At 64.9% G+C, this 57,671-nt stretch carries 55 protein-coding genes (2 of these 55 cut by a window edge); 21 read left to right on the top strand and 34 right to left on the bottom strand.

Annotation, left to right across the window (positions count from 1 at the left end; translation table 11 throughout):
* The 7 genes in view from AB0362_RS23685 to AB0362_RS23655 are tightly spaced (at most 4 nt apart) and all read right to left on the bottom strand, a layout consistent with a single transcriptional unit that may run on beyond the window.
* Positions 1-642, bottom strand: the 5' portion of a protein-coding gene (locus tag AB0362_RS23685; protein WP_317533332.1) for an enoyl-CoA hydratase family protein. Its footprint begins 111 nt before the window's first position; 642 of the gene's 753 nt are visible here — the first part of the coding sequence; it begins with the start codon at positions 640-642; its stop codon lies off the left edge, out of view.
* Positions 642-1,802 (bottom strand): acyl-CoA dehydrogenase family protein, encoded by a 1,161-nt coding sequence (locus AB0362_RS23680; RefSeq protein ID WP_317533333.1) that lies wholly within the window; start codon positions 1,800-1,802, stop codon positions 642-644. Before AB0362_RS23680 ends, AB0362_RS23685 begins: the two co-directional genes overlap by 1 nt.
* Positions 1,799-3,772: a biotin carboxylase N-terminal domain-containing protein gene (locus tag AB0362_RS23675; protein ID WP_317533334.1), complete on the bottom strand. Its 1,974-nt coding sequence runs from the start codon at positions 3,770-3,772 to the stop codon at positions 1,799-1,801. The genes AB0362_RS23680 and AB0362_RS23675 overlap by 4 nt, the downstream gene beginning before the upstream one ends.
* 4 nt (positions 3,773-3,776) lie before the next feature.
* Positions 3,777-5,375: a carboxyl transferase domain-containing protein gene (locus AB0362_RS23670; protein WP_300521721.1), complete on the bottom strand. Its 1,599-nt coding sequence runs from the start codon at positions 5,373-5,375 to the stop codon at positions 3,777-3,779.
* Positions 5,372-6,520, bottom strand: a complete 1,149-nt coding sequence (locus tag AB0362_RS23665) for an acyl-CoA dehydrogenase family protein (RefSeq protein ID WP_149407531.1) — start codon at positions 6,518-6,520, stop codon at positions 5,372-5,374. Before AB0362_RS23665 ends, AB0362_RS23670 begins: the two co-directional genes overlap by 4 nt.
* On the bottom strand, positions 6,517-8,244 hold the full coding sequence (locus AB0362_RS23660; protein ID WP_317533335.1) for an acyclic terpene utilization AtuA family protein: 1,728 nt from the start codon (positions 8,242-8,244) through the stop codon (positions 6,517-6,519). Before AB0362_RS23660 ends, AB0362_RS23665 begins: the two co-directional genes overlap by 4 nt.
* Positions 8,241-9,053 (bottom strand): TIGR03084 family metal-binding protein, encoded by an 813-nt coding sequence (locus AB0362_RS23655; protein ID WP_317533336.1) that lies wholly within the window; start codon positions 9,051-9,053, stop codon positions 8,241-8,243. Before AB0362_RS23655 ends, AB0362_RS23660 begins: the two co-directional genes overlap by 4 nt.
* Positions 9,054-9,153: 100 nt before the next feature.
* Between AB0362_RS23655 and AB0362_RS23650 the strand changes: the two genes are divergently transcribed.
* The 3 genes from AB0362_RS23650 (at position 9,154) to AB0362_RS23640 (ending at position 12,999) form a co-directional block, all read left to right on the top strand.
* On the top strand, positions 9,154-10,221 hold the full coding sequence (locus tag AB0362_RS23650) for an endonuclease/exonuclease/phosphatase family protein (RefSeq protein ID WP_317533370.1): 1,068 nt from the start codon (positions 9,154-9,156) through the stop codon (positions 10,219-10,221).
* 7 nt (positions 10,222-10,228) lie between these two features.
* Positions 10,229-10,630: an ASCH domain-containing protein gene (locus tag AB0362_RS23645; RefSeq protein WP_317533337.1), complete on the top strand. Its 402-nt coding sequence runs from the start codon at positions 10,229-10,231 to the stop codon at positions 10,628-10,630.
* A 401-nt stretch (positions 10,631-11,031) separates the two neighbouring features.
* A complete protein-coding gene (locus AB0362_RS23640; RefSeq protein ID WP_366236163.1) occupies positions 11,032-12,999 on the top strand; it encodes a DUF222 domain-containing protein in 1,968 nt (655 codons plus the stop codon).
* 273 nt (positions 13,000-13,272) lie between these two features.
* Here the strand turns inward: AB0362_RS23640 and AB0362_RS23635 are convergent, their stop codons facing one another.
* The 4 genes from AB0362_RS23635 to AB0362_RS23620 form a co-directional block, all read right to left on the bottom strand.
* Positions 13,273-13,935, bottom strand: coding sequence for a DUF4352 domain-containing protein (locus AB0362_RS23635; RefSeq protein ID WP_317810694.1), 663 nt, complete (start codon positions 13,933-13,935; stop codon positions 13,273-13,275).
* Between the two features lie 380 nt (positions 13,936-14,315).
* Entirely contained in the window at positions 14,316-16,421 is a 2,106-nt protein-coding gene (locus AB0362_RS23630) for a glycosyltransferase family 39 protein (RefSeq protein ID WP_317810695.1), read from the bottom strand.
* Between the two features lie 102 nt (positions 16,422-16,523).
* A complete protein-coding gene (locus AB0362_RS23625; RefSeq protein WP_366236162.1) occupies positions 16,524-17,120 on the bottom strand; it encodes a class F sortase in 597 nt (198 codons plus the stop codon).
* Between the two features lie 84 nt (positions 17,121-17,204).
* Positions 17,205-18,623 carry an ice-binding family protein gene (locus AB0362_RS23620; protein WP_366236161.1) on the bottom strand — a complete coding sequence of 473 codons (1,419 nt, stop codon included), beginning with the start codon at positions 18,621-18,623 and terminating at the stop codon, positions 17,205-17,207.
* A 397-nt stretch (positions 18,624-19,020) separates the two neighbouring features.
* Between AB0362_RS23620 and AB0362_RS23615 the strand changes: the two genes are divergently transcribed.
* Complete coding sequence (locus tag AB0362_RS23615; RefSeq protein WP_317810698.1) at positions 19,021-19,707, top strand: TetR/AcrR family transcriptional regulator C-terminal domain-containing protein; 687 nt, start codon at positions 19,021-19,023, stop codon at positions 19,705-19,707.
* A 37-nt stretch (positions 19,708-19,744) separates the two neighbouring features.
* Here AB0362_RS23615 and AB0362_RS23610 read toward each other — a convergent pair whose 3' ends face one another.
* Both AB0362_RS23610 and AB0362_RS23605 read right to left on the bottom strand, forming a co-directional pair.
* Positions 19,745-21,439: an MDR family MFS transporter gene (locus tag AB0362_RS23610; protein ID WP_366236160.1), complete on the bottom strand. Its 1,695-nt coding sequence runs from the start codon at positions 21,437-21,439 to the stop codon at positions 19,745-19,747.
* Between the two features lie 92 nt (positions 21,440-21,531).
* A complete protein-coding gene (locus AB0362_RS23605) occupies positions 21,532-22,821 on the bottom strand; it encodes an MFS transporter (protein WP_317798424.1) in 1,290 nt (429 codons plus the stop codon).
* Positions 22,822-22,913: 92 nt separating this feature from the next.
* On the opposite strand from AB0362_RS23605, the gene aroQ reads away from it, so the two are divergent.
* From aroQ to AB0362_RS23580, 5 genes are all read left to right on the top strand, one after another.
* The gene (gene aroQ / locus AB0362_RS23600; RefSeq protein ID WP_317810700.1) at positions 22,914-23,348 is read left to right on the top strand and encodes a type II 3-dehydroquinate dehydratase; all 435 of its coding nucleotides are present in this window, start codon (positions 22,914-22,916) and stop codon (positions 23,346-23,348) included.
* 63 nt (positions 23,349-23,411) lie between these two features.
* Positions 23,412-24,164 carry a thioredoxin domain-containing protein gene (locus tag AB0362_RS23595; RefSeq protein ID WP_317810701.1) on the top strand — a complete coding sequence of 251 codons (753 nt, stop codon included), beginning with the start codon at positions 23,412-23,414 and terminating at the stop codon, positions 24,162-24,164.
* A gap of 16 nt (positions 24,165-24,180) precedes the next feature.
* A complete protein-coding gene (locus AB0362_RS23590) occupies positions 24,181-24,753 on the top strand; it encodes a vitamin K epoxide reductase family protein (RefSeq protein WP_317810702.1) in 573 nt (190 codons plus the stop codon).
* Between the two features lie 144 nt (positions 24,754-24,897).
* On the top strand, positions 24,898-26,430 hold the full coding sequence (locus AB0362_RS23585) for an NlpC/P60 family protein (protein WP_317810703.1): 1,533 nt from the start codon (positions 24,898-24,900) through the stop codon (positions 26,428-26,430).
* 36 nt (positions 26,431-26,466) lie between these two features.
* Positions 26,467-27,243: an acyl-ACP thioesterase domain-containing protein gene (locus AB0362_RS23580; RefSeq protein WP_149407594.1), complete on the top strand. Its 777-nt coding sequence runs from the start codon at positions 26,467-26,469 to the stop codon at positions 27,241-27,243.
* On the opposite strand, the gene AB0362_RS23575 is transcribed toward AB0362_RS23580, so the two are convergent.
* From AB0362_RS23575 to AB0362_RS23545, 7 genes are all read right to left on the bottom strand, one after another.
* Positions 27,147-28,598, bottom strand: a complete 1,452-nt coding sequence (locus tag AB0362_RS23575; protein ID WP_317810704.1) for an AMP-binding protein — start codon at positions 28,596-28,598, stop codon at positions 27,147-27,149. The genes AB0362_RS23580 and AB0362_RS23575 overlap by 97 nt on opposite strands.
* Positions 28,585-29,196, bottom strand: a complete 612-nt coding sequence (locus AB0362_RS23570) for an energy-coupling factor transporter transmembrane protein EcfT (RefSeq protein ID WP_317810705.1) — start codon at positions 29,194-29,196, stop codon at positions 28,585-28,587. The genes AB0362_RS23575 and AB0362_RS23570 overlap by 14 nt, the downstream gene beginning before the upstream one ends.
* Complete coding sequence (locus AB0362_RS23565; protein WP_317810706.1) at positions 29,193-29,873, bottom strand: ABC transporter ATP-binding protein; 681 nt, start codon at positions 29,871-29,873, stop codon at positions 29,193-29,195. Before AB0362_RS23565 ends, AB0362_RS23570 begins: the two co-directional genes overlap by 4 nt.
* A gap of 10 nt (positions 29,874-29,883) precedes the next feature.
* Positions 29,884-31,017 carry a thiolase family protein gene (locus AB0362_RS23560; protein WP_317810707.1) on the bottom strand — a complete coding sequence of 378 codons (1,134 nt, stop codon included), beginning with the start codon at positions 31,015-31,017 and terminating at the stop codon, positions 29,884-29,886.
* The gene (locus AB0362_RS23555; protein ID WP_317810708.1) at positions 31,014-32,141 is read right to left on the bottom strand and encodes an AMP-binding protein; all 1,128 of its coding nucleotides are present in this window, start codon (positions 32,139-32,141) and stop codon (positions 31,014-31,016) included. The genes AB0362_RS23560 and AB0362_RS23555 overlap by 4 nt, the downstream gene beginning before the upstream one ends.
* Positions 32,138-32,689 (bottom strand): biotin transporter BioY, encoded by a 552-nt coding sequence (locus tag AB0362_RS23550; RefSeq protein WP_317784619.1) that lies wholly within the window; start codon positions 32,687-32,689, stop codon positions 32,138-32,140. Before AB0362_RS23550 ends, AB0362_RS23555 begins: the two co-directional genes overlap by 4 nt.
* A gap of 151 nt (positions 32,690-32,840) precedes the next feature.
* A complete protein-coding gene (locus tag AB0362_RS23545) occupies positions 32,841-35,057 on the bottom strand; it encodes a hypothetical protein (RefSeq protein WP_366236159.1) in 2,217 nt (738 codons plus the stop codon).
* A gap of 74 nt (positions 35,058-35,131) precedes the next feature.
* Between AB0362_RS23545 and AB0362_RS23540 the strand changes: the two genes are divergently transcribed.
* Positions 35,132-35,641 (top strand): GNAT family N-acetyltransferase, encoded by a 510-nt coding sequence (locus AB0362_RS23540; protein ID WP_317784617.1) that lies wholly within the window; start codon positions 35,132-35,134, stop codon positions 35,639-35,641.
* Here AB0362_RS23540 and AB0362_RS23535 read toward each other — a convergent pair.
* From AB0362_RS23535 to AB0362_RS23525, 3 genes are all read right to left on the bottom strand, one after another.
* Positions 35,631-36,578 (bottom strand): CPBP family intramembrane glutamic endopeptidase, encoded by a 948-nt coding sequence (locus AB0362_RS23535; protein WP_317810710.1) that lies wholly within the window; start codon positions 36,576-36,578, stop codon positions 35,631-35,633. The genes AB0362_RS23540 and AB0362_RS23535 overlap by 11 nt on opposite strands.
* A gap of 105 nt (positions 36,579-36,683) precedes the next feature.
* Complete coding sequence (locus AB0362_RS23530) at positions 36,684-36,935, bottom strand: hypothetical protein (protein WP_317810711.1); 252 nt, start codon at positions 36,933-36,935, stop codon at positions 36,684-36,686.
* Between the two features lie 34 nt (positions 36,936-36,969).
* Entirely contained in the window at positions 36,970-37,611 is a 642-nt protein-coding gene (locus tag AB0362_RS23525) for a GAP family protein (protein ID WP_317810712.1), read from the bottom strand.
* Positions 37,612-37,677: 66 nt separating this feature from the next.
* On the opposite strand from AB0362_RS23525, the gene AB0362_RS23520 reads away from it, so the two are divergent.
* Positions 37,678-38,283 (top strand): TetR family transcriptional regulator C-terminal domain-containing protein, encoded by a 606-nt coding sequence (locus AB0362_RS23520; protein WP_300522358.1) that lies wholly within the window; start codon positions 37,678-37,680, stop codon positions 38,281-38,283.
* Here AB0362_RS23520 and AB0362_RS23515 read toward each other — a convergent pair.
* A complete protein-coding gene (locus tag AB0362_RS23515) occupies positions 38,262-39,455 on the bottom strand; it encodes an MFS transporter (protein ID WP_317810713.1) in 1,194 nt (397 codons plus the stop codon). The two genes, AB0362_RS23520 and AB0362_RS23515, sit on opposite strands and share 22 nt — an antisense overlap.
* A gap of 62 nt (positions 39,456-39,517) precedes the next feature.
* Here AB0362_RS23515 and AB0362_RS23510 point away from each other — a divergent pair, with 62 nt between their 5' ends.
* Both AB0362_RS23510 and AB0362_RS23505 read left to right on the top strand, forming a co-directional pair.
* A complete protein-coding gene (locus tag AB0362_RS23510; RefSeq protein WP_317810714.1) occupies positions 39,518-40,060 on the top strand; it encodes a GtrA family protein in 543 nt (180 codons plus the stop codon).
* Positions 40,047-40,571 carry a histidine phosphatase family protein gene (locus AB0362_RS23505; protein ID WP_317810715.1) on the top strand — a complete coding sequence of 175 codons (525 nt, stop codon included), beginning with the start codon at positions 40,047-40,049 and terminating at the stop codon, positions 40,569-40,571. The genes AB0362_RS23510 and AB0362_RS23505 overlap by 14 nt, the downstream gene beginning before the upstream one ends.
* Here AB0362_RS23505 and AB0362_RS23500 read toward each other — a convergent pair whose 3' ends face one another.
* From AB0362_RS23500 to AB0362_RS23490, 3 genes are all read right to left on the bottom strand, one after another.
* The gene (locus tag AB0362_RS23500; protein WP_068053408.1) at positions 40,572-40,772 is read right to left on the bottom strand and encodes a hypothetical protein; all 201 of its coding nucleotides are present in this window, start codon (positions 40,770-40,772) and stop codon (positions 40,572-40,574) included.
* 62 nt (positions 40,773-40,834) lie between these two features.
* The gene (locus tag AB0362_RS23495) at positions 40,835-42,238 is read right to left on the bottom strand and encodes a PQQ-binding-like beta-propeller repeat protein (RefSeq protein WP_317810716.1); all 1,404 of its coding nucleotides are present in this window, start codon (positions 42,236-42,238) and stop codon (positions 40,835-40,837) included.
* Positions 42,235-43,566 carry a hypothetical protein gene (locus AB0362_RS23490; protein WP_317810717.1) on the bottom strand — a complete coding sequence of 444 codons (1,332 nt, stop codon included), beginning with the start codon at positions 43,564-43,566 and terminating at the stop codon, positions 42,235-42,237. Before AB0362_RS23490 ends, AB0362_RS23495 begins: the two co-directional genes overlap by 4 nt.
* A gap of 180 nt (positions 43,567-43,746) precedes the next feature.
* Between AB0362_RS23490 and AB0362_RS23485 the strand changes: the two genes are divergently transcribed.
* From AB0362_RS23485 to AB0362_RS23475, 3 genes are read left to right on the top strand one after another with little or no spacing between them, the layout of a single operon-like run.
* Positions 43,747-44,322: a hypothetical protein gene (locus AB0362_RS23485; protein ID WP_317810718.1), complete on the top strand. Its 576-nt coding sequence runs from the start codon at positions 43,747-43,749 to the stop codon at positions 44,320-44,322.
* Positions 44,322-45,635 (top strand): histidine kinase, encoded by a 1,314-nt coding sequence (locus AB0362_RS23480; RefSeq protein ID WP_317810719.1) that lies wholly within the window; start codon positions 44,322-44,324, stop codon positions 45,633-45,635. Before AB0362_RS23485 ends, AB0362_RS23480 begins: the two co-directional genes overlap by 1 nt.
* Positions 45,632-46,288 carry a response regulator transcription factor gene (locus AB0362_RS23475; RefSeq protein WP_317810720.1) on the top strand — a complete coding sequence of 219 codons (657 nt, stop codon included), beginning with the start codon at positions 45,632-45,634 and terminating at the stop codon, positions 46,286-46,288. Before AB0362_RS23480 ends, AB0362_RS23475 begins: the two co-directional genes overlap by 4 nt.
* 2 nt (positions 46,289-46,290) lie before the next feature.
* Here AB0362_RS23475 and AB0362_RS23470 read toward each other — a convergent pair whose 3' ends face one another.
* On the bottom strand, positions 46,291-47,613 hold the full coding sequence (locus tag AB0362_RS23470; protein WP_317810721.1) for an NAD(P)/FAD-dependent oxidoreductase: 1,323 nt from the start codon (positions 47,611-47,613) through the stop codon (positions 46,291-46,293).
* 130 nt (positions 47,614-47,743) lie between these two features.
* Between AB0362_RS23470 and AB0362_RS23465 the strand changes: the two genes are divergently transcribed.
* Entirely contained in the window at positions 47,744-48,643 is a 900-nt protein-coding gene (locus tag AB0362_RS23465) for a LysR substrate-binding domain-containing protein (protein ID WP_068053390.1), read from the top strand.
* Here the strand turns inward: AB0362_RS23465 and AB0362_RS23460 are convergent.
* Complete coding sequence (locus AB0362_RS23460; RefSeq protein WP_317810722.1) at positions 48,619-49,587, bottom strand: MsnO8 family LLM class oxidoreductase; 969 nt, start codon at positions 49,585-49,587, stop codon at positions 48,619-48,621. The genes AB0362_RS23465 and AB0362_RS23460 overlap by 25 nt on opposite strands.
* Before the next feature lie 93 nt (positions 49,588-49,680).
* Between AB0362_RS23460 and AB0362_RS23455 the strand changes: the two genes are divergently transcribed.
* A complete protein-coding gene (locus tag AB0362_RS23455) occupies positions 49,681-50,055 on the top strand; it encodes a VOC family protein (RefSeq protein WP_317810723.1) in 375 nt (124 codons plus the stop codon).
* Here the strand turns inward: AB0362_RS23455 and AB0362_RS23450 are convergent.
* Complete coding sequence (locus tag AB0362_RS23450) at positions 50,052-51,005, bottom strand: endonuclease/exonuclease/phosphatase family protein (protein WP_317784605.1); 954 nt, start codon at positions 51,003-51,005, stop codon at positions 50,052-50,054. The genes AB0362_RS23455 and AB0362_RS23450 overlap by 4 nt on opposite strands.
* Before the next feature lie 133 nt (positions 51,006-51,138).
* On the opposite strand from AB0362_RS23450, the gene AB0362_RS23445 reads away from it, so the two are divergent.
* Positions 51,139-52,779 carry a GMC oxidoreductase gene (locus tag AB0362_RS23445; RefSeq protein ID WP_317810724.1) on the top strand — a complete coding sequence of 547 codons (1,641 nt, stop codon included), beginning with the start codon at positions 51,139-51,141 and terminating at the stop codon, positions 52,777-52,779.
* 45 nt (positions 52,780-52,824) lie between these two features.
* Positions 52,825-53,166: a hypothetical protein gene (locus tag AB0362_RS23440; protein ID WP_317784603.1), complete on the top strand. Its 342-nt coding sequence runs from the start codon at positions 52,825-52,827 to the stop codon at positions 53,164-53,166.
* A 9-nt stretch (positions 53,167-53,175) separates the two neighbouring features.
* Here the strand turns inward: AB0362_RS23440 and AB0362_RS23435 are convergent, their stop codons facing one another.
* A complete protein-coding gene (locus AB0362_RS23435; RefSeq protein WP_317810725.1) occupies positions 53,176-54,789 on the bottom strand; it encodes an alkaline phosphatase D family protein in 1,614 nt (537 codons plus the stop codon).
* 121 nt (positions 54,790-54,910) lie between these two features.
* Here AB0362_RS23435 and AB0362_RS23430 point away from each other — a divergent pair, with 121 nt between their 5' ends.
* Positions 54,911-55,333: a VOC family protein gene (locus AB0362_RS23430; protein WP_317810726.1), complete on the top strand. Its 423-nt coding sequence runs from the start codon at positions 54,911-54,913 to the stop codon at positions 55,331-55,333.
* 24 nt (positions 55,334-55,357) lie between these two features.
* Here the strand turns inward: AB0362_RS23430 and AB0362_RS23425 are convergent, their stop codons facing one another.
* The 3 genes from AB0362_RS23425 to AB0362_RS23415 all read right to left on the bottom strand — a co-directional run.
* Positions 55,358-55,897, bottom strand: a complete 540-nt coding sequence (locus AB0362_RS23425; protein WP_317784600.1) for a hypothetical protein — start codon at positions 55,895-55,897, stop codon at positions 55,358-55,360.
* Positions 55,898-55,968: 71 nt separating this feature from the next.
* The gene (locus tag AB0362_RS23420; RefSeq protein ID WP_317784599.1) at positions 55,969-56,358 is read right to left on the bottom strand and encodes a VOC family protein; all 390 of its coding nucleotides are present in this window, start codon (positions 56,356-56,358) and stop codon (positions 55,969-55,971) included.
* Between the two features lie 166 nt (positions 56,359-56,524).
* Positions 56,525-57,671, bottom strand: the 3' portion of a protein-coding gene (locus tag AB0362_RS23415; protein WP_269595372.1) for a DNA-directed RNA polymerase subunit beta'. Its footprint extends 2,810 nt past the window's final position; only the last 1,147 of its 3,957 coding nucleotides appear in the window; the start codon falls outside the window, past its right edge; it ends in the stop codon at positions 56,525-56,527.

Below are 57,671 nucleotides of genomic sequence, written 5' to 3'. Positions count from 1 at the left end.
GCGCTCGTCCATCTCGCGCCTGATCGCGGCCGTGGTGAGGCGCTTCGACTCGGCCAGACCCTGCGGCGAACACTTCCTGAACATGATCATGTAGTCGGCCACCGCGGCTGCGGGAACGGCGTCGGCCACGGTGACCAGACCGATGGCCTCGGCCGTGGCCCCGTCGAACGTCTCCCCGGTGAGGAAGTAGCGACTCGCCGCGCGAGACGTCAGCCGCGGCAGCACGGCCACCGAGATGACCGACGCGGCCAGGCCCAGCCGAACCTCCGTCAACGCGAACGAGCTCTCGGGTCCGGCGACCGCGATGTCGCAGGCCGCGACGAGCCCCATCCCGCCTGCCCGCACATGTCCGTCGATCTTCACGACGACGGGTTTCGGGGTGTCGATGATCAGCCGCATCAGATCCAGCATCTGCCGCGTGCGAAGTTCCGGTGATGCTCCGGCTTCGCGGAGGTCTGCTCCGGCACAGAACGTGGTGCCGGTGTGGCCGAGCACGATCGTTCTGACGTCGTCGTCGTGCGCCGCAGCGATGAGTCCCGCGGTCAATTCTTCGACCAACACCGAGGACAGCGCGTTCCGGTTCTCCGGCGAATCCAACGTCAAATACGCTGTGTCCTTGCCCGACTCGACGAGTACGGCCATCAGTAGCTTCTCGGCAGGCCGAGCGAGTGCTGGCTCACGAAGTTCAGGATCATCTCCCGACTCACCGGTGCGACGCGGGCGATGCGAGCCGCCCCGAGCATCGCAGCCAGGCCGTACTCGCTGCTCAAGCCGGCACCGCCGTGGGTCTGGATCGCCTGATCCAGCGCCTTGATACTGGCCTCGGCCGCAGCGTATTTCGCCATGTTCGCCGCCTCGGCAGCACCGAAGTCGTCGCCGGAGTCGTAGAGCACCGCTGCCTTCTGCATCATCAGCTTGGCGAGCTCGAGTTCGATCTTGCACTGCGCCAACGGATGCGCGAGACCCTGATGCGCTCCGATCGGCGTCTTCCAGACGGTCCGCTCGTTGGCGTACTTCACGGCGGCGTCGATGGCGTAGCGGCCCATACCGACAGCCATCGCGGCACCGAGAATGCGCTCGGGGTTCAGCCCGGCGAACAGCTGCATCAGAGCGGCGTCGGCCTCTCCGACGAGCGCCTCGGCGGGAAGCCTGACGTCGTCGAGGAACAGTACGAACTGATGATCGGGCTCGACGATGTCCATTTCCATCTGCGTCTTCTGCAGACCCAGAGCGTCCGTGGGCACGATGAACAGCGCCGGCTTGAGCTTGCCGGTCTTCGAATCCTCGGTGCGTGCGACGATCAGGACCGCATCGGCCTGATCCACGCCGGAGATGTAGATCTTGTTGCCCTTAAGAATCCACTCGTCACCGTCACGACGCGCCGTGGTCGTGATCTGGTGCGAGTTGGAGCCGGCGTCGGGTTCGGTGATGCCGAAGACCATGATCTTGGACCCGTCGGCGAGCGCGGTGAGCCACTCCTGCTTCTGATCGGCCGTGCCGTACTTGCCGATGATGGTGCCGCAGATGGCCGGGCTGACGACGACCAGCAGCAGACCGGCGCCGTGCGCGGCCAACTCCTCCTGCACGAGCGCGAGTTCGTAGATGCCCGCGCCACCGCCGCCGTACTCCTCGGGCAGGTTGACGCCGAGGAAGCCGAGCTTCCCAGCCTCGTTCCACAGTTCGGTCAGCGGCTCACCCTTGCGCGCCTTCGGCAGGACGTAGTCGATGTAGTTGTAGCGCTTGCCGAGTGACGAGACTGCGTTGCGCAGACCCTTCTGCTCTTCGGTTTCGATGAAACTCATGATTGCTCCACTCCCTCTTCGGTGACGGCTTCTTCGGTGACAACGGCGAGAACTGCACCGACTTCGACTTGCTGGCCTTCCACTACGTTCAATTCGGTGAGCACACCGTCGGCGGGCGCGGTGACCGTGTGTTCCATCTTCATCGCCTCCAGCCACAGGATGGGCTGACCGGCGGTGACGGTATCGCCCTGCGCAGCAGCGATTCTGATGACACTGCCGGGCATCGGTGCGAGCAACGAACCGGCCGCGACCTCGTCGGTGGGGTCGGTGAACCGCGGGGCCTTGATCAACCTGACCGGACCGAGCGCGGAATCGACGAAGACGTCCGAACCGTAGCTGCTCACCTGGAAGATACGACGAATTCCGTTGTCGTCGAGCGTCACCCGCGTCGGGGTGTGCTCAATCAGTTCGACGCCCTCCACCGAGGAGGTGAGTCCGCTGCGTCCGATCGAGTATTCGACGGTGATGTCGTTGTACGTCTTGCGCTGTGGTTGGGACCGGAGATTGCGCCAGCCGCCGGGCAGTCCCCGGTTCACTCGCGCCCGCGCGGTGTTGTTCGCTGCGTCGGCCAAGGCAGCCGCGAGAGCCGACAGTTCCTCGGCCCGGCCGTGTGCGATCGGCTGAGCCAGGACATCGAGCCCGTGCGTGTCGAAGAAGGCCGTGTCGGTATCCCCGGCCAGGAACGCCGGATGCCGCAGGATGTTGACCAGTAGATCGCGGTTGGTCTTCAGGCCGTGAACGGTGGCCTTGTGCAACGCTTTCGCCAGTAGATTCGCAGCCTGATCCCGCGTCGGCGCGAACGAGATGACCTTCGCGAGCATCGGGTCGTAATGAGTTCCCACCGCACTGCCGGTCTCGACGCCGGAATCCACCCTGATGCCGGCCTTGGTCAGCACCTCGAACTGCGCACCGGGGATCTCGAATCGGTGCACGGCACCGCTCTGTGGCTGCCAGTCCTGGGCCGGATCCTCCGCGTAGAGGCGAACTTCGATGGAGTGTCCACGTGTCTCGGGCTGCTCGGCGGGCAACCGCTCCCCCGCGGCGACCCTGATCTGCAGCGCCACCAGGTCGAGTCCCGTCGTGCATTCGGTGACCGGGTGCTCGACCTGCAGACGGGTGTTCATCTCGAGGAAGAAGAAGTTGCCCTTCTCGTCGGCGAGGAATTCGACGGTGCCCGCACCCTCGTAGCCGATGGCCTCGGTGGCCAGCGTCGCCGCATGGAAGAGCTTCTCGCGCATGCCGTCGATGCGTTCGACGAGCGGCGACGGTGCCTCCTCGACGACCTTCTGATGCCTGCGTTGGATCGAGCACTCGCGCTCGCCCACCGTCCACACCGTGCCGAATCTGTCGGCCATGACCTGCACTTCGATGTGCCGACCGGTTTCGATGTACCGCTCGACGAACACCGTTCCGTCACCGAACGCCGAGAGTGCCTCGCGTCCAGCGGCTTCGAGCTCGGAATCCAGGTTCTCGAGATCGCGCACGATGCGCATGCCGCGCCCACCGCCACCCGCGGATGCTTTGATCAGTACCGGAAGCTCGTTCTCGGTGACCGACTCGGGATCGAGCTGGGTCAGCACCGGCACGCCGGCGTCGGCCATCATCTTCTTGGACTCGACCTTCGAGCCCATCAATTCGATGGCCTTGACGGGCGGCCCGATCCACGTCAGGCCGGCGTTCTGCACCTGTTGCGCGAAATCGGCGTTCTCGGAGAGGAATCCGTATCCCGGATGCACGGCGTCGGCTCCGGCGGCCGCCGCTGCGGCGATGACGAGCTCGCCGCGCAGGTACGTCTCGGCCGAACTGTTTCCGGGTAGCCGCACTGCCGAATCGGCCTCGCGCACGTGCGGGGAGTTCGCGTCGGCGTCGGAGAACACCGCGACAGTGTCGATGCCTTCGGCGCGACAGGTGGTGAAGACGCGGCGGGCAATTTCGCCGCGGTTGGCTACGAGGACGGAGGCTACGGTCATGGCGTCACATCCGGAAGACACCGAAGTTGGCGGTGCCTTCGATCGGGGCGGTGGCGATGGCCGACAGGCACATTCCCACCACCGTGCGGGTATCACGGGGGTCGATGACGCCGTCGTCGTAGAGGCGTCCGGAGAGGAACATCGGAATCGACTCGGCCTCGATCTGGCCTTCGATCATCGCGCGCATTCCGGCATCTGCTTCGGCATCGAAGGCTTGTCCGCGAGCTTCGGCGGCGGCGCGTCCGACGATGGAGATGACACCGGCGAGCTGCGCGCCGCCCATGACAGCGGATTTGCTGGACGGCCAGGCGAAGAGGAATCGCGGATCGAAGGCGCGTCCGCACATGCCGTAGTGGCCGGCACCGTAGGAGGCACCGAGCAGGATCGAGATGTGCGGCACTTTCGAGTTGGACACGGCGTTGATCATCATCGAACCGTGTTTGATCATCCCGCCCTCCTCGTATTCCTTGCCGACCATGTATCCGGTGGTGTTGTGCAGGAACAGGAGTGGGGTGTTCGAGCGGTTCGCTAGTTGGATGAACTGCGTCGCCTTCTGCGATTCCTCGCTGAACAACACACCGCGGGCATTGGCGAGGATGCCGATCGGATATCCGTGCAGCTCGGCCCAGCCGGTGACGAGAGAACCGCCGTACATGGGCTTGAACTCGTCGAAATCGGAACCGTCGACGATGCGGGCGATGACCTCGCGTGGGTCGAACGGGATCTTCAGATCTGTGGGGACGATGCCGAGCAGGTCCTCGGGATCGGCCAGCGGCTCGATGACCTCGGCGCGCGGCTCGGGGCCCTTCTTCTTCCAGTTCAGCCGGGAAACGATGCTGCGCCCGATGCGGATGGCGTCCTGCTCGTCGACGGCGAAGTAGTCTGCGAGGCCGGACTTTCGGGCGTGCATCTCGGCACCGCCGAGCGATTCGTCGTCCGAGTCCTCGCCGGTCGCCATCTTGACCAACGGTGGTCCGGCGAGGAACACCTTGGAGCGTTCCTTGACCATGACGACGTGATCGGACATGCCGGGGATGTACGCGCCACCTGCGGTGGAGTTACCGAACACCAGCGCGATCGTCGGGATGCCCGCCGCCGAGAGCTGCGTCAGATCACGGAACATGCGACCGCCGGGGATGAACACCTCCTTCTGCGTCGGTAGATCGGCTCCACCGGACTCGACCAAGGAGATCACCGGAAGCCGGTTCTGCGTGGCGATGTCGTTGCCGCGGAACCCCTTCTTCAGCGTCCACGGGTTGCTCGCCCCGCCGCGGACAGTCGGGTCGTTGGCGACGATGAGGCATTCGACGCCACACACCACGCCGATACCCATGACGGTGCTGGCTCCGACGGGAAAGTCGCTGCCCCAGGCCGCGAGTGGGCACAGTTCGAGGAAGGCCGAGTCCTCGTCGATCAGCAGTTCGATGCGTTCGCGGGCAAGAAGCTTGCCACGCTTCTTGTGTCGCTCGACGTACTTCTGACCGCCACCGAGCAGAGCCTTCGAGTGCTCGGCCTCGATCTCGCCGAGTTTGGTGTTCATGGCCTCGACGCTCCCCGCGTACTGCTCCGATGCGGTGTCGAGGGTGGACTTGAGCACGCTCATGCCTGGTACCCCAATCGTTTTGCAGCCAGCCCGGTGAGGATCTCGGTCGTCCCGCCGCCGATGCCGAGGATGCGCATGTCGCGGTACTGCCGCTCGACCTCGCTCTCGCGCATGTAGCCGAGCCCGCCGAAGAGCTGCACCGCTTGATTGGCGACCCACTCTCCGGACTCGACGGCGGTGTTCTTGGCGAAGCAGACTTCTGCGATGAAGTCGCTGTCCTCCAGCATGGACCGTTCGGCGATACTGCGGGTATAGACGCGGGCGATGTCGATCTTGCGGGCCATCTCGGTGACGGTGTTCTGTACGGATTGCCGTGCAATGAGCGGCTTTCCGAAGGTCTCCCGATCACGGACCCACTGCAGCGTCAGATCGAGGCACCGCTGCGCGCTGGCGTAGGCCTGCGCGGCGAGGGCGATGCGCTCGGTGAGAAACGCCTGCGCGATCTGCGCGAAGCCACTGTTCTCGGCACCGACGAGGTTGGCAACCGGGACGCGGGCGTCGACGAACGAGAGCTCCGCGGTATCGGATGCGCGCCAGCCCATCTTGTCGAGCTTGCTGGTGACCTCGAACCCTGGCGTGCCCTTCTCGATGACGAGCAGCGAGACGCCCGCTGCGCCCTCGCTTCCGGTCCGCACCGCGGTGACGATGAAATCTGCTCGGCACCCCGAGGTGATGTACGTCTTCGAGCCGTTGACGACGTAGTGATCGCCGTCCTTGACGGCCTTCGTCCTGAGGTGCCCGACGTCGGAACCGCCACCCGGTTCGGTGATGGCGAGCGAGCCGATCTTCTCCCCCGCCAGCGTGGGCCGCACCCACTTCTCGATCTGGTCGGCGTCGCCCGCAGCCACCAAGTGCGGCAACGCAATTCCACTGGTGAACAGCGATGCGAACAGTCCACCCGACGCACCGGCCTGGTGCATCTCCTCACAGATCACGACGGCGTCGGCCAGATCTCCACCATCGCCGCCGACCTCCTCGGGAAAGCCTGCTCCGATCAGTCCGAGAGCCGCTGCCTTCTTGTGCAGCTCACGCGGAATCTCGCCGTCGGTCTCCCACTGATTCATGTGCGGAGCGATGTCCTGCTCCACGAAACTGCGGACGGTCTTGCGCAGCTGCTGACGCTCCGGCGTCGTCCAGATACTCATTCGAGTTCTACTTTCTTGTCGGGTCGTTCCGCAGGCTCCACTCCCGCGTAAGCGAGTGTTTCCGGGATGTCGATGTGCCGCGACCGCAGCCATTCACCCAGTCCCTTGGCCTGTGGATCGAATCGGGCCTGCGAGGCGACGCCTTGGCCGAGGATGCCCTCGATGACGAAGTTCACGGCCCGCAGATTGGGCAGGACATGACGCGTGACGGTGAGCGGCTCGGCCTCGGGCAGCATCTGCTTCAGAGTCTCGACCGTCAATGCGTGCGCCAGCCAGGAGAATTCGTCGTCGGTGCGGACCCAGACCCCGACGTTGGCGTTGCCGCCCTTGTCGCCGCTTCGAGCCGCTGCGATGGTTCCGAGTGGAAGGCGAATGGTCGCCTCGGCTGCTCTGGGCGCAGGCAGCTCCGGTTCTTCCACGGGCTCCAGTACCTGCGTCTCGGTCGAAGGAGCGATGGTGGACTCGGTGCCATCGGCCAGGTGCGCGACGTGCGGCACCTCGGCCGCGTCGACGAAGCCGGCGGTGAACACTCCGTAGGGCGCACCGTTTCCGGGTGGGGCGGTGACCGAGAATCCGGGATAGCTGGCCAGTGCCAGTTCGACTGCTACGGCGGAGAACTGACGTCCGACGGCATCGGGATTGCTGTCGCGGGCAACGCAGCGCAGCAGGGCGCTGGCCGTCTCCTCGGTCTCGGCGTCGGGCTTGTCGGTGCGCACCAGGGTCCAGTCGAGCTCGGTGGGGCGGGCCGTGAGCCAGGACTCGAATTGCCGTTGTGCCAGTGCTGCTTTGGCTTCGATATCGAGGCCGGTGAGCACCATCGTGAATTCGTTGCGGAACCCGCCGAGTGCGTTGAGCGAGACCTTGTAGGTGGGCGGTGGAGCTTCGCCGGTGACGCCGGTGATGGACACTCGATCGCTGGACTCCTGCGCCAGGATCGCGGAATCTATCCGCGCGGTGACGTCAGGGTTTGCGTACCGCCCGCCGGTGATTTCGTACAGCAGCTGAGCGGTGACGGTGCCGACGCTGACGGCACCGCCGGTGCCCTCGTGCTTGGTGATGACGGACGAACCGTCGGACTCGATCTCGGCGATGGGGAATCCGGGCCTGGACATGTCTGCGATTTCGGTGAAGAACGAGTAGTTGCCACCCGTCGCCTGCGTTCCGCATTCGATGACATGTCCGGCGATCACGGCCCCGGCCAACGCGTCGTAATCGGTGGGTGCCCAACCGAAGTGGGCCGCGGCCGGTCCGACGATCACGCTGGCGTCGGTGACGCGCCCGGTGACCACAACGTCGGCACCGGAGTTCAGGCATTCGACGATGCCCCACGCGCCGAGGTAGGCATTTGCGGTCAGCGGGTTGCCGAGGCCGAGTTCGGCAGCTCGGCCGAGGAGGTCGTCGCCGTCGACGTAGGCGATCTTCGCGCCGGAGTCCAACTTTTCCAGTGCCTCTGCCAGTCCTCGGGGATTGAGCCCACCGGCGTTGGCGACGATCTTGACACCCTTGTCCAGCGCCAGTCCCAGGCAGTCCTCTGCCTGCCGCAGAAAGGTTTTGGCGTAGCCACGGGTCGCGTCCTTCATCCGATCGCGGCCGAGAATGAGCATCGTCAGCTCGGCCAGGTAATCGCCGGTGAGATAATCGAGTTCGCCGCCCTCGAGCATCTCTCGCATGGCGGAGAGGCGGTCTCCGTAGAAGCCCGAACAGTTGCCGATCCGTACCGTCATGCTTGCTCTCGTCCTGCTCTGTCTCGTCCTGCTCCGGGAGGGCCTGCGAAGGCTTGGGCGATGGTGAGCCAGTGCGCGGCGTCGGTTCCCTCGGCATGAACGGCGAGGTCGTCGCGGTGGGCGCGCTGGGTGACGAGGAGGCAGAAGTCCAGGGCCGGACCACTCACTCGTTGGGTGGCGTTCTCGGGTCCCCAGGTCCAGAGCTCTCCCGAGGGTGCGGTGAGTTCGATCCGGAACGGTTCGGCGGGAGGGGTTTGCTCGTTGATCGCGTAGGCGAAATCCCTTGTGCGGACGCCTATGTGTGCGACGCCGCGGATTCGGTCGGTGGCAACGCGGGTGACGCCCACCGCGTCGGCGACATCCTGACCGTGCGCCCAGGTCTCCATCAGACGCGCCGTGGCCATGGACGCCGCACTCATCGGGGGTCCGAACCAGTCGATCTTGGCCCCCGCCGGAACCTGTGTGAGCGCCTCGGTCATGGCACGGCGTCGAGTACGCCAGGTGCTCAGTAGTTCGAGATCACGCGATTCCTCCTCGGCCGCCTCGTCGACGAAGCCGGTGGGGTTCTCCCATGCCTTCTTCAGAACGAGAGCGAACTCCTCCTTGGCCTCGACATCGCCGGATGCTCCGGACGTGGTCCGCTCCGCGACGTGATCGGTCCAGGAGAGGTGCGCGATCTGGTGCGCGACGGTCCACCCCGCGGCCGGTGTCGGTGCCGCCCATTGTTCGGGGGTCAGCTCGGCCACGAGTGCATCGAGGTCGTTGCCCTCGGCGCGTAGGTCGTCGACGAGAGAGTCGAGGTCTGCCATGAGCCCAGCTTCACAGGAGGTCCTGAAAAAAGCAAGCACGCCTGCTTGTTAATTCGTAACCTCGCGTTCGCTTGCTATCCCTACGGTGACGAGCGTGAGCATGTCGAGACTCGTGGCCGTCACCGTTACCCTCGCCGTCATGGCCGCCGGTTGTTCCTCTATGAAGCCAACCGCCACAGACCCGGCCCCCGACGAACCGTCGAGCATTCGGGTGGCGACGTTCAATGCCAGCCTCAATCGGCCGGTGGCCGGGCAGCTGGTGACGGACCTGAGCGGAGAGGACGCCCAGGCCCGCGCGGTCGCCGATGTGATCGCAGCGAATTCAACGGATGTGTTGCTGGTCAACGAGTTCGACTACTCAGGCCAGGACGCGGTGACATTGTTCAACGACAACTACCTCGACGGGCAGTACCCGTACTCCTTCACTGCGCCCGTCAACACCGGAGTCGACTCGGGCCTCGATCTGGACAAAGACGGCGAGCTGGGCGGCCCGGGTGATGCCTGGGGATTCGGGCAGTTCCCGGGCCAGTACGGGATGGTCGTGTACTCGAAGTTTCCGATCCTCACGGATTCGGTACGTACGTTCCAGAACTTCCTGTGGAAGGACATGCCGGATTCGCTGCTACCGCGCGACTACTACGGAGAGGTGGCCGACGCGCTTCGACTGTCCAGCAAGGCCCATTGGGACGTGCCGATCGACGTGAACGGGAAGACGCTACATGTGTTGGCGTCCCACCCCACTCCCCCGTCCTTCGACGGACCCGAAGACCGCAACGGTAAGCGCAACCACGACGAGATCAGGCTCAGTGCCGATTACATCTCGGGTGCGGACTACCTGTACGACGACAACGGTGTGCGCGGCGGGCTGGAGGACGGAGCATCGTTCGTCATGCTGGGCGATCAGAACAGCGATCCGGTCGACGGAGATTCGGTGGCCGGTGCCATCGCGCAGGTTCTCGACCTTCCGCGGGTGCAGGATCCGGCACCCGGCTCGGCCGAACATGGCACGGACACAGCAGATTTCGCCGACCCTACGCCCGGTGACCTGCGCGTCGACTACGTACTGCCGTCGGACGATCTGACGGTGATCGACTCCGCCGTCCACTGGCCCTCGGGCACCGAGCACCCGTCGGACCACCGACTGGTGTGGGTAGACCTCGAAATATGATGGGCGAGTGACCGATCTACCGATTGTCGAATTCGCGTACCCCGGACCGCTGCGGGACAGACTTGTTGCGGCCGTGCTGTCCGGTGAGAAGACCAGCACAGCGAGCCTGTTGATTCAGTACACCGAAGAGGAGCTTCCGAGGGTCGGTGAACGCGGCGCGGTGGTGGATTCGGCCGGAGTCGTGGTGGGAGTCATCGAAACCACGGGTGTCGATATCGTTGCGCTGAAGGATGTTTCGCTCCAACATGCCCTCGACGAGGGTGAGGGATACATCGACGTGGCGCACTGGCGCGCCGGGCACGAAAGATTCTGGCACTCGCCCGAGGTTCGCGCGGAACTGGGCGATCCCGATTTCACCGTCGACGACGACACTCGAGTGGTGCTGGAGCGATTCATACTCGTTCCATAACGAGTTGGGCGGGGATCGATGCCACTGGCCAGCGCGAAGAGGTCGAAGAGACCGAGAGCTCGGGTTCAGAATTTCGGTCGATTCAGCGAGATTCGCGGTGGAGACGGTGACGAACATCGGCATGCCCTACAGGCCGCACAGGGGCTCGGGTGCGACGGCATCAATCCTGGGAATCGATACCCGGGCTCACCTTGAAGGCGGGGTAATTCTGACTCATGATCACCCCGAAGCCTTCCGCGGCGTCGGAGTCGAACATTCTTGTCGGTGGCTGGGTGTATACGCCGCTTTAATCAATCCTTTTTCGGCACAATAGAATTGGGGTTGACGAACTTTGCATTCCGCCGTACCATCGAACGTCGTTCTACTTCTAGTCGGAACACGTGCCGGGGGGCGACTACACAGTGATCACATCCAGTTCGACGCGCAGTCGGTTCGCGGCCTATCTCGGGCCGCAATCGAAGCCGTACATCGACAGCACAGTGCTGGGCGAAATTCGAGACGTTGCGATTCTGGAGAATCAGGCGTGCGCTCGCAAGGTCGCTCTGGCCGCAGCTATCTGGGACTCGTGCATCCATCAGAACGTGCTCGTCGGTGATGTCATTCAGGACGCGGGCAACTATGCGGCGTCCGAAGTCGCACACGTTCTCGGTTGCTCGAAGACTGTTGCGAACACGTACGCCGAGGTTGGAATGGACCTCCGGCTTCGGCTTCCTACCGTCGCGGCCGCGTTCGAGGCCGGCGAACTCGATCTTCCTCGCGTCCGCGCGATATACCGCTGTACCCACAACCTGACGCAGGACGCGGCGACGGCCGTCCAAGGCGAGGTTCTGCACGCTGCTCAACGCCTGTCACCTGGTCCCCTGGCGACGGAAATCTGGTCGATCATGTACCGCATCGCGCCTGAGCAAGCCGCAGCTCTCCGCAAGGACTTGGAACGGCACACGAACGTCACGTACACCGACAAAGATGTGCTGTCGACGCTGAAGGCCGACCTCACCGCCGCCGACGCCGCAGCTGCCTGGCAGTTGATCAACGAGATGGCCGCTACCGTCTGCCGTCGAGATCCGCGAAACAAGGGGCAGAAGCGTGCCGCAGCGTATGTTGCTCTGCTGCAGCAGGAGTCGTCGATGGTCTGCATGTGCGAGCCCGATGACGAAAATCCGTGCACGGCCGATACTGTGCATCCTGATCGACGCGCCCCACTGACGGTGATCACCGTCGACCTCGCCACGCTCGCCGGTCTGCTGTCCAATCCTGCCCACCTTGCCGGCCACGGCCCCATCGATGCCGAGTACGCCCGTGAACTCGCCGACAACGCACACTGGCAGATCCTGCTCACCGAAGCCCGCGATCTGGCGGAGAAGCTCGGTTACGGCGAAGACCTGGAGTCACTGATCGACCTCGATACCGATACCGATACCGATACCGACAGTGGCGCAGGCACTGGGGACAAAGGTGCCGAGAGCAGAGCCGACAGCGGCGCAGGCACTGGTGACAAAGGTGCCGAGAGCAGAGCCGACAGCGGCGCAGGCACTGGTGACAAAGGTGCCGAGAGCAGAGCCGACAGCGGCACCGGCACCGGCACCGGCAGGACGAACGACAGCAGATCTAATAGTGGCCGGAAGAAGCCCAGAGCATCCAAGGTAGGCAAGTCGAGAAACAGCAGGTCCAAGGGCAGCACCTCACATCTGGTGTTTCATCCGCTGGGGCGTGGTCGTCGCCGTGTCGGCGGCATTGTTCCTCGGCACCCGCGGGCGCCGAAGTCCGCACAACCACCACGGAACAGCTGTGTCGCCACTCCGTATCGCGGTACTTACACTTTCGTTGCCGAACTCGAAGCAGCGATCGCATCGGATCCAGCTCTCGGGATCGCGCTGTACCCGGACGGGCACGACGGTCTCGAGCTGCCGCCACCCGGAGCCCTCATCTATCGCCCGACTGTCGCACTGGCGGAACGTATTCGGTATCGCGATCGCACCTGCCGACATCCGGGTTGCGATGTCCCGGCCCAGCAGTGCGAGATCGACCACATCGTCCCGTACTTCCATCGCGATCCCGAGTCCGGTGGCTGGACCATCGACACCAACCTGCACTGCCTGTGCCGCTACCACCACAGCCTCAAGACCATGGGTCTGTGGACCCCGGTGATGCTCGCCATTGGCGTCGAGTTCTGGGTCTCGAATGCCGGCACTTCAGCGGTTACGGTTCCCGGCACCACGCAACTCGCAGACCTGAGCCACCTGCCCGCCGTCTATCGCAGGCCTAAAGGTCAAGCGATACAGTCGGATACGTCGAGCCTGGAGATCATACAGCCGCTGCCCGCGCCGGTACCTACCTCAGCATCGGACGATGATCCTCCGCCTTTCTGATGAATCTCGGGTCGGTACACAGAAGTTCCACCGCAGTCGAAGTGTCTGCGGTGGAACAACTGTGCCTTCTCAATGTGGCTGTGTTCGGTGTCAGCCTGTGTAAGTGCTGAGGTCGTACACCGTCGCGCTGCCGACCGCGATGAAGTTCACCTCGACCCATTCCGTGTCTGCGCCGGTCGGACCTGGTGTCGGGATAGATCTACTGTGTGCCCTGGCGATAGTCAGGATCGCCTCGGTGGAGCAGTGGCGGCCGAGTCACTCGGGTCAAACAGGTTAAGCAAGAGCTACTTTCACTCCGCTGGAGAACATCGAGTCATGTAGCTGCAGCGTGGCGGGAGCGGTTCCTGGTGGCACGTCGAATGCGACCTTCACGTCTATCGAATTGCCGGGATTGATCTCACCCAATACGGCGACCTCGGTGTTCATGTACATACCGGCCTCGCTGGATGCCCCATACTCGCGGCCCTGCGCATCGATCATCTTCTGGTTGTCGCCGAAGTAGCTCTGTGGCTTGTCTCCGATGTTCTTCACTCGCATCGTGACGACGATGAACTCGCCCTGCGCGTCCGCGGTCATGTAGGGGTTGTCGGTTGGGTCGCTCACCGTCTTCGCGCTGGCGACAGTGGTGACTTGGAACTCGAACTTCCCGTCGCGGACCGCGCTCCCTGCGGATGCGATGTCCGAAGAGGACTCTGCCGGTGCGCCGGCACCGGAGCCCGTCGAGCCACTGTCGTCCGTTCCCGTCAAACTCACGACAATCACCAGAGCGACGAACACACCAAGCCCGATCAGCAGGCCCTTCCGCAACTTATGCGACTTCTTGGGCGGCTCAGGCGGCTGGCCGCCCCATTCATTGCCGTCCCAGTAGGATTGGCCGGGCCTTCCGCTCGGGTCGGGATAGAAGCCTGCGGGTGTTGCCGGTCTGGGTGTGGTCATGGCCGTTGATGCTTCGCTGACTCGCCGCTGCTTGCGAGGGTCCAAGGTCACTCATCGGCGCGACGTTTGCCACGTACCTCAGCACGGACATCTGGTCACGCCGTCCCGTGATGCGGTTCTGGCATGACCAGTACGGGCGCGATGTGCTTGGTGCCGTCGCCGTCTGGCACTCACCACAGCGTCGAGACGACAGGCCTGTGGATTCGATTCATGCTGGCAGGGGATGTCGTGTTCTGGATGTCCGTGCCGGCACCAATGCCCGGCGACGATCCGCCGGCCTTTCCGATTCCAACAAACGTTGCACACAGAAGTTCCACCGCAGTCGAAGTGTCTGCGGTGGAACAACTGTGACTTATGGGTGTCGCTCCGTTCGGTCGGTGTCAGCCTGTGTAGGTGCTGAGGTCGTACACCGTCGCGCTGCCGACCGTGGTGGCAGTGAAGTTCGCCTCGACCCATTCCTGGATCTGAGAGGACGTGCTCGCAGAGTCGCCGCCCATGCCGCCGCGCGCCATGCCCCCGCCCATTCCGCCCGAGACGTAGTACGTCACCTCATGATCGGCCACGTACTGAATGAACTCGTCGAGCGACGGCGCAGGATCTCCGCTCCACCCACCGATGGCCATCACCGCCGTGTCGGACGCCAACTCGTAATTCGCAGCCGACATCGAACCGTTCACTGCAGCAGACCATTTCGTGGTCGTCGACTCGAGCAGCGCAGCCAACTCCTCGTTGGACTCACCGCCCATGCCGCCCATGGCCATCCCGCCGCCCACGTTGGTGCCGGCAAAACCGGCCGGAAGATCCGCAGCATCAGCAGGCATGCCCGCATCACCGCCCGACACAGCATCGCCCGGCACAGCACCGCTTGGCATCGCGCCCGTCGGCATTCCACCACTGGCCATTCCATCGCTCGACATTCCGCCACTGGGCATTCCACCGCCTGGCATTCCGCCGGGACCGCCGTCGCTGACTGCACCGGTCGGACCTGCGGTGGGGACGGAACCACTGTGCGCATTGGTCGTCGTAGCGATGGCATACGACGCGCCGCCGCCGAGACCGGCCACGGCTCCGAGGATCAGCGCTGCCGCAGTGAGCTTTCGGTATCGCCCGGCCGCCAAGATCATCACGGCTGCAACGATGGTTCCCACCAACAGGATCCACTTCAATGCCGGCAGCCAGTCCGCGTTGCGATGCAACAGTACCCAACTCCAGACCCCGGCTGCGAGCATCATCGATGCCATACCGGCTCTGCCCCAGATCGATTCACGTCTGAGCCACAGTGCGTAACCACCGGTTCCGATCATCCCGGCAAGAGCCGGGGCGAGCGCGACGGTGTAGTACGGGTGGATGGTTCCGGACATATAGCTGAAGATCAACGCCGTCACCAGGAACCACCCGCCCCACAGAATCAGGGACGCACGCAGGAGGTCGGTTCGCGGCGCTCGGCCACGAGCGATCAACCCGAATACCAACGCCACCAGGGCCGCCGGGATCAGCCAGGAGATCTGAATCCCCATCTCGCTGCCGAACAGTCGGTCCAGACCGGTCGAGCCGCCGAAGCTGGACCCGGCTGCCCCGGCACTCATCCCCGCCGGAGCCTCCATGCCACCTCCGCCGCTGTTGCCGAAGATGCGGCCGAGCCCGTTGTACCCGAGCACCAGATCCATGACGGTGTTGTCGGTGGACCCACCGATGTACGGTCGGGCACTTTCCGGCCAGAGCTGGACCGTCACCACCCACCACCCGGCGGCGACCACAAGAGCGGCCGAGGCCCCGACCAGGTGCAACAATCTGGCTCGCAACTGAGCCTGTCCTGCAACGAGATACGTGAGACCGAACGCCGGCAACACCAGCAGCCCCTGCAGCATCTTCGTGAGGAACGCGAACCCCAGCGCCACGCCGGCAAAAGCGAGCCACATCGCGGCCCGCCTTCCGGCCGCTGTCTGCAGAGATCGCACGACGAAGTAGCCGCCGAGTGTCATGAGGAACACCAACAGCGCGTCGGGATTGTCGAAGTTGAACATCAAGGCCGCCGCCGGCACCGATGCCAGGGTGAAGCCGGCGAGCAAACCGGCCATGGGGTTCGCGACACGCTTGACCGCGGCATACACCGTCGCCACCGAGGCGACACCCATCAATGCCTGCGGCAACAGCAGACCGAAGCTCGAGAACCCGAACAGTCGGGCCGACAGACCCATGACCCACAGCGAGGCCGGCGGCTTGTCCACCGTGATGAAGTTCTCTGAGTCGAGGGATCCGAAGAACCACGCCGTCCAGTCCTTGGTACCGGCCTGCACCGCGGCGGCGTAGAACGTGTTCGCATAGCCGCTTGCCGTCGAATTCCACATGTACAGCGTTGCCGTGGCCGCGAGCAGAACCAGCAGACCGAGCAGGTGCCGGCGGCGATACCACCACTTGTTCTGCCAGGACGGCTGGCGGGCGTGCGACGGAGGCATCGCGGCCGGTCGGTCGAGTTGGGCAGTCATCGCACATCCTGTTCGTCGAAGTTGTCGACTACGAGAGTGTGCGATGGACCGTCGGCCCGGCTGGGAGCAGCCTGCGAACTTGCTGTGAGCGAGAGAGCTCGCTCAGACGCGATCGGCGTACACGACGATGTTGTCGTCGTAACTCGATATGTCCGAATCGAATTGGCCACCACAGGTGATCAAACGCAGGCCTGAGTGATCGATGTCTCCGTACACCTTGTCGGTGGGGAACGCATCCTTCGGATATTGCTCCACCGCGCTGACGACGAACCGGACAGTGTTTCCGTCCTGGCTGACGACGGTGACATCGTCGCCCTGTCGGAGATCGCGGAGCCGGTAGAAGACGCCGGGGCTGCCGTCCCAATCCACATGCCCCGCAACGATCGACGGTCCCAGTTGCCCCGGAACCGGCGACCCGGTGTACCAACCGGCCGGGAAACCGCCCGGGGGAACTTCCATCGTGCCGTCCGGACGCAGACCCAGACCCATCACATCGGAGTCGACGCCGATCGCACCGATCTCGAGGCGCGCAGGCGGTGACCCGGCGACCGACGATTCGGCAACAACCTCGTCTGTCGGGGCGACGGCTGCAGGAGCAGAAGAGACCGAAGACGTCGAATCAGTCTGCAGCGGAACGGTATCCGACGGCGTTGCACACCCGGTAACCAGTAACAGCAGCATGAGGAACGCCGCTGCCACCGCCCGCACCACGAACCGATGACGGATCGTGGTGCGGGCGGATTCAGCGAGAGGTACTGATACCTCGACGGTAGGTCTCACCGATCAGTGCCGACGACGAGTCAGAGTCAAGGCAGAGACTGCACCGACCGCGAGCACGGCCAGCAATGTCCAGATCGCAACGAACGGCGTTGCGTCAGAGGATGACACAGTACTGCCGTCACCGGTGTCGACGCCACCGTTCGGGATCTGCGTGATCTGCCCACCCGGGTTGTACGTGCCCGGCTGATCCGGGCCGCTCGGCGTGTTCGGCTGATTCGGAACACCGGGTGTGTTGGGGGTGTTCGGCTGATCAGGCGTGTTGGGCACGTTCGGCTGGTTGGGCACGTTCGGCTGGTTGGGCACGTTCGGCTGGTTGGGCACGTTCGGCTGATTCGGCACGTTCGGCTGATTCGGCACGTTCGGCTGGTTCGGGATACCGGGGATCGCCGGGATCGTGATGCCGGGGACGGGCGGCAGGCCTGGGATCGGGGGTACTTCGATGACGATCGGCGGCGTTCCGCCACCGTCACCCGGGGTACCCGGCGTACCCGGCGTTCCGCCACCGTCACCCGGAATATCCGGTGTACCGCCACCGTCACCGGGAGGAGTCGTGGTGACCGGAGGCGTCGTGGTGACCGGGGGCGTTGTCGTGACCGGAGGCGTAGTGGTCACCGGGGGTGTCGTAGTGGTCGGGGGCGTTGTGGTCGTCGGCGGAACGGTTGCACAGTTCGGGCTGGTGATGCGGTTCGAGTCCAACGTCACGGCACCGTTCCGGGCGAGCAAGCGTCCGTCGACGGTGGCACCGGTGGTCGCAGTGATGGACGCCAGCGCCATGACGGTGCCGACGAACTGGGTGTCGGTGCCCAGTGTCGCGGAGCTGCCGATCTGCCAGAACACGTTGCATGGATTCGCCCCGTTGGTGAGCGATACCCGACTGTTCGAGGCAGTGATCAGCGTCGATGCCGCTTGAAAGATGAACACTGCGTTGGAGTTGCCCTGCGCATCGAGTGTCAGAGTCCCGGTCAGGCCGAGAGTGCCCGAGCCTCCGTACAGTCCGGCCAGGAGAGTCTGCCCGCCGAGTTCGACTCCGACGTCCGCCGGGCCGGTTCGACCGGCCGCGTCGTTGTAGCCGACGGTGAGATCCGACTGTGCTTGTGCAGCAACGGTATCGCGGTCGTGGATCACCCCGCCCGTGACCAAGGCGGGCGGAAAGCCGGTGACACTCGGCGGCTCACCCTCGCCTGGACTGACGCCGACGTCGCCGCTGATGGTCGAGGTGCCGGTGTTGGTGACTGTGGAGCCGGCCAGCACAGCGAACGTCTCTGCGGTTCCGAGGCCCACCGTGGTGGGCTGGGCCAGCGCCAGTGGGGCACTGACCAGCATGAGAGCGCTGGTGGCCAGGGCAATTGTTCCTACGAAAGGAACGAGCGTCTTGCTGCGGCCGGTGATGGTGGACGCATGGGTGCGCTGCGGAGCATGCATGGATTACATACCGATCTGCTGGTGGGGGGACGAAGCGGGCGTGCTGCCACGCTTCATGGGTCACGCATCGATCCCCCGACGAGTTCGATTGCGTTGCAAGTGATGTCGCGACTTTCGACGATGTTCACTGGAATACACCAGGGGCGTCGAGGTCTCGCGGTCTGTGCACTTCGATGGCATCGCCTGCCGGCTTTTTGCAACACAGCGATAGGAGTGAGAAGTAAGCGGAGGCTCTTGGCCCACTCCGCAACTAAGAGTTTCCCCGTATCTCTACGGTGTAGAGCTACAGCACACCACGTGTAACATCGTGCGTCAAGCGAAATACGTTGGTGAACAACAAGTTTGTTTGACGCTACTTACCGGTCGGATCACAGCTTTTCGAAAGGAGTGCCAGCCGATGTCCACTGCAGACCGATTCGGCCCACACTCCAAGGACAAGATCGACCGCGACTACGTGGTGTCGGCCGCACTGTCCATCGTCGACCGAACCGGACTCGACAGCCTCTCGATCCGCAGCCTGGCGACGTCGATCGATCGCGATCCGATGACGGTGTACCGGTACCTTCCGACGAAGGAAGCACTGCTCGACGCCATCGCCGATTCGATTCTCAGCCCGCTCGTCACGGTCGACCGAACGGACCCCGACTGGCAGGGACAGCTTCGCTTGTTCGCCCGGCACTATCGCCGTCTCGCACTCGAGCACCCACACGCGGCAATTCTGCTGTCCACTCGCCCGCATCGGACGCCGCTCGGGCTGGGCACCACGAGGTCTTTACGGTCACTCGAAAGCGTGATGGCGTTGATGACCAACGCAGGATTCACCGCACCCGAGGCGTTGTCGACCTATCGGCTGCTCAAATCCTTCCTCCGAGGTCACGTGCTGAGCGAGACCCAGGAAATGATCGAGAATCCGGACGAGACCGGCGACCGCCTCAGCCTGGCGTTGCGCCGACTCCCCGCCGACGAATTTCCGTTGCTGTCAACGCTGCCGCCGCTCATCACCGCGTACGACGGTGCCCACGAGCTCGAGCACGGCCTGGACGTCCTGTTCGCAGGTCTCGTGAGCACCATCGCGCCGCGATGAAACCCGCCGACACCGCGGGCGAAACGCTTCACAGCATCTACAGCAAGCCGGGTCCCGCCTCCTGTGCCTTCTCTTCGTCACGCTGCTGCTGCGCCGCAGCCATGCCCGACATCGTCCGCAGCGGCACCTCCTTCAGGAACAGCACCAGCACGAAGCCGAGGACCATCAGGATCGACACGGCCAGGAACACGTAGTCCATGGCGTCGGAGAACCCGATACGGAACGGCTCGGCCAGTGCGGGTTCGAGCTTCTGAATGAACGAACTGTCCTGCAGCGCACTGCCCGCAACGGAGGCATCACCCGAGGCGATGGCCTGGGCGAAACCGGATTCCAGTGGATCGGAACTGGTCGCGGCGCTCTGCACTGCCTGCTGGAACGCCGGCGTCGAACTCGCGGCAATCAGCGCGTCACCCGTCTTGGGGGTCAGCTGCGTGAACAGCATCGACAGGAACACCGCCACACCCACCGTCGCACCGATCTGCCGGAAGAACGTTGCGGCAGAGGTGGATACACCCATGTCCTTGGGCGGCATCGCGTTCTGGATGGCCAGGGTCAGCGGCTGCATCATCGAACCGAGCCCGAGGCCGAACACGCCCATGACGACCATCGTCTGCCACAGCGGGGTGTCGGCGTGCACGTAGTGGAAGACGAACATCGCGATGGCCATCAGTGCAGTACCGACGATCGGAAAGATCTTGTACCGCCCCGTCTTCGAGATCATGCGACCCGAGACGATCGACGCGACCATCAAGGCACCGACGAGGGGCAGGGTCTGGTACCCGGCCAGCGTCGGGGAGGATCCCTTGACCACCTGCAGGTACTGCGGCAGTAGCGAGATGCCACCGAACATCGCTGCGCCGGCGATGACGCTGACAGCAATACACAACGAGAACAACGGGTTTCGGAAGAACCGCATGGGGATCAGGGCGTCGTCGCCCATCTTGATCTCGGCGAGCACGAACGCGATGACGCCGACGATGCCGATTCCGAAGCACAGCAGGGCCCGCGGCGAGCTCCATCCCCACACGCGCCCCTGCTCGGCGATGATGAGCAGCGGCACGAGGCCAACGCTGAGAAGCACTGCGCCCCACCAGTCGACGCGCGCCTCGCGGCGGTAGACCGGCAGGTTCAGCACTCGCCACACGACGACGAGCGCGATGATCCCCAACGGGACGTTGATGTAGAAAACCCAACGCCAACCGGTGATTCCGAGGATCGACGACTGCCCGGCGAGCAGTCCACCGATGACCGGCCCGAGCACGCTGGAGGTGCCGAACACGGCCAGAAAGTAACCCTGGTACTTGGCACGTTCGCGCGGCGGGACGATATCGCCGATGATGGCCAGCGCCATCGACATCAGACCGCCCGCACCGAGACCTTGAATGGCACGGAAGGCAGCGAGTTCGTACATCGACGTCGCGATACCGCACAGCATGGACCCGACGACGAAGATCGAGATGGCCGTCATGAAGAACGGCTTGCGTCCGTACAGGTCGGACAGCTTGCCGTACAACGGGGTCGAGACCGTCGAGGTGATGAGATAGGCCGTCGTCACCCAGGCCAGAACCGAGAACCCGTTGAGGTCGTCGGCGATGGTCCGAACGGACGTCGAGACGATGGTCTGGTCGAGGGCGGCGAGGAACATGCCCATCATCAGGCCCGACAGAATCGTCATGATCTCGCGATGCGAATACTCGCCGGTCGCGGGCTTCACTTCTGGCTCGGTAACCATCTCTTGGATTCACCTTTACGTAGCATTTACTTGTGTCCTACAACGATATTCGGGACACAAGCATGCGCGCAGAACGCCGTCTGCGCAAAGGTTTATTTGCGGCGAATCCGGTCCCGCACCTCACGCATCGTGTGCGGGTGAATACCTTCGGCAGCGAGCACTCGACGAGTCTTGCGACGCGTCGACAGGACACCGATGATCGCGACGATCCACACCGGGAACTGCGCGAGCAGCGCCACCCGGAATCCGTCGAACGTGTAGCCGCCCATCGCGTCGAGAATCCAGCCGATCGCCGCGATCACCAACAGCGACGCCAGGAAACCACCGATGTTCACCATCCCCTGCGCCGTCCCCAGATTGGCGCTCGGATTGAACGTTCGCGCGAGGTCGAACCCGATCACCGAACCGGGGCCACCCACCGAGATCACCACCACGAGCAACACCAGCAACCACAGCGGAGCGGGCCCGGGCAACGCCAACACGATCGCCCACATGGTCGCGTTGCTGATCATGATCGCCAGCACCAGCCACGACCGTCGCATCGGATAACGCCCGGTGAGAACACCAACCACGATGCCCGACGCCACCGCCGATGCCACCGACACCGTCAGCAACGCTCCGGCCGTCGACGCCGACAGGCCCTGTGCCGACGTCAGGTACGGAACACCCCACAGCAACGCGAACACCGTGATGGAGAACTGGGTACCCATGTGCGAGAAGAAGCCGAGCCGGGTGCCGGGGCGTCGCCACACCTCGGCGATGGAGGCGAGGGTCTGTTTCAGCGTCGTCGGCTCGAACACGGGGGCAGCTCCGTCGTCGGGGCGATCCCTGACGAGCGCGAGAACCAGTACGAGTGCAAGGAGACCGAGTGCCGCTGCGCTACCGAACGCGAACGTCCAACCGGGTCCGTTCAACAGAATCAGGAACGGGACCGCCGAGAGCACCTGGCCGAGCTGGCCGAGCAGACCGGTCAGCTGCGAGACGATCGGCACTCGCCGCGGCGTGAACCACACCGGCACCAACCGCAGCACCGAGATGAAGGTGAGAGCGTCGCCCACGCCGACGAACGCGCGCGCGACCACCGCGACCGGAAGCGACTCCGTCAACGCCAGCGTGATCTGTGCCGACGCCATGATCAGCGCGCCTGCGGCGATCATCTTGCGCGAACCGATGCGATCCAACAGCACCCCGGCCGGGATCTGCATCCCCGCGTAGACGATCACCTGCAGCACCACGAACGACGACAGCAGCGACGGCGACACCGAGAATCGATCCGCCGCACTCAGCCCGGCGACGCCGAACGACGTTCGATGCAGCACTCCGACGATGTAGGCGAAGACGCCGACGCCCCACACCACCCAGACTGCCTTGCCAGTACTCACCGGACGATTGTGTCAACCACGCTGTGGAATAGTCGTAGCCGGTAGTCCCCGGAGCAGGCAGTAGTACCCGAAGCAAGAAATGGAGCGACGTCGTGGCCAAGCAGCTGTTGGTGCTCAACGGTCCGAATCTGAACATGCTCGGCACCAGGCAGCCGGAGGTGTACGGCCACGCCACCCTCGCCGACGTCGTCGCCCTGTGCGAGAAGACCGCCGCCGAGCACGGACTCTCCGTCAAGGCAGAGCAGTCCAACCACGAGGGCCAGCTCATCGACTGGATCCACGAGGCCCGCGGGGTGGCGTCGGGCATCGTCATCAACCCGGGCGGGCTGACGCACACCTCGGTGGCGCTGCGCGACGCTCTCGTCATCCCCGAGGTGCCGATCATCGAGGTGCACATCTCCAACGTGCACGCCCGTGAGGAGTTCCGGCACCACTCCTTCGTCTCCCCCATCGCCAGCGGCGTCATCGCCGGACTCGGGATCGACGGATACCGATTCGCCATCGAAAGACTGGCTGCGCTTATCTGACACAGCTCTCGTTCAACCCAGCTCTCATCTGACACTCAGGTTGTCCTGCATAAACTGGTCGCCGTGAACACGAGCAAGAACGTCTCGAAAGACATCAAGGCCATGCAGAACGGCGACAAGAATCGTCGGACTCTGATCCAGATCGTCGTCGCAGTCGTTCTGATCGCACTCGTGGCGGCGATTGCCCTCTTCATCGTCAACAAGGATTCGACGTCTGGGGATGCATCTTCCGCCGCAGGCTCCGGCGAATCGACCGGGGCCCAGCTCACTCCCACGTCGGTGACGGACGACGGTGCCATCCGCTTCGGCAACCCCGATGCCACCACCGTCGTCAGCGTCGTCGAGGACTTCCAGTGCCCGGCGTGCAAGAACTTCGAGGCCATCAGCGGATCGACGTTGCAGCAGCTGGCCGACGCGGGCAATGTCGCCGTCGACTACCGCCCCATCTCCATTCTCGACCGGTTCTCGAACGGAACCATGTACTCCACCCGCGCGGCAAGCGCCGCGATCTGCGTCGCCGAGAACGACCGCGACAACTGGATGAACTGGCACACCGCCATGTTCGAGCAGCAGCCGGCCGAGGGCGGAACCGGACTGACGAACGACGAGCTCGTCGCGATCGCCGCCTCTGCAGGGGCCGACTCCCCCGCCGTCGCGTCGTGCATCACCGACGGCAGCTACACCGATTGGGTCACCACCCAGACACAGTCGGTCCTCGGCGAAGGCATCAACGGAACGCCGAACGTGCGCGTCAACGGCACCGACATCTCCAACCCGACGCCGGAGAACATCCTCGCCGCCGCTGCCGGTAACTGAGCGGCAACCGGTCGCCATGAGGACACGCGCAGGCGCTGTTGTATTCACCGTCTTCAGCGCGCTCGGGCTACTCGCCGCGATGACGCTGACGATCGAGCGATTCAAACTGCTCGAGGACGCGTCGTACGTCCCGTCGTGCAGCCTGAATCCGGTGCTCTCGTGCGGCTCGGTGATGGTGACGAAACAGGCTGCGCTGTTCGGTTTTCCGAATCCCATCCTCGGCATCGTCGCCTTCTCCATTGCTCTCGTCGCCGGGGTGCTCTGGCTCGGCCGCGTCGAACTACCGCACTGGTTCTGGCTCGGACTGAGTGCAGGCCTGCTGCTCGGCGAGGTCTTCGTGCACTGGCTGATCTTCGAGAGTCTGTACGTGATCAACGCCCTGTGCCCCTACTGCATGGTGGTGTGGGCGGTGACGATGCCGTTGTTCGTGCTGGCTCTGAGCCGATTGGTCGGCTCCGGCCCGAACGGCGGCGGCAGCGTCGGCCGACTCTTCCTGGAATGGCGCTGGACGCTGCTCGCCGTGTGGTACGCAATCGTCGTCGCGCTCATCGGAATCCGCTTCTCGGACTACTGGGCAACCTTGGTTTGAAATACTGCTCTGACAACCCTGCATTTCCTTTTGCGAATCTCATGAGTCGAACGTCTGCACCGTGCATGATGGGTGCAGCACCCGAGTGAGACTGATCACAGCTCCTGGCTCGGGGAAGATCGTTCGAGTAGCAGGAGTCGATACATGGCAGGCGATCCATTCGCAGTCATCGTTGCCGTCATCGTGTCCGCCGCCGGTGTAGTCGCCGGAACCGACGCCCCGGCTCCGATTCCCGATCAGGCGGTGCAGGACCAGGCGGCAGACATTGCCGCCAACGCCGAAGATCAGGCGAAGACGATGAGCGATCAGTGGACCGAACTACTGGGCACCATGCCCGAACCGGCCGCCGACATCGCCGACCGCACCCTCTCGGACGCCGCCGAGGGCCTGCACACCGCCGCCGAACCGATGCTCCCCGACCTGCCGACGGTCGAAGACATCGAAGCAGTGGACACAGAAGCAGCAGATACCGCTGATCCGGCCAGTGGCACCGATCCTGCTGCGGCGGCGGCAGATGTTCTTACCGCCGCTCCTGCCGCTCTCGCTGCGGCGGTACCCAGCGCGCCACTGCCGTTCAGTGTGTTCTCCTCGGGCGCTGGGTCGTCGAATGCGCTGTCCACCACCGCAGCCGCGCTCGGTGCCGGTGCCGTTCAATTCGCCGGCCGTACGTACACCGCCGCCGATATCGCCACCCAGACCGCGTTCATGGCGTCGGCCGAGGCCATCAGGCGTGCGCTGTTTCCCGGTCAACCCGCCACGTTCACCGGCATCAACGTGGGCGCGATCGGCTTGGGTGCCGTGGGAGCGATCACCGCCTTCGTGCCGTGGCTGCAGAAGGCGGGCAACATCTGCGGCGGCGTCAAAGCGACCACGATCGCGGCACTGTATGCCGCCGAGAACGGTTTTCGGCACGGCCCCACTGCTCCGGTCTCGAGCACCGGCGCGCAGGGGCCAGGGCAGTTCATGCCAGGAACCTGGGCGACCTACGGCAAGGACTACGACGGCAACGGTGTCACCGACGTCAACAGCATCGGTGATTCGGTGATGGCGTCGGGCACACTGCTGTGCGATATCTACGGGCAGGTCGACGGATGGAAGCGCGAGGGCAAGGTGTCCGGTGACACCTTGGATCTGACCCTGGCCGGATACAACGCCGGCGCGGGAGCGGTGCTGCGATCGGGCGGTATGCCCTCTGGCACATTCGATTACGAGACGCAGACCAAGCCGTACGTCTCTCGCATCCGGGCGACCGAAACGCAGTTCGCCGCCATCCTGACCCCGTTCGCCGGACTCGACCTCACCGGAATCGGCGGCCGATCGGTGCAGTTGGCGATGGACTATCTGGGACTTCCGTACGTGTGGGGCGGCGGCAACATCAACGGACCGTCGGGCGGCGGATTCGACTGCTCGGGTCTGACGTCGTATGCCCTCTACAAGGCCTCGGGCGGAAAGGTGACGCTGCCCCGAACCTCGGAGACTCAGTGGAACGTGGGCACCGAGATCCCGATGGAACTGGCGCAACCGGGCGATCTGCTGTTCGGTAACTTCGGGCCGGCCGGGCCGGGCCACGTGGCGATCTACATGGGCAACGGCCAGATGGTCCACGCACCCCAACGCGGCGACGTGGTGCGCGTGGCACCGGTGTTCGACGGTATGCGCGCCCGTCACATCGTGTAGGTGCGCGCGTACAGTGCGGACGTGACCAATGCACGTGTGGAACCGGCAGGATTCGACGACGAACTGGCACCGGAGCCGCCGCCCGGTGAGGGTTTCGAGACCGACTGGCCGGTGCGGACCGGCGACATCGATCCGAACAACCGACTACGGTTCGACGGCGTTGCCCGCTACCTGCAGGACATCGGTACCGACAATCTCGACGCCACTCCCCTGGGCAAGACGGATCCCATGTGGATCGTGCGGCGCACCGTCATCGACGTCTTCGAGCCGATCCATTTCCCGGACCGAGTGCACATGCGGCGTTGGTGTTCGTCGATGTCGACGCGGTGGTCGAACATGCGCGTGGCACTGACGACACCGAAGGGTGGGCGCATCGAGACCGAGGGCTTCTGGATCAACATCAGCAAGGACACCGGAATGCCGACCCGCATCAGCGACGGCGCCCTGGAAATGCTGGCGCGAACCACCGATCAACACCGGTTGCGATGGAAGGCATGGCTGACCGAGCCGGTGCCGGCCGAATCGACCACGGATGTGCAGTTCCCCTTGCGCGCAACCGATATCGATCCGTTCGACCACCTCAACAATGCGGTCTACTGGCACGCGATCGAGGAGTTGCTGGTCGACGTGCCCGAGCTGGCCGCGTCGCCGCACCGCGCCGTCATCGAATACCTGAGCCCGGTGCTGGCGGGTGAACGGGTCACTCTGCGCCACCGCTACGAGGGCGGCGCGTTGACCGTCTGGTTCGTCGTCACCGGAGCATCCGGCGAGCCTACGGTCCGCACCGTGGCCAAGGTTGCCGCCAGAGCCTGACGGTCGAGTTTGCCGCGCGGCGTACGCGGAAGAGCGTCCACGACGGCGATCACCACGGGCAGGCTCGGCCCCGGCAGCACGGTGCGCAGGTGGCGGCGAATCCGAGCTACGGATATGGAATCGGTCTGCGCCACAACAACTCCGGCAGCAGGTTCCTCACCGGTTCTGTCGTTGGGCAACCCGACCACCCCGGCTTCGAGCACACCGGGAACTTCGAGCAGGGCCGCCTCGATCGGGGTCAACTCCACCGTGAGACCGGCCCGGACGATCGTCTCGCTGCCGCGGCCGTGCAAGGTCAGTCGGCCCTCTTCGACACTGCCGCGATCGCCGACGGTCATCCATCCGTCGACCGGCCCGTTCGTCAGGGTGGTGTGGCCTCCCACTCGGCTCAGGTAGCCGTCGAACAGCATGTCGCTGCGGACATGCAGCAGCTCGTCCCTGATCTCGACCTCGACCCCGTCGAACAGCTGACCGCGGGCCTCCGCGCCGTTGCTTTCGCTTCGGTCGTAGGAAACGAAACTGAGCTCCGACGCACCGTAGAAATGTGTCAGCGCCGCGTTCGGAAGTACCGCCGCCAGAGCGGCCCTCCCCGGCTCCGCCCATCGCGCCGCGGACGAGAGCACTTCACGGACACTGTTCGATCGCACTCCCGAGCGAGCGATGTCCCAGGCGATGGTCGGGACCGAATACAGATGTGTTGCAGCATCTTCGAGAGCCACCGTGGGCTCCCGTAGGTCGACTGTCGCCCCGCGGGTGAGCCCGTGCAGTGCGCCGTAGAGAAAGTGCGTGTGATCGAGAGTGCCCGGTGCGGACACCCGATCTCCCGGACCGAGATCGAACAAGGCATCGGAGCGATCCAGCGTCGCCGCCCACGACGCCTGGTTGCGCACGAACAGCTTGGGCGGACCGGTGGTTCCCGAGGTGACGCCCACGAGCAACTCGTAGTCCGGTGTGGGGGTGGGGACGGCGGAGGTTGTCTCGGCAGCCATGTCCTCGGGTGCGAACACGTCCACCGCACCCCAACCGTGCGCTCTCGCATGCTGACGCGGATGCGCGGCAATCAGCGAAGGCTCGCACACCGCCACGACATCGGCGAATTCCGGAGCCAACAAATGCCGATGCAGCAGAACGACACTCACCCCGGCATGCATCGCCGCGACGACGACCACCAACGATCCGATGTCCGAGGTCGGCAGAACCGCGATGCGACGCATCCCTGCCACTGCGGACGCCGCACGCGTCACCCGGTCCCAGAATTCGCGGTAGGTGATCGCCCCGGTCGCGTCGACCACGGCTGCCTCGGAGCGGTCGAAATGCCGCGCTATCCGGGCGGCGAGGAGTTCACTCGTGGTCATCGTCATCTACACCGCGTGCGACGAGGGCGTCTCCCATGGCGTCGGCGGTGCGGAGGGCCCGCACCAGGACCGGCGTTGCCAGTGCCGTCATCGACCACTGCAGTCCGCGTGCCTTACGGGCCTGCGACACCTCTTGGACGATGGACGCGAGTAGAGGGATGCATCGGATGGCCAGGGCCAGCAGCAGCCCGATGCGATCCGGGTCGACGCCGAAGCGGCGGACGGGGCCGAGCGCTCGGGTGACGGTATCGAGCATGTCGGTCACCCGGGTGGTGAGGGTGACGAGAGCTGCCAGCGCAACGGAGATCACCAGTACCCCACACACCACGACGGCGCGCTGCCAGGTCGTGATGATCACCTGGAAGACGCCGATGATCAGCAGCATCCACAGCACCGGACGCATTTGCGCCAGTGCGACTTTCGCTGGAATGCGAGCCACCGCGAACAATGCCGCGACCAGCACCGCTACCGCTGCGACCTCGAGCGGAGTGCGCGCGAAGATCACCGTCCCCAGGATCGCGAGGATCAGCGCCAGCAGCTTCGATCCCGGGCTCATCCGGTGCAGCAGCGAGGTACCGGGCCGGTAGAGACCGATCATCCGATCAGCTCCCGATAGGCCGGGACCGCGGCGGCGGGGGTGCCGTCGAACGCGATGCGGCCGTCGTCGATGACGATGACGCGCTCGAAGCTGTCCAGCAGGGCCAGTTGGTGGGTCACGACGATGACTTGCTGGTCCATCGAATCCAGAGCCTGCGCGACGACGCGTCCGTTCCGCAGATCCAGCAGCGTGGTCGGTTCGTCCGCAACGACCACCTCCGGTCGTCGGATGAGGACGGCACCGATCGCCAGCAGTTGTTTCTGTCCACCGGAGAGCAGATGCGCCGGATGGTCGCGGTGCTGATCGAGACGGAATCGGACGAGAATCTCCTCCACCCGCTCGGCCACCTGCTGCTTGTTCAGCCCGGACCTGCGCAGCGAGAACGCGAGATCCTCGGCGACAGTGGGCATCACGATCTGCGAATCGGGGTCGGTGAACACGAAGCCGACCTTCTTGCGTACCTGCGCGCCCTTCTTGGCGGCGTCGATACCGTCGACCGTGACACGGCCCGTATCGGGTTTGATCAGACCGTTGATCATCCGCGCGAGCGTCGACTTGCCGGAGCCGTTGGAGCCGATGATGCCGATCCGGCGCTCGTCGAACTCGAGGTCGATGCCGTGCAGCACCTGCCGTTCTCCGAACGAATGCGAAATGTTCTCGAACTTGATTGTGCTCATATGACCCTGCTCATGTCGCTCGTTCCACCAGCATCGCTATTCCCTGCCCGCCGCCGATGGCGCAGGCCGCCAGGCCCAGTGCCGGACCCCCGGGTTGCAACATTCGAGAGGCCAACCGTACCAGCAGAATTGCGCCCGATGCGCCCCACGGATGCCCCATCGCGATGGCTCCACCTTGTGGGCAGATGCGGTCCTCGTCGAGACCCAATTCATCCGAGACCGCGAGCACGACCGACGCGAAAGCCTCGGTGATTTCGATGGTGTCGATGTCGGCGAGGCCCACCCCGGTGCGGGCGAGCAGCTTCTCGATCGCCGGCACCGGACCCAGCCCGGGAAGAGCTGGGTCGGACCCTGCGACCGCGCTGCCGAGGATGCGCAACGCCGGCATCCCGGCCGCCCGCTCGGCGGTGGTGATGGCCAGAACCGCTGCGCCGTCGGATATTCCGCACGAATTGCCCGCGGTCACCGTGCCATCGGGGGTGAATGTAGGACGCAGCCTGCTGAGTCGCTGGGCGGTCATGTTGGGGCGGATGCGCTCGTCGGTTGCGACATCGTTCACCGTGACAATCTCGGCCGAGAAGTCGCAGGCCGCCGCGCGCGCGAACGACCGTGCAGCGTAGGCATCTTGGCGTTCGCGCCCGATACCGCGGATTCGCGCGAGGTCGTCCGCTGCCACACCCATGTCCGGGTCCTCGAAGCCGGGCGGAGCGAACGGCGCTCGGGTGTAGCGGACGGGTTCTTCGCGGTCGACCGGTGGCCAGAACCTCCAGGGGCTGGTGCTGGCAGATTCGACGCCACCGGCCAGTATCAGCGTCTCGTCACCGCTGCGGATGCGCGACGCGGCCTGCGCGACGGCGTCGAGCCCGGATCCGCACTGCCGATCGACGGTGACTCCGGGAACTCCGACGCCGAGGCCCGCGAGCAGCGACGAGACCCGCGCGACATCACCGCCGGGACCGAGGCAATTACCGAGAATCACGTCGTCGATCGGAATGCCGAGTGAGGTGATTTCTGCTGCAACAGCTTTCAGCACGGGCGCGGCGAGGTTCGGGGCGGTGACATCGGCGAAGCCGTGCCCGGCGATACCGATTGCCGAACGTTTGGCCGCAACGATGACGGGGATGTTCGAAGCAGACACATTCACAGCAGGGCCCTTCGGGCGATCTTGCCGCTCGCGGTGCGGGGCAACTGCTGCACCACCGTCCAGCGTCGCGGCAGCGCCTCCTTGGCCATGATTGCGCGAGCGTCGGCGCGCACCAGCTCGAGGTCGCGGGTTCCGTCGAGTTCGATGACGGCTGAGACCGTTTCGCCGAGAACCGCGTGCGGTGTACCGATCGCTGCCGCAGCTCGGACGCCGTCGAGCCCGGTCAGGATGCTTTCCACGTCCTCGGCGATCACGGTGGTTCCGCCCACGTTGATCGCTGCATCTCCGCGGCCGTGGACGAGGAGTTCGGAGCCGTTCAGTTCGGCCAGATCACCGACGCCGAACCAATCGCGCGCACCCAGCGCGGCGTACGGCGATCGGACGAACAGGTACCCGTCCTCGGTGCGTGCTTCGACATCCCGGAGCAGCCTCAGAGGCGATTGTTCGCCCACCACCCTCGCCGCCACCAGCGACAACTCCGCCGAGCCGTAGTATTCGACCAGCCTGACGCTTTGCGCCGAGATCGTCTGCGCGGCAGCGTCATCGAGGCCGGCGCCGGCAGCGACGGCAATCCGCGCATGAGGCATCCGGCGGACGGTGTCACGGAGTACCGCAGGCACCGCGTGGACAGCAGTGGCCTGCGCGGGATCGTCGGTGACGCACGCCCCCAACCACAGTGCGTGCACCGCGGCGAACAGGTGCATCGTGGCGTGCAGCGGCCCGGTGATGAGCACGGTGTCGGTCGGGCGGATACCGGATATGTCGGTGAACTCGGGGAAGCTGTCTACCCACGACGCGGCCGTGCGAGCGAGCGGTTTCGGCCGGCCGGTGGAGCCCGAGGTTGCCACCAGAAGGAACGCATCGGGATCGATGTGCGCAGGGCGCTCGGGACGGGCGGCCGGATCCTCCACTCGGACCGCACTGCCCTGCCTGGCTGCCGCGAAAACGCAGATCAACGCGTCCGGCAGCTCCAGTGCTGATGCGTCGTGAAATCGAGCGCCGTGCACCGGGAGGTGAGGCCACTGCTCGACGGCTGCGTCGAGTTCGGCGTAGGTGAGTGTGCGACCCGCCCAGGAGATGGCGGTGTCGTTGTCGCGGCCTCGACCTCCCAGCGTCAGATTCACGCCTTGATCAGGCCCGGGTACGCGCGGTGGACGCTCTTGGCGACGACGGTGGCGACGACGACCTTCGCGATGTCGCCGGGAAGGAACGGTCCGTTGGAGGTGACGGCGGCCCAGAGTCCGACGTCGGTGCGCAGAACGAGTCCGATGATGCCGAATGCGTAGACGATCACGATTCCGCCGACGGCGTTGATCAGCAGGCCGAGCACGATCGAGTACTTGGGCAGGATGCGCGCTGTGAGCAGGCCGATCAGGAAAGCGGCTGGAATCCAGCCGATGAGGTACCCGACGGTGGGCCCGGCCATGGCGGCGAGACCGGTACGCCCGCCCGCCAGCAGCGGCAGGCCGATCATCGTCAGGGCGAGGAACACCAGAACCGAGGCCGTGCCCTTGCGGGGTCCGAGGATCGCGCCCGACAGGATGATGCCGAGGGTCTGCAGGGTGATGGGGACGCCCGAGAACCCGACCGTGATCGATCCCGGCAGGCCGAGCGCGGCGATGAGTGCTGCGAACACTGCGATCTGCGCCATGTCGCGGGCGGAGACGTTCATTCGGCTGACCTTACGGCTCGACTGGCGGGTACTGCTGTCGACATCTGACACGGTGGCTCCTCGTGGAGTGGGGCGGTGACCTGCCCCAGAAACTTGAACGGCGTTCAAGGTAGCAGGCCAGCGGCCTGTGCCACACCGGCACGGGTGTGGTTCAGAAGGGCGGAGGGTCGTATCGGGTGCGGTCGTATCGGACGCGTGCATGGACGACGCGACAGTGTTCCAGGTAGGCCCGCCGCTTCTCCGCCAACTTCTTTCGGTCGATACCCGTTGTCGCAGAACGACAGTCGTCCAGAGTCGGCGATGCACACCCGCTGTATTCGAGCTCCCAGCGGGTCGGTTCGAGCAGGCTCGATCCCGGCCTGGACGAGACCCTTCGCCGTCGGCGGGATGAGCGGGGAGTCGCGACCGACAACTCCGGCAACGTGACTCTGCGCAGACCGAGCGAGTTCGACCACAGAATCGCGCCGCCTGCGAGCATCACCGCCGACCACGCCCCCGAGGTCTTGGCCTGATGATGGAACACGCACACCGGCTGAAGGTTGGTCACGATCGTCCAGCCGCCCCGCTCGGGATCGTCGTGATCGAACGGAACCAGATGATCGATCTGACACCGGGCCGCCGGCACATCGCAGTTCGGGAAAGTGCACGTGCGATAGGCAGCCCGAACGAACGCCGCGACGCGGGCACTGGGCCGATACGTCACCGCAGACCGCGACGGAGCGGACTCGCCGCCATGACCGTCGGGAAAGATGCCGCGAGCACGCTCGGGCCGTTCGGCAATCCATGCAAGCCACCGTGCGACGAGCCCATCGCGGACAGACTCCTCCCCCAGTAGCGGGACTGCAGGTGGGAGGCAGTGGGCATCCCCGAGACGCGCGGACGGAAGCTGGGCGGCACCTCGTACCCGACCAATGCCGACCACCCGACGCAACAACGACGGCACCGCCGTAGAGAACGGTCCGAACGAACTCGACTGCGCACCCAACCCATCGCCGCTGCGGAAGCCGGTTTGGCCGGGGCCGGAGTGCGAGCGACTGCCGGGGCGTTCCGGGGCCGGGCCGTCAGGGGTGCCCGTGGTGCCGCCGCTGCCGCCGTTGGGAGAACCGCCGCCGCCTGAACCACCGTCGTCTGGGCCACCGCCATCCGGACCGCCGTCGTCAGGGCCACCGCCATCCGGACCGCCACCGGCTGAACCACCGCCATCAGGACCGCCACCCGCTGAACCACCGTCGTCTGAACCAGCGTCATCCGGGCCATTGTCGTTTGGACCAGCGTCATCCGGGCCGCCATCGACTGGACCAGCGCCATCTGGGCCGCCGTCCAGCCCACCACTGTCAGGGCCGTCATCGTCCCGGCTGTCACCGTTGCGGCCGTCATCGTTCGATCCGTCGTCGCCCGTGTTTCTCTGTTCCGGCTTCAGCATCTCGACCAGCTCGGTCAGCAGTGCCTGCCACTTGGCATCCGTGGAAACGATGCGCGCCACTTCGGGGTCGATGGGCGTCCCGTCGGGGAGGGTTGCAGGCTCCGAGGACAGTCCCAGCAATGTCTCCACAGCCACCACGATCTGGAGGAGATGCCCGCGCCGAGGAGGAATGTCGTCGACAGCGCCTGCCACCGGGCAGTCGTCGCCGCGATCGCACTGGCACGCCAGTGAATGCTCGCCGTGCAGCAACGCCATCAGACCCGCGGCCCGAAGTGTGCCCGTCGATCGTGGGTCGCGCTTGCAGACCGTCCCGACGATCTCGACGATGAGCGCATCCGCCTCTGCCGCTTCGAGATCTGTGATCTTCGCGATGAGCGACGCGATCCCACCCGGACCGGTGCGGTCGATCCGCACGCCGACCTCCTCGGACTTCGCCGTCTCACGGGCAGCTGCGGCACCGATCGGGTCGGCCTTCATCCACAGCCGCCAGATCCGATTACGCAGCGCCTGCGGACGCATCCGGCCACCCGCCGCACACACCTCGTACTCGATCTTCGCGATCGTCTCGTCGCTGGCACGATGCAGCACCGAGGTGATGGTGACCACCGTCGACCAGTCGAAGCTGCCGGTGACGAAACGCAAGGCAGTCAACGGCATTCGATGCAGACGCTCGGCGACGTCGTGCACCACGGACGCATCGCGGCGCGTTCCGGTCATCGTCACGGCCAGATCGCACAGGGCACCGCGGACTGTCTCGCCCGGATCTCCACCGGCAGCTTCGGCTGCCTCGAGGCGCATCTCGAGCACGTCGCAGTAGGCGAGCACGGTCGCTGCCCGAGCGAGATTCTCGTTGACACGGTTGAGTGCGATGACGTCGAGAAACCCCGCGATGCAGTCATCGACCGGCGGCGTCTCCGCCGCTCCCCACCCCCCGGTATCGAACATGAATTCGATGATACGAGAGGGGTACGACAAGAAAATCCGAGAACAATTCGAGTCGTATCGGTATAACTGCAACGGTGGCCAGCTACACGATCCGCGACATCCGCCCGGGCGACGAGGAACAACTGGGCGCAGCGCACGTTGCGATCTGGAAGGCGACGTACGCGGGAATGATGAACAGCGCCAAGCTCGATGCGATACGCCCTCGCGATCGCATCGAACGCTGGGAGCAGATCATCGCCCGCCTCGACGAGCAGTCGAGGCGCGGTGTGCGCACCCGATGCGCCGTCGACACCAGCGATTCACGCATCGTCGGTTTCGCCACCGGCGGCCCACCACGCGACGACAATCCGCCGGCACCGACCGAACTGTGGTCACTGAACGTTGTGCCCGAGCACCACGGCACGGGCGTCGCAACAGAACTAATGACCACCGTGATCGACCGGGAGGCATCCACATATCTGTGGGTGGCAGCGGCCAACCATCGTGCGGTGGCGTTCTACCGCAAGCATCGGTTCGAGCTGGACGGCACCGAGAAGTTCGACCCGCTCTGGGAGTGCCACGAAGCACGGATGGTCAGGGCTTGACCGGCGGTTCTCGTCTGGACTCGTCGGGATCGAGTTTCTCGGGGTTCAGTACCACCTCGGCCACCATCGGAGTCGTCTCGACGGTCGAATCGCCGTACCGAACGGCCACCGTGTTCGGCAGGAAAGCTTCCAGCGCACGCGGAGTGATCCACCACAGCAGCGCCGAGAACAGGATCAGAATGTTGACCCACTGCAGAACTGTCGCCGCATTCTCGGACGGAATCACGCGATCGAACACCTGAATGTTCATCACCAATCCGTGGATGGCGATCAACACCCACAGCCGCCGGTAGCGGTAGAACACCCAGACCGCCGCGGCACCCCAGCACAGAGCCCACAGAAAACCGCCTCCGCCGAAGTACATGTAGAGGAGGCCCCGCATCGTGCCCGACAACGCCATGATCGCCCAGATCGGGACCCGGCCGACGAGCAGCAACACCGGCAACGCCACCAGGATCGGCTCCTCCCGTAGACCCACGACGAGAGCGGAAACCACTGCGAGCCAATCGGACTCGACCGAGGCCGGGATCGAGAAGCTGAATCGGACGATGTCCAACCGCGACAACACGAGCAGCGAAGCAGAAGCGGCACCGATCGCGGCACACCACGTGAGCGCAGCCTCGAACGCGGTCCCACTGCGGGCCGGCCACACCGCAGGCAGCTTCCGACGCCGAACGAACCAGACGATGGCGATCGCGACGGCACCCACCAACACCTGCGCCGCGCCGACAGCGAGATCGGCCCACTGATCCCCTATCGACAGAATCGGGGCCGGCGCGTCGGGCTCACGGAAACGCCACAGCGCACCCATCAGGCCGACCAAGTAGACGACGACCCAACCGGCCACCAAACCCAGGACGATGACGGCGGTACCGGCAGCGGTCAGACCACGCCGAGGCGAGCGCTCAGCAAGCCCCGCGTCGACACCGGTCGTCACCAGGCCACCACCATTCCGCTCGATACAGCACCGCCGAACAGCTTGTCTATCACGCCCGGGCCGAGAATTCAGTACCGTCCTGGCGATACGAGCCGGCAGAGCCACTCACGGCCGAGGGCCACGCTCGGGTGTGTCGCTCGAATCCGCACCGCCGACGATGTCGTCTCGCAGTTCCGCAAGCAATCCCTTCCTCGGGGTGCCGCGGCGCGATTCCCATGCGTCGACCATCGCGAGTACCACCAGAACACAGCCGATCGGGCCGCCCTGGAACCAGAAGAACCGAAGGTCCCAGAAGAACAGCGCCAGCACAACTCCGACGACAATTACGACGATGCTGCGCGCATTCCTTGCTTTCATCGTTTCCCTTTCATCGATTCGGACCACAATTGGGTCAGACCAGGTTCAGTTCGATTGCCGCATCCGCGGCCAGTAGCGCGCCCACCACGAGCAACACCGTCGCCGACACGTCCCCACTCCAGTGATCCACGCGCCGGAGCAGAGTTGGCGTGAGCGACGAAACATATTCCTGCGCAAACACTCTGGCGATGAGCAGGAGGAGAGCGGGTGAGAGCGTCACGAGCACGTACCCCGCGAGCAGTAGCACCGAGAACCCCCACCCCAGGCCGGACTCGACGACCGCATCGATCGCCGCGAAGTAGGGCAGCATCGTCGCCACTTCCACCGCGCCCACAGCGACGGCGAGCAGGACCACACCGCGAACGCTTCTCGGGGGCCGCGCCCACCACGCACTGCTCGGGACTCGCCGCCGACGGTCACAGACCAGACCCATGACGAGAACCACAAGACCCACCGCCAATCGAGTCCACGCGTCACCAGGAATCGCGACGCTCAGGCCATCGGTGGCCGCCCACAAGGCAACACCGACCCCGAAGTAGACCAGCCCCAACACACCCAGATGCAGCAGAACGACACGCACCCGGAACGACGGCCGCAGCATCATCCACAGCGGAACCGCAAGAGTCCCGACGCCGATGCTGTCCACCAGCGCGAGCCCGATCAGCTGAATTAACACAGCTGTACCGTAATAGGATTACGGCACAGTTGTGTCAAAAAGATTCCTGCGTGCTAGAACAGACCGATGCCGAAGATCGTCGACCACGACGCACGCCGGGCGGAGATCGTCGCCGCCGTGTGGCGCGTCATCGAACGAGCAGGAATGGACGGGGCGACGGTACGCAGCGTCGCCGCCGAAGCCGGCGTCTCCCCCGGATCACTTCGGTACTACTTCTCCGACCAAGGAGAACTGGTGCTGTTCGCGGCCGAGGCCATGACGCAACGCGTCGTACATCGGTTGGAGGCGCACCCCACCGACGGGGACGGACCGACGCGAGCGATCCGCGTCCTCGAGGAGATGCTGCCCCTCGACGAGGACCGCCGCGCCGAGGCGTCGGTATGGCTGGAAGCGATCGTGCGTGCCAGATTCGACGAGCGACTTGCAGCCCTCAAGACGGCCGGGTGGTTCGGCAGCCGCTACCTGTGCCGGCTCGCGTGGGCGCACCTGCACGATCTCGACCGCCCGAACTCTCCCGCATTCACATTCGACCGCGCCGCGGACGAACACGCAGCGGCCGAACTGCATACCTACATCGACGGCCTGACGCTGCAGGCGGTGACGTACCCCGAGCAACTCTCGACCGAGGAGGTACGTCGGTTGTTGCGCACTTACCTGGAGCCGCGCTCCTGAGCCGAGTCGACGGGGAATCTGCGGTCGTAGTACCACCCGATCACCGCGACGACGACGCCCGCCGCGGCAATGGCACCCAACACCGATCCGAAGCCCGACGCATCCACGACGCGACCGACGGCCAAGGGCGCCACGAGAAATCCGATCCGAGAGACCAGCGACACGATCGAAATAGCCGCTGCCGAGGACACACCGGGAAGCCGCCCGGCCAGGCTGAAGACGATGGGAAACAGTGGGCTCGCGCCCAGGCCAGCAACCGCGAACGCCCCGATGACCAGGACCGGTAGATCCGCGGCCAGAACCGACAGGCCCAGGATGACGAGGAACGCAACGGCCACCAGTGACGCGCCTCCGCTCAGCACCGTCGACGGGCCGAACCGGTCGACGATCCGGTCTCCGACCAACCGACCGATCAGCATCGCGGCCGAGAACGCAACGAACGCCATACCGGCCGAACCCGGGCCCGCCCCCTCCTCCGTCGTCATGTACACCGCGCTCCACGACTGCGGAAAGTCCTCCATCAGCCCGGCGAGCAGCACCACGGCCCCCAGCAGGGCCAGTGCTGCGGTCGGGCGTACGAGAACGGGGCCGGATGCCGGGTCCTCGTGATCGTCGAGTGCCACCGATTCCGGACCCACCAGACCCCGTCCGACGGCAGCAAGAACGAGCACCAGCACTACCGCGACAAGACCGAAGTGCGCCGCCACCGGCATCCGGACGCCGGCCGCAGCCGCGCCGGTCACTCCCCCGACGACGGCACCGACGCTCCAGGCGGCATGGAAGCCGCTCAGCAGAGACTTCCCCGCTCGTTCCTCGACAAGGACGCCCTGCGCATTCATCGAAATGTCCATCACCGCATCGGCTCCGCCGAGCAGCACCAGCGCCGCCAGCAGCGTCCACCACGACACTGCGACCGCGGGCAGGACGAAGGCCGCGCACAACAGCAACCCCGAGGCGAGAATGGTCCATCGACTGCCGAACCGTCGGACCGAAGCAGCGGCGACGGGGGCTGCCGCCAGCCCGCCGAGCCCGACACCGGTCAAGGCGAGGCCGAGCGTTGCGACGTCGATCGACAGTGAGTTCTGAATCTCCGGAATGCGGGGAGCCCAGTTCGCGAACACCGCGCCGTTGACGAAGAAGACGACGAGAACGGACAGCCTGGCACCAGTCATATCGATGCGAGCCTATCGTTCGTCGTCTGGCCGGATCCGTTACTCGAGGTAACGTCGATGGGATGCATGTGTCCGACCGCCTCACCGACCGCGTTCCCGAGCGCTGGCTCGAGCCCCTCGTCAAGCACGCCGAGGCCCTCAAGTTCCTCATCGTCGGAGCAATCACCTTCGTCGTCACCGTCGTACTGTTCTTCGGCCTGAAGTGGACGATCCTGCAGGACAAGCCGGTGACAGCGAACGTTCTGGCCGTGCTGATCGCGACGATCGTGTCGTACATCCTCAACCGGGAATGGTCGTTCACAGCGCGAGGCGGGCGACGTCGTCACCACGAGGCAGCGCTGTTCTTCGCCGTCGCCGGAACCGGCCTGGCAATCAACCAGCTACCGCTCTGGGTGTCGAGTTACATGCTGGATCTGCGGTCGCCGAACGTGTCCTTCCTCACCGAGAACATCGCCGACTTCGTCAGCGGCTCCATCATCGGCACGTTGCTGGCAACCGCATTCCGATGGTGGGCGATGCGCAAGTTCGTCTTCCCGGAACCGGTGAACGTTCTGGCCGACCCCGACGGAGTGACCGTTTACGGTGGACGGCATGGCGACCACTAGGACCCTCGTGCTCGTGCGGCACGGAAAATCCGGCTACCCCGACGGAGTGCCGGATCACGAACGACCCTTGGCGCCGCGCGGCCAACGCGAGGCGGCACTCGCCGGAGCCTGGATCACCGAACACGTCGGCCGCGTCGATGCAGTGCTCTGCTCGACGGCCCTGCGCACCCGCGAAACGCTGGCCGCTACCGGCCTGGGCGACGCTCCCACCCGATTCGAGCGAGACATCTACGGCGGATCCGCCGACGAGATCATCGACGAGATCCGCCTTGCGGACACGTACTTCGACGACGTGACCGTCTCGACACTGCTGGTCGTCGGACACGAACCCGGAATTCCCTGGACCGCACTCGAATTGGCGGCAGACGACGACACCGACGTGGCCCGCGAGGTTCGTCACCGCTTCCCCACCTCGGCGATCGCCGTGCTCACCACGGAAAAGTCGTGGGCAGAGCTCGCAGCAAGCTCGGCCACGATCACCGAGTTCTGCATCCCGCGCGCCGATCAGTGATCAGCGGTTCCTGAGGTACAGGTAGCCGGCACCGCCTGCTGCGATCAACAGGATCAGTGCTGCGGGAAACCCGAGCAGCCACCACACCAGCGCCAGCACCACCAACGCCGGTGCCGCGGCGATCAACGCGATGCCGGGATTCTCTCGAACCGTCTCCAGCGCGGACTGTGCATGCACTCTGTCGATCTTCTTGCCTGCCATGGCGGACTCCCTGTTTCGTATGTCCCGTTTGCGTACTTCCACTGTAGGCGCACCGACAGCAGCTACCCGCGGTCGACGACGGCAATCGTGGCTGTGGACGAATACACCAGACGGTCGCCGGATTCGATCACCCACGATGCCAGGTACCGATTCGTTGCATAGGGGTCCGGCGTCGGCTCGATCTCCAACCGCCGACGTGTCGTACCGTCTTCCAACGCGATCGATTCCACGGTACCGCCGACGGTGGAATACGCGAGACCGTCGGCGTACGCCGTGATCGGGTAGTAGTCATCGGGATCGTTCTCCCACCGAACCGAACCGGTTCTCAGATCCAATGCCGTCACATGAGCTGTTCCGGGAGCACGTGCGATCACCACATCCCCGACGACAGCTACGCCATTGGTCGACGCCAACAGCGGGCTCGACCAGAGAAACTCTCCGGTCGTCCGATCGAACGCACTGTCACCGACGACCATCGGCAGCGACAGGTCCGTTGGATCGTCGATCTCGAGAAAGGGATACACCGGCAACGGAGATCTGGCGACAGTTCGACCATCCGAGGCGAGCGCGACGGTACCGGCGTACGTCTGAGACTGTGTACACACCGCCTCGGTCATGATCACCAGTGCCGGTTGCACCCGAAAAGGTTGCGACACGCAACTGTCGGGATAACCCCGGTACCACGTGATCGATCCGGTGACCGAGTCGAATCCTATTGCCGTCGGACCGAACCGGCCCAGGCCGTAGCTTCCGTCGATGGTGATGACCGGCCCCGGCATACCCGCGTAAATGGCCTCGCCGGGAAATTCGGTGACCCAATCGCGCCCGACATCGTCCACAGATCCCTTGCCGAGCTGCGGCGTTCCCTCGTAACCTGCTTGCGTGACAGTAGAACTGATCGAGTAGAGCGAGAACCCGTCGGTTCCCACCGCGAACACACGTTGCGGCACACGAACAGAACGACCAGCACCGGTCGTGGTGTCCACCGTGACGATCGTCGATTCCGGATTCTCCGACTCGGTGCTGGAGAGGCAGACGAGGTATCCCGACAAAGGCCGGTCGGCACAGGAGTCCACCCGGAGATCGTCTCGCCGCCATAGTGTGGATCCATCCGTTGCGTCGAGGCCCACCATCGCGGGAGCGTCGAAATTCCCGGTAGCAGGATCCGGCAGACCCACCGACGCGACATACACCCCGCCCGCATCGATGAATCTCGCTGCGCTGGGGTTGAGCCGTCCGCCTGCACCAGGATCACGAAACTGCGCGAATTCGCGGCCGTAGACGGCCTCTGCAGATCTGGACCACTGGACTTCCGGCGCACGCGGAACCGTCGGCGGAGCTGTGGTCGTCCATGCGGGGGCAGTCGCGATTGCCGGGTCGTCGTCCTGCGCGACAACGATCACCGCAGCGACGACAGTCGCCAACGCCACGGCTCCCGCTGTCCACACCGGCCATCGGGTGCTCACAGGTCCAGGCCCGGTGCCGTCGCGATGGACTCGAGATTGCCGACCGTGACGAGCTCGCCCGCCGATGTCGACGAGATGCGGACACGAGTGCCCGACGGCCGGGTCACAGTCACGGTCCTGACGCCGCGCTTCGATCTCTCGGACATCGATCCGTCGGGCAGGCGCACGGTGTCGACCGAGCGATCAGCCGTCGGGTCATATGCGTCGGGAATTTCCGGGAGCGGCTGTCCACCCGTGATCGCTACGGTCACAACACCTTCCGATCCTGGCGTCAGAATTGTTCCGGCTGCACACAACGAGTCGTGGGACAACGAACTCCGTTGCATCGGTGCCAGCGGCTGCTCGAGCACGATCACGGCCCGAAGCGCGCGGATTCGAGCCTGGTCCAGAGCGCGACCGATACGGTCTGCGTCGGCGCGAGTCACAACTGGTCCATCCTGCGACCCAACTCGCTTGTCACACGGCAGAGGAGGGGGTCGGGTTCCGTCCGGCACCGCTGCATCGATTCGCAGCTCGCTCGACGACACCAGGGAGATCAGGTCGTTCATGGACACTGCTTCGTCCGAAGACACGAACTGGCTTGCGTTGGCCTGCAACGTCGTTCCATCGGATGCGTATGCAGTCGCCGTCCTGACCACCGCTGTTCTATCACCGTCTTCGCCGGTGGACTCCTTCGTGTCCACGACCGTACCGTCGGCCGCGACCTGCCTGCGGTCGAGACTGCCACCGACACAGGGCGGTACACCGGCAGTCGACTTCGAGATCGTCACCGTCACGTCGGCACCCCTGCCGTTGCGAATCAGCAACCCGGCGGCAGTGGAGCTCGCGAACATCGACAGATCATCCGTCGGCCCATCGCCGACAGAGCTATCGGACGTGGGACCTTGGACAGGACCGAATCGAAACGCGGATTCGGCACCGAACGCGAACGTACCGGGTGTTGCGAACTCGACGGCGGTCTCGGCCGGCAACGCAGAAACAAGCGCATCGGACAGCGCAGTAGCTTTGCGCCCGGAGAACCATGGATAACGGGGGTCGTCGTAGCGTCCTCCCTCGAGGCGGAAGTACGCCCCTGAGAATTCCCCGGACTCGGGAACGACGACGGCATCACACCCCGGAATCGTGGTCGACGACTCACCCTGGTCGTAGTTCGACGCGCTGAACCCGCTCGACGCAGGCGTATCCGGCAACGCGACGTCCGCAGGACCGGACGCGCGTGACTCCACCACGATCACTCCTGCCGCAACCACAGCGACAGCGACGAAGACCCAGAAAATCTTCGGTTGACGCCCGAGCGCTCCGAGGTGCAACGCGCCGAGGTCTATCACGGCGACGAGCCTAGCCTGCCGATCGCCCGACTCGACGCTCCACGACTTTCGGTGGAGCTATCGGCTTTCGGTCGAGCTGCGACTTTCGGTGGAGCGCAGTGTCGTACCTTCGGCCGAACCACCAGCTAGGACGCCTCCGCGGGGGTATCGGGTGCACGTCGACTGCGGTGAGATCGGTCCATGGACAATCCGATTCTGCTCACCATCGCGATCTGCGAGATCGGCTTCTGGGTTCTGGTGATCGGCGGCCTGTGCCTGCGCTACCTGGCACGCATGCGACGCGCCAGCACCATCACACTCGCCCTGCTCCCGGTCCTCGACCTCGTCTTGATTGCGGCGGTGGCGCTCGATCTGCACCGGGGCGGAGACGTCGAATTCGCTCACCGCCTCGCCGGCATCTACCTCGGCTGGACCGTCGTGTTCGCGCACTCCACTGTCGCCTGGCTCGACGTACGCTTCGCACACCGATTCGCCGGTGGGCCCGCACCGGTCAAGGCCCCGAAGACCGGTCCGCAGGCCTACCGCAACGAGATCCACGGATTCGTGAAGTGGCTGGTCGCCGCCACCATCGCACTGGTGATCACCTACGGCCTCGCGTACACCGTGGCAGACTCGGAGCAGGCAGCGGCACTGAAGACCGTGATCCAGCCACTCGGCGTCATCACGTTCTTCTGGTTCGTCACCGGACCGCTGTGGGTGGCCGGCAAGCACAACTCGAGCTCGAAAGATGGGGCAGGAGAACGGAGTCGACTCTGATGGTGGCTGGTTCCAAGACACTGCGCAGGTTTCGACCGGCATGGCGACCGCGAAATCCCGTGGTGCTGCCGCTCGAAATGCTCCTGGCCACGCTCGTCTACGCCGGATTCCAACTCTCCACCGGCATGGTCGGTGACACCAGAGACGAACTCGTCCGCAGCCCGACCCTGATCGCAGTGGGTATCGCTGCCCTGCTGGCGATGACCGTCGCGACGTGTGTGCGCCGATCGTTTCCCGTCGTGTCGTACCTGTCGGTGGTTGCGATCAGCGTCGCGCTGATTCTCGTTCTGCCGGACCGCACCCTCGGATTCACCCCGCTGTACTGGTTTGCGATCGCCGCGTTGGCAATTCGAGTGACCGGGCCACGCCTGTTCGCTCCCCTCGCCATCGGCCTCATCCTCGAGATCGTCGTCAGCGTCGACACACGGCTTTCCTTTCCCGATGCCGCAGCCGGACCCGGTGGCACGTTCGGGGTGGTGGCCGAGCAGGTCGTGAACCTCGCCATCAACTACACGGTGCTCATCGCTCTGGGTAAGTACATCGCACGGAACAGAGCCCAGGAGCTCGAGAGCGAGGCCGCCCTCCGCCGAGCCGAGATCGAACACCGCCAGCAGCTCGACGCGGCGCTGGACAACGAGAGAAAAGCCATGGCACGCGAACTCCACGACGTCGCGGCTCACCACCTGACCGGCATGCTCATCCAAGCCAAAGCATCGAAGACCCTCATCCAGAGAAACCCCGAGCAGGCACGCGAACTACTCACCGGCGCAATCGGACACGGCCAGCGCACCCTCGACAGCCTGCGCCAGATCGTCGGCATCCTGCGACCGAGCGACACGGCCTACAGCTTCGACACCGACCTCAGCTTCGACACCGACACTGCACCGCAACCGATGATCTCCGACATCGCCGAACTGATCGAACAGTCTCGACTCTCTTTCGAGCGCGTCGAGACGAGCATCGTGGCAGACAATGAAGATACCGACAGCGCCGTGCAACTGACGTGCTACCGCGTCGTTCAGGAAGCGTTGTCCAATGCCCGAGTCCATGCGCAGAACTGCGTTGTGCGCGTGCAGGTGACCGTGGGTTCGTCGGCCGTCGAGGTAACCGTCACCAACACGATGCCGTCGAATGGGACAGAGCAGCGCGAGTCCACAGGACAGGGATTCGGTATTCCGGGAATGCGGGAGCGGGCCGCTCTACTCGGCGGGACCCTCGACGCCGGATTTTCCGACGACCGAACGACGTGGACCGTGCACGCTCGATTGCCCGTCGGCGGAAAGATCTCTCGGGCGCAGGAGGTGCCGGCATGATCACCGTTCTGATCGCGGACGATCAGCCCGTGGTTCGACAGGGGTTCGAGCTGTTCCTGGCGGGCCATCCCGACATCGAAGTGGTCGGCCACGCGAGCTCGGGAAAGCATGCCGTACAACAGGTATCGACCCTGAAACCGGACGTCGTGCTGATGGACATCAGGATGCCGAACGGCGATGGGCTGACCGCAACGCGCGAGATACTGGCGCAGTTCGACAGCGCTCGCGTCATCGTCGTCACCACGTTCGACCTCGACGAGTACGTGTTCGCGGCTCTCGACGCCGGGGCGTCGGGCTTCCTGCTCAAGGACACCGATCCCGACGAACTCGCCGACGCGGTGGTCACCGTCGCCGGCGGCGGAGCAGTGCTCTCTCCTCGACTGACCCCGTGCCTGATGACCGAGTTCGCCCGCCGCGGCGCGCCGAGTCGGCCCAACTCCGTTCCGCCGCAACACGACCTGAGTCTGCGAGAAATGGAAGTGGTGCAACTACTGGCGCAGGGCCTGGGCAACAACGAGATCGCGCGGGAACTGCAACTCGAACAGAGCACGGTGAAGACCCACATCGGTAACATCTGCCGCAAACTCGACGTCAACACCCGAGTGCACGTGGTGATCTGGGCCTACCGCAACGGCCTCGTGAGCAGCCGGTAGAGCTAAGCTGCCTTTCGCTCCTCGTCATCGGCAGTCTCATCGGCGCGCTCGACCAGCGAGGCAGAGTGGTCGGTGTACTGGAAGTGCGGTCGCTTGTCGCCGATGTACGACGTCATCCACGACACCACCGCGACGTAGCGGTTTCGGAAGCCGACCAGGTACATCAGGTGCACCGCGAGCCACATGAGCCAGGCGATCGGGCCCGACATGTCGACCTTACCGAACAGCCGCGCCACCGCACTGAACCGGCCGACGATCGACATGCTGCCCTTGTCGGTGTACTCGAACGGCGTTCCCGCGTCGACCTTTCCGATGATCATCTTCGCCACGTGCCTGCCCTGCTGCATCGCCACCGGCGACTGTCCGGGGAGCTTGTGCAGCGACGTCACGTCGCCGATCGCGTAGATGTCCTTCGCCGAGCCGACCGTCAGATCGTCGTGCACGAGAAGGCGTCCGGCACGGTCGGTCTCGCACCCGGTGCGCTCGGCGATCGTGGCCGCGAGATCGCTGGCCTGAACACCGGCCGACCAGATGACAGTCTTGGCCGGGTAGGTACGCGAGGTCTTGGTGTCGACATCCTGCACCGTGACGACGTCGTCGGCGATGTCGGTGACCATGGCTCCGGTGACGACGTCGACGCCGGACTTCTCGAGCTTCGTGCGGGCGTACGCGCTGAGCTTGCCGCCGAACGCGGGCAGAACTTCCTTGACTCCGTCGACAAGGGTGACCGTGACGTCGCTCGGGTCGATGTCGGGGAACGAGCCGGCGAAATAGCGGTGCGCGAGATCCCTGATCTGGCCGGCCAATTCGACACCCGTCGCGCCTGCACCGACAACGACGAAGCTCAGCAATTCCTTGCGAGCAGCCGAATCTGTTGTCAGGTGCGCAGTTTCGTAGCAACTCAGGATCTGCTCACGCAGAGCGATCGCGTCGTCGACGGTCTTGAGCGCGAACGTGCGGTCCTTGAACTCGTCACGCCCGAAGTACGCCTGCGTGGCACCCGTGGCGACGATCAATCGACCGAAGCCGATGGTGTGGCTCTGTCCGGCACCGATGTAGGTGACCTGGTGATTTTCAGGATCGACATCGACGACGCGTCCGAGACGCACGTCGGCCGAGTCGTACTGCGCGAGGATGCGCCTGATCGGAGGGGCGATCTCACCCGTCGAGAGCATTCCGGTGGCGGCCTGGTAGAGCAGCGGCTGAAAGAGGTGTTCGGTAGTGCTGGAGATCAGCGAGAACGTCACACCGGCCTTGCCCAGAGACTTGGCGGCAGCCAATGCTCCGAATCCCGATCCCACGATGACGACGTCGTACGTTTGCACAGCACTTTCCTTTTCGGCTCGAGTCTTTTCCTCTACGAAGAACTACCTCCATGAAACTCCGACCGCGATGCTCTATCAACGCGGAAGTTGAAATAGCATCTATGAGCAGAACTCATGATTGGATGGCTACATGGAACTGCGGCAGCTGAAGTACTTCCTCGCGGTCGGCGAGGAACTGAACTTCTCACGCGCTGCCGAGCGCTGCTACGTCTCGCAATCGGCGATCAGCCTGCAGATCTCCAAGCTGGAACGAGAAATCGGTGAGCCGCTGTTCGAGCGGACCTCTCGTACCGTTCGATTGACCGTTGTCGGAGCACAATTGGTCTCCATCGCCCGGCACATGGTGGAGCTAGAGCAGGCCGCCCTGGCGCTGACGACGCGCAAGCGGAATCAGCTGCGCCTGACCGGAAACATGACGTTCGCGGCCAACGCAATCTCCGCCATCGTCGCGGTCCGTGAGCGTCATCCCGACGCCGAGATCGACTTCGTCCTGAAACGATTCGCAGAACAGATCGAAGCGGTGACGTCCGGCGACTGCCAGGTAGCGCTGATCCGCGGCAGCGTCGAACGCTCCGGTCTGCACGTGACCGAACTGTGGACCGAGGACCTCGTCGTCGTACTCCCCGAGGGTCATCCTCTGGCGGGTGAGGACAACCCCAGCCTGAGCCAGCTCGCCGGCTACCCCCTGCTACTTCCCAAACGGAGCGAGCAGATCCTGCTGCACCGGGTGATCGAACGCGAGATGAAGCGCAGCGGACTTCCGTTGAGCTTCGGCCCACCCGTGGCGTCCGATCACACCGCCAGCGCCGAACTCCTCAAGAACCCGCAGTGCTGGTCCATCCTGTACGCCAGCACCGCCGACAGCACCCCCAAGACCGGCCTGGTCTTCCGCACCGAGGCCGACCGCAGGCTGCGGCTCCCGGTCTCGGCCGTCGTCGACGCGACCGTGCCCGCCACCGACATCCAGCGCGACCTCGTAGCAGCCCTGGCTGCGACAGCACCTGTTCAGCCCGCCACCCCTGCGAGCTGAGCGAACGCGGCATCGGCGTCGAACAATTCGGCACGATCGTATGTGGACGTCGAGGCCATGATCTCGTTCGCGCCGGTGCGCTCGATCACCTCCTCGAGCCTCGGGCGGACCTGCCCGGTCGTGCCGAGGATGCTCGACGCCAACGACGCCTCGATTCTGTCGCGTGTCTGCGGCGTCCACTGCGATTGATCGATCGCAGACGCTCGTTCCAGTGCCGGGAACTCGCCCTCACGCCTGGACCTGGCCATTGCCCACGCCTCCGGCACGGCCAACCTACGCGCGTCCTCGGCGTCGGCTGCAATCGTCACGTCGAGCGAGATGATCACGTACGGTTCGGGATTAGAGGCCGTGGACCTAAAGTGCTTGCGATACAACGCCAACGGATCGTCCTTCTGCAGCACCGGTCCACCGACGACCACCGGAAGCCCGGCGCGAGCGGCCACCTCGAGACCGGCTCCGGTGGCGAGGACGAACACCGGTGGAGCAGCGGTGGCAGGGCGGGCCGTCACCGGTGCCGAACCGTCCAGATACGAACGCAATTCGGCGATGTCGGACTCGAACGTGTCGGGCGCGTCACGGTCTCGGCGCAATGCTGCGCGGACCGGTTCGGTGAATCCGAGGGAGCGGCCGACACCGAGGTCGATTCGGCCGGGAAAGAGGGACTCCAACATCAGGAACTGCTCGGCCACGACCAGGGGCTGATGATTGGGCAGCATCACCCCGCCGGATCCGACGCGAATGCGGGAAGTGCGCGACGCCACCGCGGCAGCAAGTACCGCGGGAGCACCCGACGCGATACCGGGAACGCCGTGATGCTCGGCCACCCAGAACCGGTGCAGTCCGATCTTCTCCGCATGTACCGCTCGTTCGACGGTATGCCGCAGCGCCGAGGCGTCGTCCATTCCGGATCGAGTGCGGGATCTGTCGAGCAGTGAGAAGAACACGGATATGTCAACCGACGAGGCGTCGGGCATATTTCTCGAAGTGTTCGTTCATAGCGGACCGAATGTGTCCGCAAAAGCGCTCACCATTGCTCCATGAACCTCACCATGAAGATCGAACTCGTCACCCTGGCCGTCACCGACGTCGATCGCGCCAAGGACTTCTATGTCTCGATCGGCTTCCACGCTGACCATGACGCACGGCCGTGGGACGGCATCCGGTACGTCCAACTCACTCCCCCGGGCTCGGCGTGCTCCATCGCGATCGGCGAGGGCATCACCGACGCCGAGCCGGGCAAGGGAGCGGGGATTCTGATGGTCGTGGACAACGTCCAGGAGGCCCACGAGCACCTCACGTCGTCGGGTCTGACCATCGATCCGCCCAAGGACGAGGGCTGGGGCACGTTCGTGTACTTCGCCGACCCCGACGGAAACAAGTGGTCGGTGCAGCAGTTGCCCGCACAGCCCTAGTGGGGACCGAAGGCAAGCCGAGCCAGGATGCCGCGGTGGTCGGAACCGGTGATCGTCACCGCCTCGACCGATCGAACCGCCATGTCCGCCACCAGAACATGGTCGATGGCGATGACGGGTGGGTACCAGGTGTGCGCCGGATACGTCCTGAGCATGCCGGCTCCCGTGGCCACCGCGGCATCGACGAACCGGCCGTCCTGTAGATCTCGGTACCGCCGATGATCCTGCGTCGCGTTGAAGTCGCCGGCCACCACCACGGGACCGTCGTCGACGGGGATCTTGGCCAGCAGTTGACGCAGCAGCGCGAGCTCGCGAACCCATTCGGACGGCTCCCGCGGCCACGGCGGCACCGGGTGAACCGCGAACACCAGAGGCCGACCCGGCATCTCCACCCGTGCAGAGAGCAATTCGGTCACAAAACCGTCGTGCCGCTGCTCGTCGACGAGCGGGAAGCGGCTGTAGATGCCGGTACCTTCGCCGCCGGGGGCGGCGCTGACGTACGCGTGCGGCAACGAGCCGGACAGTCTCGGGCGAAGACGGGCCTCTGCCTCGGGCGTCAGTTCTACGAGGGTGAGCACGTCCGGGCGGTGTTGCTCGACCAGCGCAACCAACGCGTCGAGATCGGCCTGTCCCAGCCAGATGTTGGCGTGCAGGACCGTCAGAGTCGGTGCCTCGGTCGTCGTCCGGGAGCGGTGCCTGTGTAGTGGACGGTGCCTCTGCAGCGGCAGCTGCGTTGCGATGGCACCCGTCAGTACAGCCGCCCCCGCAGCCAGCCCCCACCACCCGAACGCCACGGCCGCGAGTGCAGCGCCGGGCACCGCGGCGAGCATGAGGACATGTGCCAAAGACGCGGCAACGAGCATCGCCTGCCCCCGCGCGTCGACGAGGTGCGCCACGATGCCGAGTACCGCTGCGAAGAGCAGTAACAGGGCCAGCGATGCCGAAACCATGAGCGGAAGTCTTACAGGCAAACCTGAGGCCGAGCTGGGAAGCATCCTCGAGACCGACCGAACTGTTCGCTTTCTCGCCGCAAACACGACAGAATCGACAACGCTGTCCGTGAGTCAAGTAGGGGGACTTTCCGTGAACCGAAGGCAACTGCTGCGGTTGGCCGCTGCCGGAATGCTCGGCGCTGCCGCCGCTCCGGTCCTGAACTCGGCCGGAATGCCGGGCTCCGCCACAGCGGGCGCGCTGCCGATCGGTGCCGAACGCATCCGAGCACTGGTTCCCGAGCTGTTCGCCGACCCCCCGCGCCCACCGGACCACTCACCCGTGATCGTCATCGGCTCCGGCTTCGGTGCCAGCGCCGCCGCCCTCCGCATGGCGCAGGCCGGCACCCAGGTCACAGTCCTCGAACGCGGACTGCGCTGGCCACGTGATCCGTGGCGCGAGATCTTCACCGCCGACATGACCGCCGACGGACGCGGACTGTGGCAGCAGAGCTCCTTCACCAACATCACCGGCATGCCCGTCGGGCCGGTCGACCTGTTCGGCGGCGTCCTCGACACCACCCGCTACGAGAACCTCTCCGTCTGGCGCGGCGCTGCCGTCGGCGGCGGCTCGATCGTCTACACCGGCGTCACCATCGCCCCGGACAAGAAGTTCTTCGACCTCTCCTTCGGCGGACGACTGAACTACGACGAGATGGCCGCCACCTGGTACCCCAAGGCGCGCTCGATGCTCCGGCCGTCGGCGATGCCCGAGGACGTCTACAACAGCCCGAACTTCGCACACTCACGCACCTGGGACGACCACGCCCGGCGGGCCGGCTTCACCCCGCAGGCAGTGGACGGCAACTGGAACTGGAATGTCGTCCGCGACGAGATCGGCGGCCGCTCGAGGCCGTCCGCGACCGTCGGCGCGAGCACCTTCGGCAACTCCAACGGTGCCAAGCACGACCTGACCCAGAACTACATCCCCCAGGCCGAGGCCACCGGCAACGCGACGGTATGTCACAGCCATCGCGTCGCGGCGATCGGCACCGAATCCGGCGGCCGCTACCGCGTCGAGATCGAACGCCTCGACCCGTTCGGCAACGTACTCGAGACACGCACACTCACCTGCGACACCCTCGTCCTCGGAGCGGGGTCCATCGGCACCACCGAGCTGCTGATGCGCGCCCGCAGCACCGGTGCGCTGGCGAACCTCAACGAATTCGTCGGCACCGGATGGGGCACCAACGGCGACGCGTCGATGACGCGGTCACTGGGGCCGATGTCGGCCGGACCGCAGGGTGCGCCGTGCGCGTCCCGCATCGTCGACGACTCAGGACTGCCACTGACCGTCGAGAACTGGTACGTGCCGGGCGTTCCGGTGAATCTCGGTTTCATCGGCTCCCTCGGTATGACCATCGATCCCCTGCGTGGAAACTTCGGATTCGATTCCGCCACAGACACGTTGACCCTGAACTGGCCGAAGGGTGGCAGCCGCGACACCGTGGAAGCCCTACGCGCAGTGCAGAATCGGATGGCTCAGGCCGGCGGTACCGTCGTCGCAGCCGAACCGTTCACCCGCGACGTCGACGACACCTTCACCGCCCACCCACTCGGCGGCGCGGTACTGGGCGACGCCACCGACAGCTACGGGCGGGTGAAGGGTCACCCCGGGCTCTACGTCGTCGACGGTGCCCTGATCCCCGGTAGCACCGGAGCCGCCAACCCGTCGCTCACCATCACCGCGTTGGCCGAACGCAACGTCGCGCAGATCATCGCCGACGGTCGCTGACCGTCCGAAGTGGGTAGACCCGCGCCGAACGGGTAGCCCACAGGTATGCCCGTCAACGACCCGACCGAACGCACCATCGCCGACCGCGACGTCGAAAAGCGCTGGAACGACCCCGGTGCCCTTCGTAAGGCTGCGGGATACTGCGCAGGTGTGGTGGCGGTGGCTGCCGCCCTGACCGCGGTGTTCCTGCTCGTCGACCGCTCCAGTCCTGTGTTGGCCGCGTCGGTGCCTGCGGTGTGCTTCCTCGGCGGGATCGGAGCTCTGACGTTGGGATACAAGTCGTACCGAGCCGGTGGCACGTGGCCGATCTGGCAGGGCGCGGCATGGTTCCTGTTCACCGTGATGCTGCTCGGCCTGGCGATGCCGATGTTCGCCATCCGTCAGTGACCGTCGGCGTCAACCCAGCTGAATCTCGGGGCGGCCTTCGGGGACGGTGACGGTTGCGGCGGTGCGCACCGGCTTGCCCGGCGTCGACACCGCATCGAGAACCCTCACTTCCGAATGCCATTCGGTGTTCGTCAGCGTGCTGCGGAGATAGCCGCGACGAGCATTGCCGTACTTGACGTGCGGTGAGGCCTCGGCGATAGCCGCCCCGGCGGCGTCGACATCGGCACCGTCCTTGCCCGACGCGATCGACGTGGCCGCGATCTCCACACCTTGGATCGGCGACACCTGATCCTGGTAGTCGCGTCGCAATTCCGACACGATCGTGCGATGAATGTCGCCGACGATCGACGCGACGTTCTTCGTGCCACGATCCCTGGCCCCGTCCAGAATTCGGTGCCGCGACGCCTCGTATCCGCTCCACGGATCCATCCCGACCTTGCGATCGCCGCCGAGCCCACGAGCCAAGTCCGAGATGACCGTCTGATGCGCCAGGAAGTTCCACGTCGACGGCGATGCGAACCCGTCGAGAATCCACTTCTCCTGCGCTGCACCGGTTATGGTGCGCGACGGATCGGCCGTCTCCGCGTCCTGCGCATGCTCGCCGTCCCCGTGCGCCTGATCGCTGCGGTACTGCCGTGTGTCCAGCACCGAGAAGTCCACCAGATCGCCGAACGAGAACCGGCGATAGACCGTCATGTCCGGTCCGACGGGCTTCAGATTCGCCCGAACCGGGGTGTTCTCCCACCACGCCTTGAACGCATCGGCTCTGCGCAACAGGAACTCTCGCGGATCGTCGTCGTCCTGACTGATCTGCGAGGCCCAGTTGTTGTCCACCTCGTGATCGTCGAACGTCGAGACGAACGGTGCCGACGCATGGGCCGCGGCGAGGTTCTCGTCCGCCTTGTACAAGGCATACCGGTCTCGATAGTCGCTAAGCACCATGGTTTCTCGGGCAGCCGACTCGGTACGCGGCTCACCCTTCCGAGCACCCTCGTCCTTGATCGCGTACTCGTAGATGTAGTCGCCCAGAAAGAACACCACATCGAGATTCGACGCCGCCAGGTCCTGGTATGCGCCGAAGTAGCCGTCCTCCCATTTCTGGCACGACGCCCAGGCGAAATCGAGCCTGCTCAGCGGCTGCCCCACTGCCGGTGCGGTTTTGGTGCGGCCGACCGAGCTGGAGTGCGGTCCGACGAGGAACCGATAGAAGTATTCACGAGCGGGCTCCAGACCTCGGACGTCGACATGAATGGACCAGCCGTCGAACTCGGTGGCAAGCTCGACGCCCTCGCGGGTGATGTTCGCGAATCGCTCGTCCGCGGCGATCTGCCACCGCACCGGCACGACGCCAGGAGTCATTCCGCCCAGTGGCGCAAAGGGATCGGTGGCGAGTCTGGTCCACAACACCACCGAATCGGGCAGTGGATCGCCGGACGCCACGCCGAGGCGGAACGGGTAATCGGGCGTCACCACGGATTGGGCCTGCGCCGTGGTCCCTGCGAGTCCCGGAGTGAACGCCAACGCCCCCACCAGCGCACTCCACGTCAGAAACTGTCGACGTGTGGCCCCCGCTCGCATGGAGATGTCCTGACCGAACCGTATCTCGTTACCCCGTCTCACCATCCTTCGAGGCTGTCGCGCCCGAACGAACTGTGCGCGTCGTCGATCGAAAGGGCACATGAACACGAATTTTCCATTCGATTCAGGACCTGAATCGTCCGCAATCACGGCAAAACTCGAACGCATGACTAACACCGACCGCACAGGCTCCCAAATCGACCACCTCAACATCGGCGTCGCCGATCTTGCCGCCAGCGCCGAGTTCTACGGTGCTGTACTGAAACCACTGGGGATCAGTGAAATCATGCGGGTACCGCACACCCCCGAGGCCAACCAACTCGCCATGATCGCGTTCGGCTGGGCGCAGGTGAAGCCCTTCTTCTGGATCGTCGACGCACCGGGTTCGGCCATCGGACCGCACACCCATCTCGCCTTCAGCGCCCCGGATCGCGCCACCGTCGATGCCTTCCACGCGGCAGCACTCTCGGCAGGAGCGATCGAGCTCAGGGCTCCAGGGCTGCAGTCGGAATACCACGCCACGTACTACGGATCATTCGTCCGCGATCTCAACGGCATCGACCTCGAGGCCGTCTGCCATCACGGATGATTCGACGAACGCCTTCTCAGTCGGTCAGCTACTGCCGAACATCGGCGGCAGGGCGGGAATCGGCGAGACAGGATATGCAGCAACGTTCATGACGACAGTGCCGTCGCAGTATCCGCCGAAGATCGTGGTGGTCCACACGCCCTCGAAGCTGCCATCGGGCTGCGGGGTGTAGTAGGCCACCGAGTGCGCGTCGTTGTATTCCTTGGGATTTCCTTCACCCTTCCAGCAGTCCCACACCCAGTCGTACGTGTGCACCCAACTCGTTCCGTCCCAGACGTAGTCGATCGGGCGGTTCTGGAGGGACTCGTTCGCCGGGGGTGGACCGGCGACGACGGAGGCAACACAGTCTCCGTCGACGCAATCGGTGGCAAAGGTGTAGACGTCGGAGAAATCCGGTTCTCGTTGCGACGCCGCCGCGCTGGTGCCGGTCTTGCTCGCCGCGAACCGCATCAGCGAATAATCACCCGACCACGAAGGATCGTCACCGGGTGCCGCTCCGGCCGGCAGCGCTCCCGCGAGAATCCACGCCATGACCATCACAAGCACAAGCACAGTCTTTCGCATAGGAGGACGGTAGCGGCTGAGACCCCGCAACGAGCCCGAGACGGCGAAAGTCCGCCCGCCCGGTGGGCCATTCAGGCCTGAACAACCCACACCAGATTGCCGTCGGGATCACGCAGCACGAACATCGGCGGCGCACCGTCCTCCGTCCCGGACAATGCGTCCATGTCGACACCGCCGATCGCGGCCAGTCGCGCGTGTTCCGCCTCGACGTCGGGAGTTTCGACACCGATCGACGACCCGCCGGGCGAGTCACCCATCGGCGGATTCAGGGCCAGGCGTGCCGTCGAACCGGGCGGTGCCACCTCGACCCACCGATACTCGCCCTCGGGGCCGAAACGCGTATCGTCGCGCAGCTCGAAACCGAGAACGCGTGAATAGAACTCGAGCGCGGCGTCCTGGTCTGCGACGGTGAACATGGCCACGCCGATGTTCACGATGGTGCTGGATGATTGATCGGTCATGCCGGTACCGACTCGAGGCGCATCGAAAACTCACCGCGCACCCCAGATATACAACAAAGCCCCGCACCGACCGAAGTCGATGCGGGGCTTTGTCTGCTGGCTCTGTCGTCGTGAGCGGAAACTCGTAGTGGGCTACGAGTTTCTGCTCACATGCGACGAAGTCGCTCTAGCGGTATTCGTTGGAGAAACCGTAGTCGTCGAGCGGCACTGCAGCGCCGGTTCCCTGGCCGAAGCCGTCCGGGCTGTAGTACTGATCGTCGTACGACGGCACCGCGTATGCGGCGGCACGCGCCTCTTCGGTCGGCTGCACCGTGATGTTCCGGTACCGGTTGATGCCGGTACCAGCCGGGATGAGCTTACCGATGATGACGTTCTCCTTGAGACCTATGAGCTTGTCGCTACGGCAGTTGATCGCCGCATCGGTGAGCACACGAGTGGTCTCCTGGAAGGACGCTGCCGACAGCCACGAGTCGGTGGCCAGCGACGCCTTGGTGATACCCATCAGGACCGGACGTCCGGCTGCGGGCTCGCCACCCTCGGAGACGACGCGACGGTTGCTCGACTCGAATTCGCTGCGCTCGGTGAGTGAACCGGGCAGGAACTCGGTGGAGCCGCTGTCGATGATCGTCACGCGACGGAGCATCTGGCGAACGATCGTCTCGATGTGCTTGTCGTGAATCGACACACCCTGCGACCGGTACACCTCCTGGACCTCGTTGACGAGGTGGATCTGCACCTGACGGGGACCCATCACACGCAGGACCTCGTGCGGATCGGCAGCACCTTCCATGAGCTGCTGGCCGACCTCGACGTGGTCACCGTCCGCCAAGAGGCGCTCGGTGCCGTCGTCGTGCTTGAAGACGCGCAGACGTTGACGCTTGGAGAGCTTGTCGTAGACAACCTCTTCGCCGCCGTCGTCCGGAACGATGGTGATCTTGTAGAAACGATCGCCGTCCTCGAGCTGGATGCGTCCCGACACGTCCGCGATCGGAGCCTTGCCCTTCGGCACACGTGCCTCGAACAGCTCCTGCACGCGAGGCAGACCACCGGTGATGTCATCTCCGGCGACACCACCCTGGTGGAAGGTACGCATGGTCAGCTGGGTTCCGGGCTCACCGATGGACTGTGCGGCAACGATACCGACGGCCTCACCGATGTCGACCAGCTTGCCGGTGGCCATCGAGCGGCCGTAGCAGGTGGCGCAGACGCCGGTTCCGGTGGTGCAGGTGAGCACCGAGCGAACCTTGACCGACGTGATGCCCGCAGCGAGCAGCGCGTCGATGGCCGGGTCACCGAGATCGTGTCCGCGAGCG

The sequence above is a fragment of the Rhodococcus sp. NPDC079359 genome, from assembly GCF_040702585.1.
In the GTDB taxonomy this organism is placed as follows: Bacteria; Actinomycetota; Actinomycetes; order Mycobacteriales; family Mycobacteriaceae; genus Rhodococcoides.
Note: the sequence above shows the minus strand (reverse complement) of the source record. Positions and strands in the feature narration are given on the sequence as shown.

Bases quoted from the DNA above. Each gene is read 5' to 3' on its own strand.
- AB0362_RS23530 (WP_317810711.1), bottom strand. From the start codon at position 36,935: ATGAAAGCAAGGAATGCGCGCAGCATCGTCGTAATTGTCGTCGGAGTT.
- AB0362_RS23570 (WP_317810705.1), bottom strand. From the start codon at position 29,196: ATGATCGGTCTCTACCGGCCCGGTACCTCGCTGCTGCACCGGATGAGC.
- AB0362_RS23630 (WP_317810695.1), bottom strand. From the start codon at position 16,421: ATGACTGCCCAACTCGACCGACCGGCCGCGATGCCTCCGTCGCACGCC.
- AB0362_RS23425 (WP_317784600.1), bottom strand. From the start codon at position 55,897: ATGCGAAAGACTGTGCTTGTGCTTGTGATGGTCATGGCGTGGATTCTC.
- AB0362_RS23455 (WP_317810723.1), top strand. From the start codon at position 49,681: ATGAACCTCACCATGAAGATCGAACTCGTCACCCTGGCCGTCACCGAC.
- AB0362_RS23635 (WP_317810694.1), bottom strand. From the start codon at position 13,935: ATGACCACACCCAGACCGGCAACACCCGCAGGCTTCTATCCCGACCCG.
- AB0362_RS23650 (WP_317533370.1), top strand. From the start codon at position 9,154: ATGTCGAGACTCGTGGCCGTCACCGTTACCCTCGCCGTCATGGCCGCC.
- AB0362_RS23590 (WP_317810702.1), top strand. From the start codon at position 24,181: ATGAGGACACGCGCAGGCGCTGTTGTATTCACCGTCTTCAGCGCGCTC.
- AB0362_RS23655 (WP_317533336.1), bottom strand. From the start codon at position 9,053: ATGGCAGACCTCGACTCTCTCGTCGACGACCTACGCGCCGAGGGCAAC.
- AB0362_RS23510 (WP_317810714.1), top strand. From the start codon at position 39,518: ATGCATGTGTCCGACCGCCTCACCGACCGCGTTCCCGAGCGCTGGCTC.
- AB0362_RS23515 (WP_317810713.1), bottom strand. From the start codon at position 39,455: ATGACTGGTGCCAGGCTGTCCGTTCTCGTCGTCTTCTTCGTCAACGGC.
- AB0362_RS23610 (WP_366236160.1), bottom strand. From the start codon at position 21,439: ATGGTTACCGAGCCAGAAGTGAAGCCCGCGACCGGCGAGTATTCGCAT.
- AB0362_RS23420 (WP_317784599.1), bottom strand. From the start codon at position 56,358: ATGACCGATCAATCATCCAGCACCATCGTGAACATCGGCGTGGCCATG.
- AB0362_RS23450 (WP_317784605.1), bottom strand. From the start codon at position 51,005: ATGGTTTCGGCATCGCTGGCCCTGTTACTGCTCTTCGCAGCGGTACTC.
- AB0362_RS23675 (WP_317533334.1), bottom strand. From the start codon at position 3,772: ATGACCGTAGCCTCCGTCCTCGTAGCCAACCGCGGCGAAATTGCCCGC.
- AB0362_RS23545 (WP_366236159.1), bottom strand. From the start codon at position 35,057: ATGTTCGATACCGGGGGGTGGGGAGCGGCGGAGACGCCGCCGGTCGAT.
- AB0362_RS23465 (WP_068053390.1), top strand. From the start codon at position 47,744: ATGGAACTGCGGCAGCTGAAGTACTTCCTCGCGGTCGGCGAGGAACTG.
- AB0362_RS23585 (WP_317810703.1), top strand. From the start codon at position 24,898: ATGGCAGGCGATCCATTCGCAGTCATCGTTGCCGTCATCGTGTCCGCC.
- AB0362_RS23620 (WP_366236161.1), bottom strand. From the start codon at position 18,623: ATGCATGCTCCGCAGCGCACCCATGCGTCCACCATCACCGGCCGCAGC.
- AB0362_RS23665 (WP_149407531.1), bottom strand. From the start codon at position 6,520: ATGAGTATCTGGACGACGCCGGAGCGTCAGCAGCTGCGCAAGACCGTC.
- AB0362_RS23660 (WP_317533335.1), bottom strand. From the start codon at position 8,244: ATGACGGTACGGATCGGCAACTGTTCGGGCTTCTACGGAGACCGCCTC.
- AB0362_RS23475 (WP_317810720.1), top strand. From the start codon at position 45,632: ATGATCACCGTTCTGATCGCGGACGATCAGCCCGTGGTTCGACAGGGG.
- AB0362_RS23550 (WP_317784619.1), bottom strand. From the start codon at position 32,689: ATGAACGTCTCCGCCCGCGACATGGCGCAGATCGCAGTGTTCGCAGCA.
- AB0362_RS23500 (WP_068053408.1), bottom strand. From the start codon at position 40,772: ATGGCAGGCAAGAAGATCGACAGAGTGCATGCACAGTCCGCGCTGGAG.
- AB0362_RS23615 (WP_317810698.1), top strand. From the start codon at position 19,021: ATGTCCACTGCAGACCGATTCGGCCCACACTCCAAGGACAAGATCGAC.
- AB0362_RS23440 (WP_317784603.1), top strand. From the start codon at position 52,825: ATGCCCGTCAACGACCCGACCGAACGCACCATCGCCGACCGCGACGTC.
- AB0362_RS23565 (WP_317810706.1), bottom strand. From the start codon at position 29,873: ATGAGCACAATCAAGTTCGAGAACATTTCGCATTCGTTCGGAGAACGG.
- AB0362_RS23480 (WP_317810719.1), top strand. From the start codon at position 44,322: ATGGTGGCTGGTTCCAAGACACTGCGCAGGTTTCGACCGGCATGGCGA.
- AB0362_RS23430 (WP_317810726.1), top strand. From the start codon at position 54,911: ATGACTAACACCGACCGCACAGGCTCCCAAATCGACCACCTCAACATC.
- AB0362_RS23485 (WP_317810718.1), top strand. From the start codon at position 43,747: ATGGACAATCCGATTCTGCTCACCATCGCGATCTGCGAGATCGGCTTC.
- AB0362_RS23680 (WP_317533333.1), bottom strand. From the start codon at position 1,802: ATGAGTTTCATCGAAACCGAAGAGCAGAAGGGTCTGCGCAACGCAGTC.
- AB0362_RS23520 (WP_300522358.1), top strand. From the start codon at position 37,678: ATGCCGAAGATCGTCGACCACGACGCACGCCGGGCGGAGATCGTCGCC.
- AB0362_RS23575 (WP_317810704.1), bottom strand. From the start codon at position 28,598: ATGACCACGAGTGAACTCCTCGCCGCCCGGATAGCGCGGCATTTCGAC.
- AB0362_RS23670 (WP_300521721.1), bottom strand. From the start codon at position 5,375: ATGAGCGTGCTCAAGTCCACCCTCGACACCGCATCGGAGCAGTACGCG.
- AB0362_RS23505 (WP_317810715.1), top strand. From the start codon at position 40,047: ATGGCGACCACTAGGACCCTCGTGCTCGTGCGGCACGGAAAATCCGGC.
- AB0362_RS23435 (WP_317810725.1), bottom strand. From the start codon at position 54,789: ATGGTGAGACGGGGTAACGAGATACGGTTCGGTCAGGACATCTCCATG.